Below are 57,671 nucleotides of genomic sequence, written 5' to 3'. Positions count from 1 at the left end.
GGTCTTCCTCGCCCGTCAGTTCATCATCGGCATCCCCCGCGACATCATTGACGCTGCGCGGATCGACGGAGCCGGGCACGGGCGGATCTTCTGGCGAATCGTGCTGCCTCTGTCACGCCCGCTGATCGCAGTGCTGTTCTTCATGAGCCTGCTCGGTTCCTGGAACGACTTCGCGTGGCCCATCATCGCGCTTCAGGACAACCAGCTCTACACGTTGCCCATCGGGTTGCTCTACCTGCAGGGGCAGTTCGGCTCCGACTACGGCGGCACCATGGCGTTCGCCCTTGTCAGTGTCCTCCCGATGGTCGTGCTGTTCTTGTTCTTCCAGAGGTACTTCGTGCAGGGTCTCGCCCGCAGCGGCATCCAGTGACGACCTCGTGCGTTCGGCTGTCGGTGCCCAGGGGTCACGACCGCCGCCGTGATCATCGACCACAATGGCGGCATGGCGACGACGCAGCGTGACACCCTGATCGACGAGCTCTCCGAGGCGGGGGCACACGTCGTCTCACGCGGTCTGGTCCAAGCCAGTGGTGGCAACCTCTCGGCCAGACTGCCCGGAACGGACACGTTCGTCATCACGGGCACCGGCACCTGGCTGGACCGCCTCGTGCCCGACGACTTCGCCGTGATGACCCTGGCCGGAGAGTGGGTCGACGGCGCCGAGCGGGCATCGGCGGAGTGGAAGCTGCACCAGCGAACGTATGCCGCGCGCCCCGACGTCGCCGCGATCGTGCACCTTCACCCCCAGCACGTCCTGCTGGTCGACATGCTCGGCGCACCCATCCGCTTCACCACGTTGGACCACCAGTACTACCTCGGCAGTGCGGGTCGGGTGCCGTTCCTGCCCTCAGGGTCGGACGCCCTAGCCGACGCTGCTGCGCAGGCCGCTCTCGAACACGACGCCGTCGTGCTCGCCCACCATGGGTGCTCCACCCTGGGCGACTCGGTGGCCATGGCCCTGCGCCGCGCCCTCAACCTCGAGGAGGCGGCCACCATGACGTATCGGCTGCTCCGGGCCGGCGACACCACGACCACCTTCCCCCCCGAATGGAAGGACAACATCCTCTCTGCCTGAACCACGGAAGTGGCGCATGCAGTCCCTGGATTCATCTGCGCCAGAAGGAGCTCAGTGCGTCACGCCGTCGGTGGCTCGCGCCAACATTTCGAGGTCACGTCCTGAGCGAGGCTCGGCCACCCCGCGCTCCGTGCTCACCGCATCGACGAGGCGGGCAGGGGTCACGTCGAAGGCGGGGTTGAAGCCCTGCGTCCCCTCTGGGACCACACGGATGCCTGCCCAGCTGGTCACCTCGTCGCCGTCCCTCTCCTCGATCTCGATCGTCGAGCCGTCGCTCATCGAGAGGTCGACCGTCGACCACGGTGCCGCCACCATGAAGGGGATGCTGGCGTCGCGGCACGCGAGGGCCACACCCAGCGTGCCGATCTTGTTGGCGGTGTCTCCGTTCGCCGCGATCCGGTCGGCGCCGACGACCGCGAGGTCGACCAGCCCTCGCAGAATGGTCGAGGCGGCGGCGGAGTCGGTCTGCACGACGTGCGGGATGCCCTCCTTCGCCAGCTCGTAGGCCGTCAGCCTCGCGCCCTGGAACAGCGGCCTGGTCTCGTCGGCGTAGACGAGCTCGACACGGTCGCGCGCATGCAGCTCACGGACCACCCCGAGCGCAGTGCCCCAGCCCGAGGTCGCGAGGATGCCGGCGTTGCAGTGGGTCAGCACCCGCAGCCGGGGTCGGTCAATCCGCTCTAGCAGCCAGTCCGCGGCGAGCCGGGAGAGCTGTCGGTTGGCGGACTCGTCCTCCTGGGCCAACCTCAGTGCCGCCTCCAGCACGGCCTCACGCCCGGCAGCCATCAGGGGCCGCACCTCGTCGACACCCCAGGCCAGGTTGACCGCCGTCGGGCGCGCGTGCCGCACCCGGTCGACCGCCGCCTGAAGGGCTTGCTCGTCCCAGCCCTCTCGGGCCGCCTCGTCCATCGCGACCACCACGCCCAGGGCGCCGGCGACACCCAGCGCCGGGGCCCCACGCACCGCCAGCTCGCGGATCGCGGTCACGAGGTCGTCTGTGCGCTCCACCGTGCGGAACTCGGTGCGTAGCGGGAGCAGGGTCTGGTCGAGCAGGCGCACAGCACCGGCCCGGTCACGGCCGGCGGTGTGGTCCCACTCGATGGCGCGGATGGTCATGTCCCCACCCTAGGCACGCCACACCCTCAACCCTCGACGAAGAGGTCCTGCCCGTCGATCGTCTCGGCGTTCTCGTCGATGGCCTCGACCGCCGCGGTGGGCTCGGCATCGGCGGTGGGGCGGCGGTCGAGGTGGACCCCGGCGATCATGCACCGCACCGACCCACCGGCGAGCTCGATCGTGGGGATGTCGACGGCGATGATCTCGCAGGACTCCTCGATGACGGAGATCTGCTCGGGGCGCAGGCTGCGGCGGGCGCGCGCCGACATGGCCATGACGTAGCGGCGCCTGCCCTCGGGCGTGCGACCGCACAGCTCGACCGCGTTGCCGGCGAACTCCCGGATCTGCTCCTCGGTGAGCTCGACGATGGTGCGGCCGGTGACGGACAGCCGCTCACGAACCTGCTCCCTTCGCTGCTCGTCGGGGATCATCTCGAGGGCGATCATGGCGACGTCGGTGCCGATGCAGGCGATGACGTTGGTGTGGTAGACCGGCACGCCCCCGGAGTCCACCGCGTCGAAGCCCATCGGCTCGTAGCCGAAGTCGGTGCAAAAGCGCTCGAGCACAGCGATGTCCGCGCGGTGGCTGCGCGCCGTGTAGGCCACACGCGACACATGGTCGAGGACCATCGCGCCCGTGCCCTCAAGGAAGATCCCGTCGGGCTCGAGACCGGAGTAGTCGACGATGGCCTGGACGCGGTAGTCGGACTTGAGCAGCTCGAGGACGTCCGCGCGGCGCTCGTGCCGACGGTTCGACGCATACATCGGGTACACCGCGACATAGCCGCCGGCATGCGTGGACAACCAATTGTTGGGGAAGACGCTGTCGGGACGGGTGTGGTCCTCGTCCGCGAAGACGTGGACCCTGACGCCGACCGCGCGCAGCGCCTCGGCCAGCGCGTCCATCTCGGCGAGGGCCGCCCGCGACACGGCATCAGGCGCCTTCCCGGTGGGGACATCGCGCTGGAAGGCGTTGTCGGCCGCGGTGGCGGGGTTGGGCATGAACCGTTCAGCACGGATCAGGATGACGGCGGAAGGGGCCTGAGCACTCACGGACGGAATCTAGACCATCGGGGCGTCATGCTCCGACTCCGCACCGGAGCCGGGGCCCTTCCCGGATGAGCCCGTCAGAAGCCGCCACCGAAGTCGCCGCCACCGCCGAAGTCGCCGCCGCCGAAGTCACTGCCTCCACCGAAGTCACCGCCGCCGAAGTCACTGCCTCCGGCGAAGTCAGCGCCGCCGGCGTCCGCGCCACCGACGTCTCCGCCACCGGCATCACCACCGGCATCACCACCGGCGTCTCCGCCACCGGTGTCGCCGGACTCACCGCCACCTGCGTCGCCGGACTCGCCGACCTCGGACGCCTCCGAGGAGGAGCCATAGTCGTCGAAGAGCGTGTTGGCGATGGCGGACCCGATGACGACACCCGCGATCGTGCCCATCATCGAACCCATCACCATGCCGCCCATGCCCATCCCGCTGGCACCGCCACCGAACGACCTTCCACCGAAGGTGCGCTCGAGCGTTCCAGGTTGGCGCATCTCGGCTCGGGTCGCGGCCCTGGCGAGGTCCTGGGGCTCGGCGCTGCGAGGCGCCTCGCCCTCCGGCGCCGACTGCGACAGCTCTGCGAGCAGCTGTTCCCGCTGCTCAGGGGTCAGCTGCGAGAACGCCTCGGCGTGCACCTGCTCCAGCTTCTCCGGGGGCGCGGTGCGCAGGAGGTAGCGATAGCGGGCGACAGCGCGCTCGTCCTCACTCGCACCTGCCCCGTGACCACCCGAGCTGCCCCCCTGCGACATCTGGCCGAACTGCTGTGTGCTGCCCTGTCCCGGGTTCTGGCTCGGTGCGGACCAGGATCCGCCGCCGGCCCCTGGGGTCTGCGCCTGCTGGCGGGGCTCACGGCCGAGCAGCTTGTCGAGAAATCCCACGGGTCCTCCTCAGTTCGGGCCGGGCCCGTGCCACGGCCTCGACCCAGCATGCCTCACCCGGACCCTCAGCGGGTGAGCGCCAACGACCCCAGTGCGACGAGCCAGCTGACGAAGCTGCCGACCAGGAAGTACTCGGTGACCTCGTCGATGCCGTCGCCCTTGACACTCGTGGTGTCGTCCTTGGCGGACTGCAGCTCGGGGAAGCGGATGAGGCCCTTGGCTGCGATGACGATGCTCGCTGCCGTGATCTGGCCGCTGAGGCCGAGACCGAGGATGAAGGCGCGCTCCATCGGGCCGAGCAGACGGCCGCCCTTGAGCTTCTCGGAGGGCTGGGTCTCGTCAGCGTCGGCAGCGTTGGCCGATGGGCGCAGGGCCCCGACACTCACGAGGACGAGGCGCACGATGACGTTGCCCGTCGCGAGGTTGGCGACGAAGAATCCGAGCACGAGGAGCAGCCGCCCGACGCTGAGCTGGTCCGAGAAGGGCAGGTCGGCCCAGCCGAGCCAGTCGGCGAGCAGACCTCCCGGTGCAGAGGCGAGCCCGGACAGTGCGACGAGGACGATTGCCGTGCCGCCGAGCAGGAGCAGCGCCTCGACGTGCCCACCGCCGCTGCGCAGAGACCTCTCGGACAGGGCCACCCACCCGGCCAGCGGCCCGAGCGCAGCGACGAGGGCGACGATGTCGGCGGCGCCGGTGAGCCCGGCCAGCAGCGCGACGACGACGACCGTCACGGCACCGAGCGGAACCGCGAGCCGACGCACCACGCGGTGGTCGATGGCACGCAGCAGGTCGGTGACACCCACACCGAGCAGCCACACCGCGAGCCAGGTCACGGCAGGTCCTTGAGCAGGTCGTGGCAGCGCATGATGACGGCGAGGCCATCGGCCCGCACGCGTTGCGAGACCGCCGAAGGCGTGATGTCCTCGGCCACTGCCAGCTCGCGTTGCGTCATGCCGTCCAGAAGTCCCTTCAGCAGTCGCCCTGACCGCTCGGACAACGAGCCAACCATGTGGTCCTGACAGTGCAACGCGGCCTCGACCGCCAGTGCGGTCCCTGAGTCGTCGTCCTCCCCCTCGGCCAGCCGGTATGCCGTGTGCACGTGTCCCAGGGCAGCGCGCCCGGCCGTTCGCTCCACCTCGACGATGGCCTCGCGGGCCGCCCACCACGCCGGTCCGTCCTTGATCCCGCGATCCTTGTCGAGCGTCGTCGTGGTGCCCCGGCCCAGCCCGTAGCGGCTCTCGGCCTCCGGGCGCAGGGCGAGCCTGGTGCGCAGTGCAGCATCGAGCGCCGCACCCAGGTGGGGATAGATCCCCTGGAACTCGTCGCCGACGGTGATCTCGAGCGGCTCGACGTGCTCGACCCTCGCGTTGGTGTCGGAGAGCGCGGCTTCGAGGGCGCGGTGAAGACCCCGACGATCCTTGCTCTGGCGGGAGGAGACGACGTCTCCGATAAGTACGACAGGCGAGCGCTGAACTCGGGGCATATACAGATCATACCTTAACTATGTAGATATTCAGTTATAGACTTCACTTCCTACGAATGCAGCCTTGTCCTGAACCTTGCGCCGTGGCCACACAGGTCCATCATGGGGGTACGGACCCGTCACGGCCCGTGACGACGGGGCCCCGGTCCCGGGCCGGAGAGGTTCCCGCCGCCTGATCTCCACTTTCGACCGGAGGCATCATGAGCGGTACCACCTCACCCATCCCCACCGCACGCATCGTCGTGGGCATCGACGGCTCCGCCCACGGCTGGGCCGCGCTCGCCTGGGCCGCCGAGCAGGCGAGCGCCCTGAGAGTCCCCCTGCACCTCATCCACGCCTTCGCACCCGACATCCCGATGCTCGGCTTCGGCACCACCGACCAGAGCTCGGTCCTGGCCGAGGGCAGACGCCTGCTCGCCACGGCCACCGCGCGCGTCCACTCCCTCAACTCCCGGCTCGTCGTCACCACGTCCCTGCCGCCGGGCTTCGCCTCCCCCGCCCTGGTCGGCGCGTCGCGTGACGCCACCATGGTCGTCCTCGGCGCCGTCGGCCACGGACTACTCAGCCGAGCAAGCATCGGAGCGGTCGCCCAGCAGGTCGCCGCGCACGCGAGATGCCCCGTCGTCATCGTCGGACACGAGGGTCACACCGAGGGGACCCACCAGCGCATCGTCGTCGGCGTCGACGGCTCAACCTCGTCGATGAACGCTCTGCACAACGCTTTCGGCCATGCCGCAGCCCGTGGCGCCGAGCTCGTCGTCGTGCACTCCTGGGAGGCCAAGGGACCCGCGGACCCGACTCTGCAGACCGACTCGAGCTGGCCGGCATACGAGAGCCACCTCGAGCAGGCGGTGGGCCGCGAGATCGCCGCGAGCAGCACCCAGCACCCAGCCGTCAAGGTCCGGCACGAGGTCGTGCGCAGCTCCCCCGTCGCCGCCCTCATCCAGGCGGCCGACACGGCCGACCTCGTCGTGGTCGGTGCGCGGGGCACCGGAGGCTTCGCCGGACTGCACCTCGGGTCAGTGTCGGGGCGGCTCCTCGGCCGGACGGCCTGCCCGCTCGTCGTCGTGCACACGCGGGAGGCGTGACGTCGCACCCAGCTGGTCGAGGACGAAGGCCCACTCCCAGGCGACCTGCTCCCACGCCGCGTAGCGACCACTGCGCCCTCCGTGCCCGGCCGCCATCTCGGTGCGCAGCAGGATCGGTCGGGACGCCGCGTCGTTGGTGACGGTGGCCCGCAACCTCGCCACCCACTTCGCCGCCTCGGTGAAGTAGACGCGCGTGTCGTTGAGGCTCGTCGTCGCCAGGATGGCCGGATAGGCCCGCGCCGCAACGTTCTCGTAGGGCGTGTAGGCCTTCATCACCGCATAGACCTCCGGGTCCTCGAGCGGGTTGCCCCACTCCTCCCACTCCCCCACGGTGAGCGGGAGGTCGGGCCGCAGGATCGTCGTCAACGCGTCGACGAACGGCACGGCGCCGTGCGCGACACGGAAGCGGTCGGGCGCAAGGTTGACGACGGCACCCACGAGCAACCCACCGGCGGAACCGCCCTCGAGGCCGAGCCGGTCCGGGGCCACCCAGCCGAGCTCGACGAGCCGGTCAGCGCAGGCGAGGGTGTCACTGAACGTGTTGGGCTTGGCGAGCAGCTTGCCCTGGTCGTACCAGTGGCGCCCCATCTCGCCGCCGCCACGCACGTGGGCCGTCGCGTGGACGACCCCTCGGTCGAGCAGCGACAGCCGAGCCACGGAGAAGTAGGGGTCGCTCGAGTGCTCATAGGCCCCGTATGCGGTGAGCAGACCGGGGTGGGTGCCATCCGGTGCGAGGTCGACCCGGTGCACGACCGAGATCGGGACGAGGGTGCCGTCGGCCGCGGTCGCCCACTCGCGGCGCTGCACGTAGTCGGACAGGTCGACGTCACCGAGCACCGGCTGCTGCTTGAGGATCGTGCGCGTCCCCGTGGCGAGGTCGAGATCGAGGACCGTGCGCGGCGTGACGAACGACTCGAAGACCACCTGCAGCGCCGACTGCCCCGGCTCCGGGTTGTCGCCCAGGCCAGCCGAGTAGATCGGTTCGTCGAAGGGCACCGGAACGGGTGCGGCATACCCGGATTCGCTAGTGATGTCGACGGGGAGCAGCGACAGGGACGTCAGCCCCTCGCGTCGCAGCGACAGGACGGCGACCTCGTCGAAGGCGTCGACGCCGAGGAAGCGTTCGCCCTCGCCGGCCGCCAGGAGGGGTTGCCACTCTTCGTGGCTCGTGGCGTCGAGCGGAGCCCAGGCCAGGTCGGAGTCGGGGTTGTCCGTGTTGTGGACGATGAGCAACCGGTCGGCCGCGGGCTCGACGTCGTACTCGACACCCTCGCGCCGGGGGGCCACGACGCGGAAGTCGGCCTCGGGGGTCGTCGCGTCGAGCAGGCGCACCTCCGAGGTCGTCTTGGAGCCGAGGGCGAGGATGAGCCAGCGGTCGTCACGACTGGAGCCGATGCCCATCCAGAAGCGCTCGTCCGGCTCGTCGTGGACGAGGACGTCACCGCTCGGGTCCGAACCGACGACGTGCCGCCACAGCTGGTGCGGGCGCCAGGCGTCATCGACCCGGGTGTAGAAGAGCGTGCCGCCGTCATGCGAGAACTCGACGCCGTAGCCGATGCCGGTGAGCGACTCGTCGAGCGTCTCGCCGGTCGTGAGGTCGCGGACGACGAGGTCGAAGCGCTCGTCACCGCTGGTGTCCGTGGCGAAGGCGAGGCGCGAGTGGTCGACACTCACCGAGAGGGCGCCGACCGAGAAGAACTCGGAGCTGCCCGCCTCGACGTTGCCGTCCAGCAGCACCTGCTCACCGTCCGGGGTCTCGTCCGGGGCGACCACCGGACGCACCGCAGGATCCGTGACCGCGACGCGCGCATGGATGGCGTACTGCTGCCCCTCCACGGTGCGCGAGTAGTACCACCAGGGGCCGGACCGCACCGGGACGGAGAGGTCGGTCTCGAGGATGCGTGACTTGATCTCACCAAAGATGCTGTCCCGCAGTGGTTGCAGCCCTGCCGTGCGCGCGTCGGCGTAGGCGTTCTCGGCATCGAGGTAGGCACGGACCTCGAGGTCGTCGCCGTCGCGCAGCCACTCGTAGCGGTCGATGACGCGGTCACCATGGTGCTCACGGATGTGCTCTCGGACGGCGGCGAGCGGCGGGGTCGGCTCAGTCGGGTCAGCCACCGGTGAGACACCTCGGTCCGAGGAGCACCTTGAGGTCGCCGAAGAGCGACTCGCTGGCATTGACCTTGAGGGCGTCGTCGAGCTTGATCAGGGTCGTCCTTCCGGGCTTGGTGAGCTTGAGGTGGACCTCGGTGGTGCCCGGGTGGTTGGCCAGGACGCCCTTGAGCTCCTCCATCCGACCGGTCGTCGCACGCATGGTGTCGAGGGTGACGACCACCGGGCCGCGCGGACCCTCGGTGATCTCGGGCAGCGTCAGCTCCTGCGCATAGATCGACACGGAGTCGTCTCGACGGTTGACCTTGCCGCGGACCACGGCCACGACGTCCTGCTGGAGCATCGTCGACACGGTGAGGTAGGAGCTGGGGAAGAAGAGGCACTCGATCGCGCCCTCGAGGTCCTCGACGGTCGCGATCGCCCAGAGGTCACCCTTCTTGGTGCGCTTGATCTGGAGGCCGGTGATGAGCCCGGCGACCGTGACCATCGTGCCCTCGGGCTTGCCCTCCTCGGCGCTCAACGTCGCGATGGCCGTGTCGGCGTGCTGCTGGAGGATGTGCTCGACCCCGAAGAGCGGGTGGTCGGAAACGTAGAGGCCGAGCATCTCGCGCTCGAAGGTCAGCAGGGTCGACTTGTCCCACTCCACCGTCGGCACGGCGGAGAGACCCATCATCGTGACGTCGCCCTCACCACCTGCAGCACCGTCGCCTCCGAACGAGCCGAAGAGCGAGTCCTGACCGATCGCCTCCTGGCGCTTGATGGAGACGAACGCGTCGACGTACTCCTCGTGGATCCGCAGCAGTCCGGCGCGCGCCTCCCCCAGGCCGTCGAAGGCGCCACCCTTGATGAGCGACTCGATGGTGCGCTTGTTGCACACCACCGCCGGGCACTTGCTGAGGAAGTCGCGGAAGGAGGTGAAGGCACCCTTCTCCTCACGGGCCGCGATGATGGCCTCGACGACGTTGTGGCCGACGTTGCGGATGGCGGCCATGCCGAAGCGGATGTCGGTGCCCACGGCGGCGAACCGGGCGACGGAGTCGTTGACGTCGGGCGGGAGCACCTTGATGCCCATGCGACGGCACTCACCGAGATAGAGCGCGGACTTGTCCTTGTCGTCGCCGACGCTCGTCAGCAGTCCGGCCATGTACTCGGCCGGGTAGTTGGCCTTGAGATAGGCCGTCCAGTACGAGACGAGCCCGTATGCCGCCGTGTGAGCCTTGTTGAACGCGTAGTCCGAGAAGGGAACGAGAACGCCCCAGAGTGAGGCGATGGAGGCCTCGTTGAACCCCTTGGCCTTCATGCCCTCGGAGAAGGGGACGTACTCCTTGTCGAGGACCTCCTTCTTCTTCTTGCCCATGGCGCGGCGGAGCAGGTCGGCGTTGCCGAGGGTGTAGCCGGCGAGCTGCTGGGCGATCTCCATGACCTGCTCCTGGTAGATCACCAGGCCGTAGGTCGTGCCCAGGATCGGCAGGAGGGCGTCGATCATCTCCTGCTGGAGCTTGCCCTTGAGCTGGGGGTCGAGCGGGGTGAGCTCCTGCTTGCCGTTCTTGCGCAGCGCGAAGTTGGTGTGCGCGTTGACACCCATCGGACCCGGCCGATACAGCGCCAGGGCGGCCGAGATGTCCTCGAAGTTGTCGGGCTGCATCAGCTTGAGCAGGGTGCGCATGCCGCCACCGTCGAGCTGGAAGACCCCGAGCGTGTCCCCTCGTGCCAGCAGGCGATAGGTCGCCTTGTCGGTCATGTCCTTGGACAGGGCGTCGAGGTCGAGGTCCTCGCCCCGGTTGGCCTTCACGTTCTCGATGGCGTCGTCGAGGATTGTGAGGTTGCGCAGACCCAGGAAGTCCATCTTGACGAGCCCGAGCGTCTCGCACGTCGGGTAGTCGAACTGCGTGAGGATCTGGCCGTCCTGCAGTCGCTTCATGATGGGGATGACGTCGATGAGCGGCTCGCTCGACATGATGACGCCGGCCGCGTGCACGCCCCACTGACGCTTGAGGCCCTCGAGGCCCTTGGCGGTCTCGACGACCTCCTTGAAGTGCGGCTCGGTCTCGACGAGGGCGCGGAACTCGTTGCCCTCGGCGTAGCGGGGGTGCTCCGGGTCATAGATCCCGGACAGCGGCACTCCCTTGCCCATGACGTCGGCCGGCATCGCCTTGGTGAGCTGCTCCCCGACGATGAAGGGGTGGCCCATGACGCGGGCCGAGTCCTTGACCGCCTGCTTGGCCTTGATCGTGCCGTAGGTGACGATCTGGGCGACCCGCTCCGAGCCGTACTTCTCGGTCACGTAGCGGATGACCTCGCCGCGTCGGCGCTCGTCGAAGTCGATGTCGAAGTCGGGCATCGACATGCGCTCCGGGTTGAGGAACCGTTCGAAGATCAGGCCGTGCGGGATCGGGTCGAGGTCGGTGATGCGCATCGCGTAGGCGCACATCGACCCGGCACCGGAACCACGACCCGGGCCGACGCGAATGCCGTTCTCCTTGGCCCAGTTGATGAAGTCCGCGACCACGAGGAAGTAGGACGCGTAACCCTTGGACGCGATGATGTCGACCTCGTAGTCGGCCTGCTTCTGTGCGTACTCGGGTATGCCGTCCTCGAAGCGTGCGCTCAGTCCGCGCTGGACCTCCTTGACGAACCAGGACTCCTCGCTCTCACCCGGCGGGCACTCGAACCGCGGCATGTAGCGGCCTTCGCCCTCGGTGAAGGAGACCTCGCACATGTCGGCGACGAGCAGGGTGTTGTCGCACGCCTCCGGGAACTCACGCCAGGTGTGGCGCATCTCGGCGGCAGACTTGAGGTAGTAGCCGTCCCCGTCGAACTTGAAGCGGTTGGGGTCCATGAGCGTCGAACCCGACTGGACGCAGAGGAGGGCGCCGTGGGCCGTGGCGTCCTCGGGGTAGGTGTAGTGGCTGTCGTTGGTGGCCAGGAGCGGGAGGTCGAGCTCCTTGGCCAGCCGCAGCAGGTCCTTGATCGTGCGGCGCTCGATCTCGTTCTGGTGGTCCATGACCTCGCAGAAGTAGTTCTCGGCGCCGAAGATGTCGCGGTAGTCGCTGGCCGCCTGCTTGGCCAGGTCGTACTGGCCCAGGCGCAGCCGGGTCTGGATCTCGCTCGACGGGCAGCCCGTCGTGGCGACGAGCCCGTCGCCGTACTCGCTGATCAGCTCACGGTCGAGGCGGGGCCACTTGGCGTAGACCTGGTCGAGCGAGGCGAGGCTGTCCATCCTGAAGAGGTTGCGCAGGCCGTCGTTGTTCTTGGCCAGCAGTGTCATGTGCGTGTAGGCCCCGGAACCGGACACGTCGTCACCCTGTCGGGTGCGCTCGTCGCCCCACTTGACCCGGGTCTTGTCCGTGCGGTGGGTGCCGGGGGTCACGTAGGCCTCGAGGCCGATGATCGGCTTGACGCCGGTCCCCTGGGCCTTGCGCCAGAACTCGTGGGCGCCGTAGAGGTAACCGTGGTCGGTCATGGCGAGGGCCGGCATACCCAGCTCGCCGGCTCGGGTGAACAGGTCGCCGATCCGGGCGGCCCCGTCGAGCATGGAGTACTCGGTGTGGACGTGCAGATGGACGAAGTTGTCCTTGCGGTCCGGGACTGGGGAGGAGGTGGTGGACGACATCGTGGACCATCCTAGGTCGCCCGGCCGACACCCCTGAGCGCCGCGCCAGCGTGTGACGCGTGTGGCGCCTGTGACTGCAGGTCGGTACCGATCCCCTCCTCAGAGGAGGTCGAGCGCGCTCTGGAGGTCGGGCGGGTACTGGCTCTCGAAGGTGACCCAGTCGCCGGACCCCGGGTGCTCGAAGCCGAGTCCCACGGCGTGCAGCCACTGGCGCTCGAGACCGAGCTTCTTGGCCAGCGTCGGGTCCGCGCCGTAGGTCAGGTCGCCGACGCAGGGGTGCCGCAGGGCCGAGAAGTGGACGCGGATCTGGTGGGTGCGGCCGGTCTCGAGCCGGATGTCGAGCAGGCTCGCATGCCGGAAGGCCTCGATCAGCTCGTAGTGCGTCACCGCGTGCTTGCCCGACTCCATGACGGCGAACTTGTAGTCGTGACCCGGGTGGCGCGCGATCGGAGCGTCGATCGTGCCGACGAGCGGATCGGGCAGGCCCTGCACGAGCGTGTGGTAGGTCTTCTCGACCCGACGCTCCTTGAACGCCCGCTTGAGGATCGAGTAGCCCCGCTCGCTCTTGCAGACGACCATGAGACCGGACGTGCCGACGTCCAGACGCGAGACGATGCCCTGCCGCTCGCTCGCGCCGCTCGTCGAGATGCGGTAGCCGGCCGCGGCGAGCCCGCCGAGGACCGTCGGTCCGGTCCAGCCCACGCTGGGGTGCGCGGCGACACCGACCGGCTTGTCGACGACGACGATGTCGTCGTCGTCGTGGATAATCCCCATGTCCGGCACGGGTTCGGCGATGACCTCGAGCGTGGGGCCGGCATCGGCGCCGGGCAGGGTGACCTCGAGCAGGTCGCCGCCGTGGACGCGGTGGGACTTGCCGACGCTCGTGCCGTTGACCGCCACGCCACCGTCGGCGGCGAGATCCGCTGCACGGGTGCGCGACAGGCCGAACAGACGCGAGATGGCCGCGTCGACACGCTCACCCTGCAGGCCCTCGGGGACGAGCATGGTGCGGCTGTCAGACATGGTCGCCATTCGTCGTGGGGGTGTCGGTGCCGGACTGGCGGGCGCTCGGGATGCTGTCGTCGGTGGGGCTGTCGCTGGCGCTGTCGGTGACCGGACCAGCCGGGTGTGCCTCATGACGACCCGGCCTCACTCCGTCGAGCGGTATGCCGCGCAGCGCCAGGATGCCTCCGAGTGCAGCCGCCACGACGATCGCGATGTCTGCGACGTTGCCGATGAAGAGGCCGAAGTAGTCGATGAAGTCCACGACGTGGCCCCGCCCGAGGCCCGGTGCGCGGAAGATCCGGTCCACGAGGTTGCCGATGGCGCCGCCGAGGAGCATGCCGAGTGTGACGGCCCAGCCCCGATGGCCCACCTGGCGCGCGGCGCGAGCGACCCACACGACGATCCCGAGGGCGAGGAGCGTCAACAGCCACGTGACACCGTCGCCGAGCGAGAAGGCCGCGCCCGCGTTGCGGATGAGGTTGAGACGCACGAAGGACCCGAGCAGGTCGCGCGGCTCCCCCGGTGTCAGCGAAGCCAGGGCCCACACCTTCGAGCCCTGGTCCAGGGCCAGGGTGAGCAGCCCCAGTCCGATGAGGAGGGCAAACAGCCGCGACCGGCCCTGGACGTGATCCTGGGCCGGTGCGGTGGTGGGTCGGGCGCTGGGCGTCAGCGGCGTTCCTGTTTCGTCTTGCATCGCATGCATAGGGTCGCACGAGGTGCGGCCTGGAGACGAAGTTTGCCGATCGGCTGGCCACACGACTCGCACACGCCGTAGGTGCCGTCGTCCAGTCGCTCGAGAGCGTGCTCGTTCTGACGGAGCATCTCGCGGGCGTTGTCGGCCAGCGCGATCTCCTGCTCACGGTCGTAGGTCTTGGCCCCGGCGTCGGCCTGGTCGTCACCCGCACCGTCACCCGAGTCACGGAGCAGGTCCGACAGCTCGGCCTCTGCGACCGCGACCTCGGAGGTGAGCTGCGCGATGTCGGCCTCGATGGCGGTCCGGACCTGCTTGAGCTCCTTGGCCGTCCACGGTGACTCGTCCTCGCGCACGACCAGCGGCGCCTTCTTCGTCGCTCGCTGGGCGGGCGCCTTCGTGGCGGTGGTCTTCGCAGGCACCTTCTTGGCTGGCGCCTTCTTGGCTGGCGCCTTCTTGGCTGGCGCCTTCTTGGCTGGCGCCTTCGCAGTCGGCGCCTTCTTGGCCGGAGCCTTCGCGGTCGGCGCCTTCTTCGCCGGCGCCGCCTTGGCGGGAGCCTTCTTGGCGGGCGCCTTCTTGGCAGGCGCGGCAGCCACCTTCGACGCGCCGGCCTTCTTCGCCGGCTTCGCACCGCCCGAGGACGTCGGCTCGCCCTTGGCGGTCGACTTCAGTGAGGCGGTGGCCTTCGCCCCGACCTTCTTCGCCACCGCCTTCGCGGACGACGCCTTGCCGGATCCAGCTCTGGTGGCCCCCGAAGGAGCGCGCTTGGCAGCCATGCCTGTCCTCACTGCTCAACAAAGGTCGGGCCCGAGAGGGCTCGACCACGTGCCGAGAGGATAAGCCCTGATGATGGCCATCACAACGCTAAGAGCCACACGACCTGCGAAGTTTCAGCGGCGGCATACCGGCGGTGACCTGCCGAAGGGCACCCGGTGACCGGGTGCCCTTCGGGAGAAACGGTCATCAGTGACGGATCACGTGTCCTGCTTGGCGTGCTCCTCGACCTCGGTGTCGACCGCGGTGTGGTCCAGCTCGTGCAGCTGACCCTCGATGTAGGTCTTGAGACGACCGCGGTAGTCGCGCTCGAAGCCGCGCAGCTGCTCGATCTTGCGCTCCAGCACCGTGCGCTGCTCACCGAGCTCCGCAAGGATGGAGGCCTTGCGCTGCTGTGCCTCGTGGACCATGCCCGTGGAGCGCTCGCGGGCCTCGGTGATGAGCTCCTCACGCTTGCTCGTGGCCTCGGCGAGCATCGTGTCGTGCTGCGACTTCGCCGTCGTCACGAGCTCGTCGTGCTGCGCCTGGGCGGTGCTCACGAGCTCGTCGTGCCGGGCCTGCGCCGTGCTGATCAGCTCGTCGTGCTGCGACTGGCCACGGTTGACCAGCTCGTGGTGCTTGCTCTCGCCGGTGCTCAGCAGCTCGTCGTGCCGGGCCTGGGCCTCACGCACGAGCTCGTCACGACGGCTCTCGCCCGCGGACACGTGCTCGTCGTGGAGTCGCTGGGCCAGGGCGAGGACACCCGCTGCCGAACCGGAACCGACCGCGCCCGCTCCGGCGACCGCGGCAACCTCGGAACCCTGGTCGTCCTGCACCGCTCCCTGCGCGCTGGCGCGACGCTGCTGGGCCTTGGCCTCGGCCTGCTCGGCGTCCGCCTGCGCCTGCTGGATCCGGCGCTGGGCCTCGGCCTCGGCCTCTTCGACCCGGGCACGCAGGGTGGCGAGCTGCTCGTCGGCGTTGTCGTGGGCCTTGGCGTAGACGGCCTCGCGCTCCTGCTCGTTCTGCGCCGACGCGGCCTCGCGCTCGGCGCGCTCGCGATCACGCTCGGAGGCGATCGAGTCGCGCTCACCACGAAGGGCGTCGCGCTCAGCCACGAGCGAGTCGCGCTCAGCGGCGAGGGCATCGTGCTGGTCGCGGAGCTGGGCGATCTCACGGTCGGACTCGCCGAGCTGGTGCTCGAGGTCCTTGACCCGGTTCTCGAGCTCGGTGTTGCGCTGGGACAGGGCGTCGGCCTCGCCCTTGTCCTCGCTGGGCTGGCTCTTGCCCTCGAGCTCCTCGAGCTCGCGCACCCGGGCCTCGAGCTCGGAGTTGCGACCCTCGAGCTTGGAGATCTCGGCGGAGCGGTCGGGCACGACGGCGGCCGGTGCCGGCATGGCAGCGGTGACGGGCTCGAGGCCGCGGCCCTGACGGCAGTCGTTGAGCTGGTTGCGCACCTCGTCGTCGGCCTTGGCCATGCGACGCATCTCGGCGACGATGTCATCGAGGAAGTCATCGACCTCGCGCTCGTCGTAGCCGCGTCGGAACTGGGTGGTCGTGAACGTCTTGTTGAGGACATCCTCGGGCGACAACGCCATGTCCACTCCTCTGTGTCAGTCGGTTCGGGGACGCCGTGCGTCACGAAGGACACACGGCTCAGCGATCCAGACTAGAGGATGTAGATCAGGAGGTAGAGCGCGAGGACCAGAACGAGGAACGCCAGGTCGATCGAGGCCCCGCCGAGGCGCAGTGGCGGGATGACCTTCCGCAGGGCGTTCAGTGGCGGATCGGTCAGGGTGTAGACCGCTTCGGCGATGACGAGCATCACTCCGCGCGGCCGCCAGTCACGGGCGAACACTCGAATCCAGTCCAGGATGAGGCGCCCGAAGACCACCATCAGGTAGAGCCAGACGATGAATTCGAGCAGGGCACGCACGGTGTTCATGCGGACCAGTGTGCGGGACCGGGCTGTGTCCGGAGCGCGGCGGGGTCAGCTCTGGTTGAAGAGCGTGCGACCGGGGACGGCGCCGGACTCCTCGGCGTGGACCTCGACGGTCGACGGCGAGAGCAGGAAGACCTTGGCGGTGACCCGCTCGATCGCCCCATGGAGACCGAAGACGAGCCCTGCGGCGAAGTCGACGAGGCGCTTGGCGTCGGCGTCGTCCATGTCGGTGAGGTTCATGATGACGGGCGTGCCGTCACGGAAGTTCTCGCCGATCGTCTTGGCCTCGTTGTAGGTGCGCGGGTGAATCGTCGTGATCCGTGACATGCCCGTGGCCTCCGGTGTGCGCACGACCTGCGCGACGCTGCGTCGGTTGGCCAGGGGCGTGACCTCGGCGGCCCGCTCCCGTGGCTCCCTGGTCTCCTCCGAGTCGAGGCCCTCGTCGGTGTCGTACTCGTCGTAGGCGTCGTCGTAGTAACGGCCCTCGTCCTCGGCCAGGCCGAGATAGACCATCGTCTTGCGCAGCGCGCCAGCCATGAGAGCTCCTCGTACGAATCGGCGACCGGTGTGGTCAGTGGTTCGTCGACGAAGTTACCCAAGTGAGGGGCGAGAACCGAGTATTGCCGTCCCGACACGCAGGTGTGTCGCTCCCTCACCGACGGCGGCCTCGAGATCGCCGCTCATCCCGGCCGAGATCCACGTGGCATCCGGATGACCTGCCCGTATGCCGTGTGCCACCTCCCGCAGTCGGGCGAAGGCCGCCCTCGGGTCACCTTCGCGAGGTGCCACGGCCATGACCCCCCGCAGGCTGAGGCAGCGGGACGCCGCCACGAGGTCAGCGAGCGCCGCGACGTCGTCCGCTGCGACTCCCGCGCGGCCGGGGGCCTCGTCGAGCGCCACCTGGAGGAGGACGTCCACCCGCCGGTCGGCGCGCTGAGCCGCACGGTCCAAAGCCGTGACGAGCTTGGCCCGGTCGACGGACTGCACCACGTCGGCGTAGGTCGCGACGTGGCCGGCCTTGTTGGACTGGAGCTGACCGACGAAGTGCACCATGATGTCGTCCCGGTGCGACAGCTCCGCGACCTTGGCGCTGGCCTCCTGGTCCTTGTTCTCACCGATGTGCCGGACGCCCAGGTCGGCCAGCAGGTCGACGTCACTGGCCGGGAAGTACTTCGTCACGACGACGAGCTCGATCTGCGAGGCATCGCGCCCGGCCGCCCCGGCCGCGCCTGCGATGCGCTCGTGGACCCTCGCCAGGTTGGCCGCGAGCTCGGCCCGGCGCCCGGTCATGGGGCACCTCTCACGATGACACCCGCGAACCGGCCGGTCGTGCCGTTGCGACGGTAGGAGAACAGGGACTCGTCCTCGCGCGCGCAACCCGGGACCCAGCTGATCTCGTCCACGCCAGCTCCTCGCAGCTGGGCGACGACACCGGCGGCGACGTCGATGGCCGGCGTGCCCGTCCACGACACCGCTCGCGCCTCCGGTGCCACGGCCGCGGCGTCCTCACGCATGGTCAGCGGCACTTCGTAGCAGCGGCCACAGACGCTGGGGCCGACCACTGCCGCGATGTCGGTCGCACCAAGACCCGCCATGGCCGCGATCGCCCGGGGCACAACGTTCTTGGTCATGCCGGGGCGCCCCGCGTGGACGGCACCGACGACGCCGGCCGCCTCGTCCGACAGCAGGACGGGTGTGCAGTCCGCCACGAGCACGGCGAGTGCGAGTCCCGGCGTCGCGGTGACGACCCCGTCGACGACGAGCGGGCCATCGGGCCGCTCGGTGATCACGGCGACATCTGCGCCGTGGCACTGGTCCATGAAGACGAGGTGGTCGAGGTCCACGCCCAGCGAAAGCGCCACCCGAGCTCGGTTCTCCCGCACCGCTTCCGGCGCATCGCCCACGTGACCACCCAGGTTGAGGCCGGCATACGCACCCACGCTCACGCCGTCCAAGCGGTCGGTGAAGGCACGGCGGATCCCGCCCACGTCGTCACGCCAGAAGAACACGTCACCACCGTAGACGCGACGAGGGCGACCGGTGGAACCGGTCGCCCTCGTCGTGATCCCCGCTCAGACACTCACTTCAGGAAGTCGGGCACGTCCAGATCGTCGCCGTCGTCGAAGGTCACGGTGCGTGGCGGGGTCGGGCGCTGCTCCCCCTCGGCGCTGCGCTGCACGGGCGCTCCCTCCGTCGCCGGGCGAACCGGCTCACCGGTGGGGGCGACCGGCGCAGACGTGCCGGGGGCGGACTGGCGGTGCGTCTCACCCTGGGTCGCGGGACGCAGGCCCGGCTGGCCCTGCTGCGCCTGGCCCTGCTGCCCCTGCTGGAACTGGTGCTGCTGGCCTGAGGACTGCTGCGCTGCTGCGGCCTGCTGGGTCTTGCTCGGCCCCTGGATGCTGCCGATGCCGCGCTCGTCCGGACGCTTGACCGGAGTGCCCCCGTCGAAGCCGGCCGCGATGACGGTCACGCGCACCTCGTCGCCGAGGGCGTCGTCGATGACTGCACCGAAGATGATGTTGGCCTCCGGGTGCGCGGCCTCCTGCACGAGACGGGCGGCCTCGTTGATCTCGAAGAGGCCGAGGTCGCTGCCACCCTGGATCGAGAGGAGCACCCCGTGCGCCCCGTCGATGCTCGCCTCGAGGAGCGGGCTCGAGATGGCGAGCTCTGCCGCCTGGACGGCGCGGTCCTCGCCGCGGGCCGAACCGATGCCCATGAGCGCGGAGCCGGCCCCCTGCATGACCGACTTGACGTCGGCGAAGTCGAGGTTGATCAGGCCCGGGGTCGTGATGAGGTCGGTGATGCCCTGGACACCCGAGAGCAGCACCTGGTCGGCGCTGCGGAAGGCGTCGAGCATCGAGACGGCACGGTCGCTGATCGAGAGCAGACGGTCGTTGGGGATGACGATGAGGGTGTCGACCTCTTCGCGCAGACCGGCGATGCCCGACTCGGCCTGGTTGGCGCGGCGGCGACCCTCGAAGGTGAACGGCCGGGTGACGACGCCGATCGTCAACGCTCCGAGGCCTCGGGCGATACGCGCGACGACGGGCGCACCACCCGTGCCTGTGCCACCACCTTCACCGGCAGTCACGAAGACCATGTCGGCCCCCTTGAGGACCTCCTCGATCTCCTCGGCGTGGTCCTCGGCGGCCTTCTTGCCGACCTCGGGGTCGGCGCCGGCGCCGAGCCCGCGGGTCAGCTCGCGGCCGACGTCGAGCTTGACGTCGGCATCGCTCATGAGCAGTGCCTGCGCATCGGTGTTGATCGCGATGAACTCAACACCCTTGAGCCCGACCTCGATCATCCGGTTGATGGCGTTGACACCACCGCCACCGATGCCGACGACCTTGATGACGGCCAAGTAGTTCTGGGGTGTTGCCACGGTGAGGGCCTCTCCTGAGATGTGCTGGGGTGCTCGTGCTGGTGGTGCGACGTGCCGGTTAGGTCGTCACAAGGCTGGTGCTGCCGGCCCCTGAGTCTGAACCTCAGGTCAAGGGTCACAGTTTGATTCCGAACCGTTGGCCTGACGCTAGGCGCCGGTGCGGTGTCATGCAACGAGCGCAAGGGCGTGTCGCGGGCGGGTCCGACGATTGTTCCTCACCCACGTCACTTGCGTCACACCACCCCCATCTTCCCCACATCGCGCGACCGAAGACCGGCAGGACCTGAGGCGAGCGACGTGCGCGGCGGGTCAGCGGGTGACGGGGGTGTCCGGGGCGCTGACGTCGATGGTGCCGGGCTTGGTCGGCAGGAGCGCCCGAAGGATCTCGAGCTTGCGCTCCGCCTGGTCGGCGCCACCCCAGACCACCCGGATGCCCGCCAGGTTGAAGGACACGAGGTTCGCGGTGCTGACCTGGATGGCCGTGACCCGCTGGGTGAGGTCGGTGGGGAGCGTCTGGATCACCGAGAGCGCTGCCTCCAGAGCTTCCTTGGTCGTCCCCTTCGTCGACGCGGCAGAGACGACGGGGATGCCGGCCGGTGGTGACGCCACCGTGTCGTAGGAGACGCCCGTAGCATCCACAACCTCAAGTTGACCCTGAGGGTTTTTGAGCACCAGCGCCGGCTGGCGCGCGACCACGCTGACGCGCAGGGTGCCGGGCCAGCCGCGCTCGACGGACACCTCGGCGATGGTCCGACGGGAGCGGACCCTCTCCTCGACGTCGTCGAGGTCCACCAGGGCCAAGGGAGTGCCACGGTCGACGCCGACGAGCGAGGCCACCGCCGTCCGGTCGGCCCCGGTCACGCCGGCCACCTGGATCGAGCGCACCGCGAAGACCGGGCTCCAGAAGGTGAGCCACACGCCCGCCGACACGACCAGGACGGCGAGCACCGTCCAGAGGACGCGGCGCCAGGGACGACGGCGGCGAGCGAGCGCTCGCTCACGGAAGCGCGAGTCGGCCGAAGCCAGCCCGCGCGCCGAGATCTCCACGCCGCTCACGGCGATTCCAACCTGTCGAGGACGAGAGCGGCGAGGTCGGTGACGTCACCGGCGCCCACGGTGAGGACGAGGTCGCCGGAGGCAGAGGCGGCGGCCAGTGCACGGGCCACGTCGTCGAAGGTCCCACCGACGGTGACGGTGCGCGCACCGGGCAGGGCGCGCAGGGGCGCGGCGATGAGGTCGCTCGTCACTCCCTCCATGGGTTGCTCGCGGGCTCCGTAGACATCGAGGAGGGCGACGGTGTCGGCCGGCGCGAGACCGGCCGCGAACCCCTCGGCGAAGTCACGGGTGCGGGAGTAGAGGTGGGGTTGGAAGGCGACGTGCAGCCGCCCACCCCGGCGCTCAGCGATCTCGGCCGCCGTGCGGACGACCGCCGCGACCTTGCCGACGTTGTGGGCGTAGTCGTCGACGACGGTCACTCCCCCGACCTCACCGCGCACCTCGAAGCGGCGGCGCGCCCCGTCGAAGCCGGCGAGACCCTCGAGGACCAGCGTCTCGTCGGCCGCGAAGCCGGCGGTCGCTGCGAGGTATGCCGCGGCGGCGTTGAGGGCGTTGTGCGGACCCGGCGTCGCGAGGCGCAGGTGCGCCGTGGTGCCGTCGGCCAGCTGCAGGGTCGTCGTCGTGCCGATGCCCTCGTCATCGGGACGGTGGTCGGCGAGCGTGAGGTCCGCCGACGCAGCAAAGCCATAGGTGAGGACACGAGTGCCCGACGACGCTGCGCGAGCAGCCAGGCGTGCCGACCCTGGGTCGTCGGCGCAGGCCACGAGCAGGCCCCCCGGTCGGATCGAGGCGACGAAGTCCGCATAGGCCGCCTCCACGTTGTCGTAGGTGCCGTAGAAGTCGAGGTGGTCCGGCTGCACGTTGGTGACGACGGCGACCTCGGGGCCATAGACGAGGAAGGACCCATCGCTCTCGTCGGCCTCGACGACGAAGAGATCACCGCCCGTCCACGCCGCGTTGGTGCCCTGCCCCGTGAGCTCCCCCCCGGACGCGAAGGACGGGTCGAGCCCGGCCCGCTGCAGCGCGACCGTGAGCATCGATGTCGTCGTCGTCTTGCCGTTGGCCCCGGCGACGGCGACAGGTCTCGAGTCGTGCATCGTGGCGGCCAGGCCCTGGGAGCGGTGCAGCACGAGCCGGCCGGACCCTCGGGCGGCGGCGAGCTCGACGTTGGTCTCGGGGATCGCCGACGAGATGACGACGGTGTCGGCATCGGCCACGTGGGCCAGGTCGTGTCCGACGAAGACGTGCGCACCCAGCCCGCGCAGCGTCTCGAGGACGGGGCTGTCCCTGGCGTCGGACCCGCTCACGACGACGCCGCGCGCGAGCATGAGGCGAGCGACGGCGGACATGCCCGCACCGCCGATGGCGATGAGGTGGACGCGGCCGAGAGTGTCGAGCCCGGGGACCTCAGCGGTGAAGTCGAACCGGGGGCTGGGTGACTCCACCGTCAGCCCTTCCCGGACGCGGCATCGGCGACGAGGTCGGCCAGCAGCTCGTCACCGTCGCGCTCGCCCACGGACGCTGCGGCTGCTGCCATCTCGGCGAGTGCCGGCGCGTCCCGCAGCAGCGGGACGAGCGTGGTCTCGATCCAGGTCGTGGTGAGGTCGGCGTCGTCGACGACGAGACCTCCCCCCGCCGCCACGACGGCACGCGCGTTGAGGCTCTGCTCACCGTTGCCGATGGGCAGGGGGACATAGGCCGCCGGGAGCCCGACGGCCGTGAGCTCGCACACCGTGTTGGCTCCGGAGCGCGCCACGACGATGTCGGCAGCGGCATACGCCAGCTCCATGTGGTCGGCGTAAGGGACGACGACATAGGGTGCGCCGGCACCATCGGACGCGACGGGGAACTCCTTGCCGGCACCGGTCACGTGCAGGACCTGGACGCCCGCCGCCCCCAGGAAACCGACGGCCCCGTGGAAGGCCTCGTTGATCCGCTGCGCACCGAGCGAGCCTCCGGTGACGAGGACCGTCGGCCACTGCGGGTCGAGGCCGAAGTGCGCGAGCGCCTCGGCCCGACGGGCCTTGCGGTCGAGCAGCGCGATCTCGCGCCGCAGCGGCATACCCGTCACGGTCGCACCGGGCAACGCCGTGTCCGGGAAGGTGACGGCGACGTGCTTGGCGAAGCGGGAGCCGAGCTTGTTGGCCAGGCCCGGGCGGGCGTTCTGCTCATGGACGACGACCGGTATGCCGCGTCGCCGCGCGGCGAGGTAGGCCGGCGTCGACACGTAGCCACCGAAGCCGACGACCACCTGCGCCTCTGCGGAGCTCATGGCGTCGTCCGCGGCCTGGATGGCTCGACGCAGCGAACCCGGAAGGCGCAGCAACGCGGCCGAGGGCTTGCGCGGCATCGGCACCTTGGGGATGACCTCGAGGTCGTAGCCGCGGGCCGGGACGAGTCGCGCCTCGAGGCCTTCGGCCGTGCCGAGGGCCGTGATGCGGACGTCGGGCTCACGCCGCCGCAGGCAGTCGGCGAGGGCGAGGAGCGGGGAGACGTGCCCGGCCGTGCCCCCGCCCGCGAGGACGACCGAGCTCAAGGACACCGACGTCCCGGTCATGACCGCGACCCTCGTCTCGGCAGAACGGCGAAGGAGCGCTTGAGCAGGGACGGGCGCGCGGCGAGAGCCTTGGCGCACCCCGGCTCGGCGCGCGCGAAGGAGAGGAGGATGCCGAGCGCGAGCATGGTCGTCACGAGGGAGGACCCACCCGAGGAGACGAACGGCAGGGGCACGCCGATGACCGGGAGCAGCCCGATGACGGACCCGACGTTGATCATGGCCTGGACGACGATCCAGCTCATGATGCCGGCCGTGGCGATGCGCACGAAGAAGTCGGAGCTCCGCATCACGAGGCGGTAGCAGGCCAGGGCCAGGACGACGAAGAGGGCGAGCACCATGATCGTGCCGGGCAGGCCCAGCTCCTCGCCGATGATGGCGAAGATGAAGTCGTTGTGCGGCTCGGAGAGCCACTCCCACTTCTCCCGGGACTGCCCCAGGCCCACCCCGGTCCACCCGCCGTCGGCGAGGGCGTAGCGCCCGTGGATCGACTGCCGCGCCATGCCGGTGGGGTCGGTGTCACGGCCGAGCCAGACGTCGAAGCGGCCGAGCCGGTTGGGGCTCGTGACGACGAAGGCCACGGCCATGGCCGCGAACCCCGCTGCCGACAGCGCGAACCACCGACCCGGGACGCCGGCGGTGAACATCGTGCCGCCGACCACCGCCGACAGGATGAGGACCGTGCCGAGGTCGTGCCCGAGGAGGACGAGACCGATCGCCAGCATCGCGAGGGGGAAGACGAAGGGGACGAGGGCGTGACCGACCCGGTTGAGCCGCTTGCGCTTGGCCGACAGGATGAGGCCGCCGCTGAGCGCCAGGCCCACCTTGAGCAGCTCGGAGGGCTGCATCGTGAAGACCTTGAAGTCCAGCCAGTTGCGGTTGCCCTTGACGTCGAACCCGAGGGGCGTGAAGACCAGCACCTGCAGGACGAGTGCCGCGCCGACCAGGGGCAGCGCCAGCCTCTTCCAGGTCGCCACGGACAGGCGCGACGCGACGATCAGGGCCACCCCACCGATGATGGCGAAGACGAGCTGGCTGATGAAGATCGAGTAGGCCGTGCCGGAGTCGGTCGCGTTGAGCGAGGTGACCGTCGAGGCGGAGAGCACCATGATGAGGCCGAAGCCGACGAGGATCGAGGTGACACCGGCCAGGACGTAGTACGTCGTGACGGGCCGGTCGAGCCGCTCGAGCCACTCGCCGACGCCGAGGCCGCGGCCGGTCCTCGCCGAGCTCTTGGATTCCTTGACGGAACCGGTCGTGCTGCTCACGCGCTCACTCCCCCGAAGCAGCGCGGCGGAGCACCGCCTCGGCGAAGGCGTCTCCGCGTGCGCCGTAGTTGTCGAACATGTCCATCGACGCGGCCGCCGGCGCGAGCAGCACGACGTCGCCCGGCTGAGCGAGCGACGCGGCCTGCGAGACGACGCGATCCATGGCTCCAGTGTCCGTGTCGGCGACGTCGACGACGGGGACATCGGGCGCGTGTCGGACGAGCGCGTCGGCGATCAGCGCGCGGTCGCGACCGATGAGCACCACCCCCCGCAGACGAGGAGCGGCGGTGCGCACGAGGTCGTCGACGTCGGCACCCTTGAGCAGCCCTCCGGCGACCCAGACGACCTGCTCGTATGCCGTGAGCGAGGCTGCCGCTGCATGCGGGTTGGTTGCCTTGGAGTCGTCGACGTAGCGCACGTCGGCCAGGGTGGCGACGTGGGCGATGCGGTGGGCCTCGGGCCGGAAGGCGCGCAGTCCCGCGCGCACGGCAGCGGGCTCGACCCCGTGGGCCCGGGCCAGCGCCGCTGCGGCGAGGGCGTTGGTGACGAGGTGGGGCGCCACGTCCGGCGCGTCTCCGCGCAGGTCCTCGACCGTCGCAAGCTCGGCCGCGGCGTGACGCCGCTGCTCGACGAAGGCGCGGTCGGCGAGGACGTCACCCACGAGCCCGAGCATCGACGGGGCCGGAGTGCCGAGGGTGAAGCCGACGGCGCGGCACCCGTCCTGGACCTCGGCGTCCTCGACGAGGCGTTCGGTCTGGGGGTCGTCGACGTTGTAGATGCAGGCGACCTGCGTGCCGGAGTAGACCTTGCCCTTCGCGGCGAGGTAGTCGGCATAGGTGCCGTGCCAGTCGACGTGGTCGGGCGCGACGTTGAGGCACACCGAGGCCTGCGGCCGGATCGAGTCCGACCAGTGCAGCTGGAAGCTCGAGAGCTCGACGGCGATGGCGTCGAAGGGCTGCGGGTCCATGATCGCCTCGAGGATCGGCGTGCCGACGTTGCCGGCGCTGATCGCCCGCTTGCCCGCGGCCCTCAGGATCGAGGTGAGCATCTGGACCGTCGTCGTCTTGCCGTTGGTCCCGGTGACGGTGAGCCACGGCGCCGCCCCCTCGAGGGGGCGCATCCGCCAGGCGAGCTCGACCTCGCCCCAGATCGCGACACCCGCCTCCGCGGCGGCGGCGAGCAGCGGCTGGGTCGGTGCCCATCCCGGGGAGGTGACGACGAGGTCGACGGGCTCGGACGGCATACCGGAGACGTGTTCGGGTCCGAACCGGAGCTCCGCGTCGAGGACCTCGAGGATGCGCGCCCGCTCGACCATGGCCGGCGAGGAGTCGGCTGGTGAGCCGTCGACGACCACGACGTGGGCGCCCCTCTCCAGCAACGCATCCGCGGCGGCGAAGCCACTGACACCGAGGCCCGCGACGAGTACCCGCAGCCCGGCCCAGTCGGCCTCGCGGTGGGTGAGCTCGGAGAGCCTGGGCAGCCGGTTCGACTCACTGTCGGTCATGCAGCGCCCACGACCCATTCGGCATAGAAGAGGCCCAGGCCCAGGGCGACGAAGAGACCGGCGATGATCCAGAACCGGATGACGATGGTCACCTCCTGCCAGCCTAGGAGCTCGAAGTGGTGCTGCAGCGGCGCCATCCGGAACACCCGTCTGCCCGTCGCCTTGAACGAGGCCACCTGGATGATCACCGAGAGGGTGATGGTGACGAAGAGGCCACCGAGGATGACGACGAGGAACTCGGTGCGGGTGACGATCGCCAGGCCGGCGAGCAGGCCCCCGAGGGCCAGCGATCCCGTGTCGCCCATGAAGATCTTGGCCGGCGAGGCGTTCCACCAGAGGAAGCCGAAGCACGCGCCCATGGCGGCCGCCGCGACGATGGCGATGTCGAGCGGGTCGCGCACCTCGTAGCACTTGATGCCGACGCCGGCGTCGGTCTGGCAGTTCTGGTTGAACTGCCAGATCCCGATGAGGACGTAGGCAGCGAAGGTCATCACCGACGCGCCGGTGGCCAGGCCGTCGAGGCCGTCGGTGAGGTTCACGCCGTTGCTCGTGCCGGCGATGATGACGTTGGCGAAGAGGATGAAGAGGAGCACCCCGACGATCGTCCCCGCGAAGGCGAGGTCGAGGTTGGTGTCGCGGACGAACGAGATCTTCGTCGAGGCGGGGGTGCGACCCGAGTCGTTGGGGAACTGCAGGGCGAGGATCGCGAAGATCACGGCCACGGCGGTCTGGCCGGCGAGCTTCTGCTTGGACCGGAGCCCGAGGCTGCGCTGCCTGCTGATCTTGATGTAGTCGTCGAGGAAGCCGACGAGCCCGAGGCCCGCCATGAGGAAGAGCACGAGGACACCGCTCCAGCTCGGCGCCGTCCAGAAGACGAGGTGCGCCATGGCGTAGGCCGACAGGGTCGCGCCGACGATGACGGCGCCCCCCATGGTCGGGGTCCCGCGCTTGGTGTGGTGCGACGTGGGTCCGTCGTCGCGGATGAACTGGCCGTAGCCCTGCTTCACGAGCCACTTGATGAACATGGGGGTGCCGAAGAGCGCGACGATCAGGCTGACCACCGCGGCGACGAGCACGGCCTTCACTGGGGGTCCTCCTGGGTGGTGCGGGCATCGGTCGTCCGTGGGACGGAGGTGAGTCTGTCTCCGAGCCACCGTAGACCCGCATCTCGGCTCGACTTGAACAACACGACGTCGCTCGGGACGACTTCTGCAAGGAGCAGCGCCTCGGCGGCGGCAGCGTCGGGCACCCATCGGATCCGGGTGCCCTCGACGGGCGCGATGTCGGCCATCGGGCGGGCGGTCTCGCCGACGACGACGAGCTCGTCGACACCTCGGCGCTGCGCCTCGGCGCCGACCTCGGCGTGGTCCCTGTCGGACTCGTCACCGAGCTCGAGCATCGAGCCTAGGACGGCCCAGGTGCGCCGCCCCTCCCCCATGGACTCGAGCGCCGCGAGGGCGGCACGCATCGAGTCGGGGTTGGCGTTGTAGGCGTCGTTGACGACGGTCACCCCGTCGGGGCGTTCGGTGACCTCCATGCGCCAGCGGCTGACGATGCCGGCTTCGGCGATCGACGTGGTCGCCGCCCGGAGGGGTATGCCGCATTCCAGGGCGACCGCGAGCACGGCCAGGGCGTTGCCCACGTGGTGCCGACCGACGAGGCGCAGCGCGACCGCGGCCTCACCTGCAGGGGTGATGGCTCGGAAGCTCGCGCGGCCGTCGTTGCCCACGGTGACGTCCTCGGCGCGGATGTCTGCGTCGTCCGCCTCGCCGACGAGCACCACGCGCGCATCGGTGCGGTCGGCCATGGCTCGCACGACCGGGTCGTCGGCGTTGAGGACGGCGACGCCCTCGCTGGGCAGGGCCTGCACCAGCTCGGCCTTGGCCGTGGCGATGGCCTCGCGTGAGCCGAACTCGCCGACGTGGGCGGTGCCGACGTTGAGGACGACACCGATGCGGGGCGGTGCGATGCGGGTGAGGTAGTCGATGTGGCCGATGCCCCGGGCGCCCATCTCGACGACGAGGAACCTCGTCTCCGATGTGACCCGGGTGACGGTGAGCGGCACCCCGACCTCGGAGTTGTAGGAGCCGACCGGTGCGACCGTCGGGGCGGCGGCAGCCAGGACCGTGCCGAGCAGGTCCTTGGTGCTCGTCTTGCCGGACGATCCCGTGATGCCGATGACGGTGAGGTCGGTGGCTCGCTCGAGCACGGCGCGCGAGATGGCGACGAAGGCGGCCTGGACGTCGGCGACGACGACGCAGGGAAGCTCCTGCACGGGGCGGCTCGTGAGCGCAGCGACGGCCCCGTTGTCCCGGGCCGCAGCGACGAACTGGTGGCCGTCCATGGCCTCGCCGATGCGCGCGACGTAGAGACTGCCGGACTCCGCCTCGCGCGAGTCGGTGACGACGGCCCCGGTGATGACGGGTTGCTCGGCAGAGTCTGTGGGGCCACGGAGCGTGCCGCCGGTGAGGGCGGCGATCTCGACCAGGGAGAGAGCGATCAAGACGACACACCCCTGTCCTCGAGCGCGGCGCGCAGCTCGTCGCGGTCGTCGAACGGATGGATGACCCCGGCGATCTCCTGACCGGTCTCATGACCCTTGCCGACGACCGCGACGACAGACCCCGGACCCCCCTCGCGGGCGAGGCGGACGGCTTGGCGGATGGCGTCCCGGCGTCCGGCGACCTCGACGAGGAGGGACGACGAGTCGAGGGACCGCGCACCCTCGAGCACGGCGGCACGAATCTGCGCCGCGTCCTCGCCACGCGGGTTGTCGTCGGTGATGACCACGACGTCGGCCGTGCCGGCGGCCGCGCGACCCATGCCGTGGCGCTTGCCGCGGTCACGGTCTCCGCCCGCCCCCAGCACGACGACCAGGCGTCCGGCCGTGGACGGGCGCAGGGCAGCCAGCGCGGCCTCGACCGCGTCGGGGGTGTGGGCGTAGTCGACGACCGCGAGCAGACCGTCGTCCGCGGAGTCGCCGGAGGCGATGACCTTCTCCATCCGACCGGGGACGTGCGGGTCGGTGAGGATCGCACGTCCGACGGCGTCGGTGTCCTCGCCGAGGAGCAGCAGGGCCACCGCGGCCATGGCCGTGTTGGCCACATTGAAGTCCCCGGGGAGGGCCGAGCGCAGGTCGAGCTCGATGTCCCTGCCGCGCAACAGGAATCGCGCCGGCTCGCGGGCGTCGACGCTCACCCTCCAGTCAGCCGACTGGTCCTCGGAAGTCGTCAGCGTCGTCACCGGGACGGCCGACTCCTGAGCCAGACGGCGGCCCCAGCCGTCGTCGACACAGACCAGCGCCCGCGCCGACCGCTGGGGCGTGAACAGCTGCGCCTTGGCGGAGAAGTAGTCCTCCATGTCGGCGTGGAAGTCGAGGTGGTCCTGCGAGAGGTTCGTGAAGAGGGCGAGGTCGTAGACCACGCCGTCGACGCGGTGCTGGCTCAGCGCGTGGCTGGAGACCTCCATGACGCAGGTGTCCGTGTCGCGCTCCTCCATCACCGCGAGGATGGAGTGGAGATCGGTCGACTCCGGCGTGGTGCGCACGCTCTTGATCCGCTCGTCCCCGATGCGGGTCTCGACCGTGCCGATGAGCCCCGTCCGGTGACCGAGGACGTCGAGGGCGCTGGCCACGAGGTAGGCCGTCGTCGTCTTGCCGTTGGTGCCCGTGATCCCGACCATCGTGAGCCCCTGGTCGGTCGTGCCGTAGATCCTGGCGGCGATCGAACCGAGGACCGACCGAGGGTCCTCCACGGCGACCACCGGCAGGTCGACGCCGTCTGCGCGCAGGCGCTCCAGGCCGGCCGCGTCGGTGAGCACGGCAACCGCGCCCGCCTCGGACGCCTGCGCCGCGAAGTCGGCGCCGTGGGCTGTCGAGCCGGGCAGAGCGGCATACAGGTCGCCGGGTCGCACGGCGCGCGAGTCGAGCGTCACCCCGGTGACGAAGAGGTCATCGGCGTCGATCCAGTCATCCGTGGAGGCGCCGACGAGCAGCGCGAGGTCACGCAGGCTCGAGCTGGTCAGGGAGGCGGGTCGGGGTGCAGACACGACCAGTCAGACTACTTGCCGCGACTGCGTGGTCTGTCCCGCAGCGTGTCGGGGTCCGACGCGGCCTCCTGCGGTGTGACCGAGATCTGGATGGGCGCCTTGGTCGTGCCCGTCGGCGGGATCTTGAGCTCCTGCAGCGCATAGGTCATGACGTCGTGGAAGACGGGACCCGAGACCGTGCCGCCATAGATGCTGGCGTTGGGTCGCTGGATGATGACGGCCACGACGATCTCGGGGTCGTCGGCGGGGGCGTAGCCGATGAAGCTCGCCGTCATGCCGCTGTACCTGCCCAGGCTGGGGTCGTAGAAGTCGGCGGTGCCCGTCTTGCCGGCGACGCGGTAGCCGGGGATCTGCGCCTGCGGGGCCGTGCCCTCCCTGGAGACCGCACCCTCCAGCATGGCGTTGACCTGGGTCGCGGTCGCCTCGGAGATGACCCGGGTACCGGGCTTCCTGGGAGCCTTGGTGAGGGTGCCGTGGGCGTCCTTCGTCCCCTGGATGAGGCTCGGAGTCATGCGCATCCCGCCGTTGGCGATGGTCTGGAAGACCGAGGCGGCCTGGATGGCGGTCACCGACAGGCCCTGTCCGAACATCACCGTCGAGCGCTGGGTGCCGCTCCACTTCTCGGACGGCGCGAGGAGGCCGGCGGACTCGCCCGGGAAGCCCATGCCGGACTTCGACCCGAGGCCGAACTTGCGGTAGTACTCCTCCAGGCGCTTGGGCTCAAGGGTCTCGCCGATGAGGATGGTGCCGATGTTGCTCGACTCGGCGAGCGCGCCCGCGACCGTGCGGTGGAGCGTCGGGTGGTCGTGGCTGTCCTTGAAGGAGACGTCGAAGCGCTTCATCCGGTTCGGGATGACGACCGGCTGGTCCGGGGTGACCCGCTTGTCCTCGAGGGCTGCCGCCACGGTCATGACCTTGGCGGTGGACCCGGGCTCGAAGACGTCGTTGAGGGCCTTGTTGACCAGACTCCCCTTGGCGCGGCCGATGTCGTTGGGGTCGTAGGTCGGGTAGGACGCCAGGGCGAGGATCTCGCTGGTCCTGGCGTTCATGACGACGGCGGTCCCGGACTGGCCACCCATCTTGGCCATCTGCTGGGCGATGGCGTTCTGGGCGTACCACTGGATGTTGGAGTTCACCGTGAGGGTGACGTCCCCACCGTCGACGGCCGCGACACCGCCCTGTCGACCACCGGGGATCTTGGAGCCGTTGGGGGCCTTCTCGAAGATCGAGTGGCCCGGTGTGCCCTTGAGCGCCTCGTCCATCATCGACTCGAGCCCACCACCGGCAGCCCCGTCGTTGGTGACGAAGCCGACGAGGGAGGCGGAGTTCGGGCCCTGTGGGTAGACCCGCTCGGGCACGGCCTCGGCCGAGTCCTTGTAGATCCCCGGGATGCCGAGCTTGGCGATCTTGCGCCAGGTCAGCGGGCTCACCTTGCGGTCGAGGACCTGGTAGCGACCGGCGCCGCCCAGCTTCGAGCGCAGGTCGTCGACGCTGCGACCGAGCAGGGGTGACAGCGCCGTGGCGGCGAGGTCGACGGCGGCTGCGCTCGTCGCGGGGCTGCACGCCTTCTTGTCCTTCTGCTGGTAGGTGCAGACGGCCGTCGGGTCCGCGACGACGGTCTCGCGGGCCCGGCTGGACGCGAGCACGACACCGTCGGAGGACAGGATCTTGCCGCGCAGGGCGGGGATCTGGACCTTCTCGGTGCGCTGCTCGAGCGCCTCCGCGGCAACGGCCGACGAGTCGAAGCCCTGGATGCGGAGCAGCTGGGCGGCGAAGATGCTGAAGACGAACAGGGTGGCCACGGTCAGTCCGCGCATGCGGCGGCGCGGGTTGCCGGGAGGCTTGGGGGGCCGTGCGGGTCCCCTCCGAGCAGCAGGGCGGCGCGCGGGTGCCGTGTTGCGGGGCTTGCGCGGCCCGGCCTGGCGACCGGTCGACTGCGCCTTGGACGACGCGGCGACCCTGGGCGACGGCGCGCCCTTGGCCGCAGACGTGCCCCTGGCCGCGGACGCGCGCTTGGGCGGTGGCTGCCGCTTGCCGACGGGCCGGCCGGACGGGACGCGACCCGACGACGCAGCGGAGCGGCGAGGGTCGCGTCCCCGCGACGGAGGCTGCGGCGGCGTCCGCGGGGTCACGGAGTCGAGGTGGCGGTGGGACGAGCCGCCCGGCTCGGTGAGGTCGAGGCATTGGGTGCGGCCGACGGCTCGGGCCCGGCCGACGGCTCGGCGTCGGCCGACCCCGCCTTCGACCTGCGCGTGGACGTCGTCGAGCTCGTCACCCCGGTGCGCGAGTCGACGCTCGTGGTCGTGACCTCGATGTTGGCCCCCTTCGTCGTCGTCACCTTCGTCGTCGTCACCGTGCCCACCGTCTTGACCGTGGTCCGCGGAGTCGTGGAGGGGCGGGCGGCTTCGGCTGCCGAGTTGCCCTGTGTAGCAACAGTAAATTTCTTCTTGGCGTCAGCCGGGACCGCCACGCCGAGGACCTTGCCGTCACTGAGGCGGAGGAAGGCTGCGCTGGTGGACGGCACCATGCCCATGTCGATCGCCCGCTGGGCGAGCACGGCCGGCGCGCTCTGCGCGTCGATCGCGTGACTGAGCTCCTCCTCGGCCGCGGCGAGCTCGTTGGACGTGTCCTGGAGGTCGCCGAGGACGAAGGAGCCCTTGGCCATGGCCGTGTTGAGCATGAGCACGCCGAGTAGGCCTGCGACGAGCAGGGCGAGGCAGGCGGCCACGAACCCCGGCTGCCCCTGCTGCGGCTGCTCGCGCACGACCCTCAGTGGACGCGGGCGGGCGGTCCTCGGGGCGGTGCGAGGCGTGGAGCGGTTGAGTGGACGGGCCGCGGTCTGGGTCATCGCCGGGCTCCCTTCGTGAGACGAGTGCGTTCTGCGACCCGCAGTCGTGCCGACGCGGACCGGGGGTTCGTGGACTGCTCGCTCGCCGAGGGCTCCTCGGCGCCTCGAGTGAGCAGGCGAAGGTATGCCGCGTGCTCCGGGAGCTCGACGGGGATACCGGGAGGGGTGCTCGAGGTCGCTCCCGCGACGAGGGCGCGCTTGGTGATGCGGTCCTCCAGCGAGTGGTAGGAGAGGACGGCGATCCGCCCGCCGACGGCCAGCACGTCGATGGAGCCCACGACGGCGCGCTGCCAGGCGCCGAGCTCGTCGTTGACCTCGATGCGCAGGGCCTGGAAGGTGCGCTTGGCCGGGTGGCCACCGGTGCGCTGGGAAGCGGCCGGCACGGCGGTCCGCAGGAGCTCGACCAGGCGGGCCGACCGGGTGAACGGCTCGACCTCGCGCTCCCGGACGATCGCCGAGACGATGCGCTTGGCGAAGCGCTCCTCGCCGAAGTCCCGCAGGATCCGCAGGAGGTCGGCGGGCGCGTAGGTGTTGAGGACCTCGGCGGCGGTGATGCCGCTCCCCTGGTCCATGCGCATGTCGAGCGGTGCGTCCTGGGCGTAGGCGAAGCCACGGTCCGCCTCGTCGAGCTGGAGCGAGGAGACCCCGAGGTCGAAGAGCACGGCCTGGACCTCACGCAGGCCGAGGTCGGCCACGACGCCGCCGATCTCGTCATAGACGGCGTGCACGCCACGGAAGCGTTCTCCGAAGCCGGCCAGCCGCTCGCCCGCGAGCGCCAGCGCCTCCTCGTCACGGTCGATGCCGATGACGGTCGCCTCGGGGCAGGCCTCGAGGAAGGCCTGCGCGTGGCCCCCCATCCCGAGCGTGCCGTCGACAAGAACTGACCCCGGCGCGGAGAGGGCCGGGGCGAGGAGGTCGACGATGCGGTCGCGGAGCACGGGAACGTGCCGCTGTTCGGCGGCTCCCCGTGACGACATCTCGGACTCCTTCTGGTGGTGACGTGCTGTGGGCTGGGGTGGAGCTGGGGGTCGATCCGTCGGGTGGTGATCGCTCCCCCGGCTCCTGGTCCCCATCCGTCCGGGGCCCGGCACGGGGGAAGTCGTGTCGGGAGTCCGGTCGGCTGGAGGCCGGGAGCCGGGGTTGAGGTCACATGAGTCCGGGGATGACCTCCTCGGACTGCTCGGAGTAGGCCTGCTCGGTGCTGGCGAGGTAGGCGTTCCAGGCGTCGGTGTCCCAGACCTCGACCCGGGACCCGGTGCCGATGACGGTGCACTCGCGGGTGAGGCCGGCGTACTGGCGCAGGTGGGCCGGCACCGTCACGCGTCCCTGCTTGTCGGGGATCTCGTCGCTGGCTCCGGAGAGGAAGACGCGGATGTAGTCGCGGACCGCGCGGTTCGTGGTCGGCGCCTCCTGCATCTGCTGGGTCACCTTGGTGAACTCGTCCATCGGGAAGACATAGAGGCACCGCTCCTGCCCGCGGGTCACGACGAGGCCGGTCGAGAGGCGCTCCCGGAACTTCGCCGGGAGGAACAGGCGCCCCTTGTCGTCGAGGCGAGGCGTGTGCGTTCCGAGGAACACCGCGCTCACCTCCCCACTCCGTCTCGACCCCGGGGCGACACTTCTCTCCGGTTTCCCCCACTTTACTCCACCTCACTCCGAAATCAAGTCGTTATGAAGCTTCCAACCCCCTTTATTCGCAGGTCAGAGGCGGTGGTGCAAAGTGGGGCAGCTCGAGCGTGTCCGGCGCTGCGCGGGCAGCCGAACACCCGGCATACGCCGGTATGCCGCCCGCCCACCGCCCGCCCAACCTGCGAGCCCGCTGTGAACCCCGTATTTCACGCCCTGGCGCCTACCCGGGTGGGGCAATGTGGGGGAAGATCGAAACCCCGTTGCGCACGGCACGGGACCAGCCATTCCAGGAGCCACCGGTGTCGACACACGACGAGGTCCACCAGACCCACGAGCAGCGACGAGTGGACGGGAGCGCTCCGCGCACGGGAGCCGCACTGGACCAGGTCCTCCAGGTCGCCAGCTCGCTGCAGACCGCCATGAACACGGTCATCGAGGGCAAGCCGGCCGCCGTCCGCACCGCAGTCACGGCCCTGCTCGCCGAGGGCCACCTGCTCATCGAGGACGTGCCGGGAGTCGGCAAGACCATGCTGGCCAAGACCCTCGGCCGCTGCATCGACGCCTCGGTGCGACGCGTCCAGTTCACACCGGACCTCCTGCCCAGCGACATCACCGGCGTCAGCGTCTACAACCAGGACGTGCGGGACTTCGAGTTCCGCCCGGGCGCGATCTTCGCCAACGTCGTCGTCGGTGACGAGATCAACCGTGCGTCGCCCAAGACCCAGTCCGCGCTGCTCGAGTCGATGGAGGAGTCCCAGGTCACCGTCGACGGCACGACCTATGCCCTGCCGCGACCGTTCATGGTCCTCGCCACCCAGAACCCCATCGAGATGGAGGGCACCTACCCCCTCCCGGAGGCTCAGCGCGACCGCTTCATGGCACGCATCTCGATGGGCTACCCGTCGGCTCGCAGCGAGGTCGACATGCTCGACCAGCACGGAGGCCGGTCACCGCTCGACGACCTGCACCCGGTCACCGACGCGGCCACCGTCACGCAGATGATCGAGGCGGTGCGGTCGGTGCACGCCTCACAGGCCCTCAAGCAGTACGTCGTCGACGTCACACAGGCCACGCGGTCGAGCTCGGCCCTGCGCCTCGGTGCCTCGCCACGCGCGAGCCTGCACCTCCTGCGCGCGAGCCGGGCCCACGCCGCCCTCGCCGGGCGCGACCACGTCCTCCCGGACGACGTGCAGTCCATGACGATCCCCGTCCTCGCCCACCGCCTCATGCTCACGGGCGAGAGCCAGCTCGCGCACCGCTCGGCCGCGGACGTGCTCACGGACCTGCTCCAGCGCGTGCGCGTGCCGGCACCGACGCGCTGAGGAGGGGCGATGCGTCGGTTCCGTGACTCCCTGACGACGCGAGGAGCCGCCTTCCTCGCCTCGGGACTCGTGCTCGTCCTCGCGGGCCTCGCCCTCGGTCAGCACGACCTCAGCCGCATCGGGACGGCCCTCTGCGCACTGCCCGCGCTCGCGGGGCTCCTGGGTCGTCGCCACGACCTCGACCTCGTCGTCGACCGAGAGGCACGCCCCTCCCGGCTCACCATCGACGAGCCCGCGGTCGTCCAGATGACGATCTCCAACCCGTCACAGACCCGGTCGCCGCTGCTCTTCGCCGAAGAACACCTCGACTACTCGCTGGGCGATCGTCCGCGCTTCGTCATCCCGGCGCTGTCCTCGGGTGCCTCGACCCACGTGGAGTATGCCGTCCGCGCCCACGCCCGAGGTGCCCACCGCCTGGGGCCGCTGGGTGTGCGCGTCCAGGACCCCTTCGGGCTGACGATGCGCCACGCCTCGCTGAGCAGCCACGACGAACTGCTCGTCCTGCCCCGGATCATCAACCTCTCCGACGGACGAGCCCTCGGGCGCGGCCTCGGGGCCGAGGGGTCGGTCCCCCACCGTGTCGCACTGCACGGTGAGGACGACCAGTCCATCCGTGAGTACCGTGACGGCGACGACCTGCGCCGCATCCACTGGCCGGCAACCGCTCGCACCGGTGACCTCATGGTGCGACAGGAGGATCGGCCGGCCAAGCGACGGGCGGTCGTCATCCTCGACACGCGTGCCCGGGCGCACGGTGGCAAGGGACCCTCCAGCTCGCTCGAGTGGGCCGTGACGATGGCTGCCTCTGCCGTGACCCACCTTCTCCACCAGGGCTTCGCCGTGCACCTGCTCACCCCTGACGCGAGCCAGGAGTCCGGGGTGCGCGAGGACTCCGACCTCGACCCTGCCCTCGAGACGCTCGCCCGCACCGTCCCGACCGACGAGCCCGGGATCGGCGGCCTCCTGCACGCCGCCAGCGGAGCCACGGCGCAAGGTGGCCTCATCGTCGCCCTCGTCGGGGCCGTCGACGACGACGCCGCCCGAGCCCTGGCGTCACTGCGGCAGCCCGGTGGGCCCGGGCTGTCGTTCGTGATCGACGCAGCGGCCTTCCACGGGTCGGGTTCGGGTCGTCGCGCCGAGGACCTCGAGGCGGGCGCCACCACGGCCTCCCTCGCCGGAGCCGGCTGGTCGGTGCTGTCCGTTGCTCCCGGGCTCGAGGTGGCGGACGCGTGGGCGACCGTCGCCGGCTCGCGCAGCCTGGTCGGTGCGCGATGAACCGCGTCCGCCCGGTCGAGACCCTGCTCGCCTCCCTCGCCAGCTTCACCGTGGCGTTGCCGCTGCTCACCCTCTTCGACGCCAACACGTGGGTCCGCCCGGCCGTCGTCATCGTCGCCACCATCGCGCTCGTGGGCCTCGGTCTGCGAGCCCTCGTCCTGTCGGCCTGGGCGGTGATCCTCGGGCAGCTCTTCGCCGGGTTCCTCGCCGTCTCCTGGATGCACGGTCAGGGTCACCTCTACGGCGGAGTGCTCCCCGGCCCGGACACGGTCACATCGCTCGGCATCCTCCTGGGCGAGGCCGGCCAGACCGTCATGGCCTTCTCGGTGCCGGTGCCCACGGAGCGCGGGATCGTCGTGGCCATCACCATCCTCATCGGCGCGACGGCCCTCGTCGTCGACGCGGTCGCGGTGACCCTGCGCTCACCCGCCCTCGCCGGTCTCGCGCTGCTCACGGCATACCTCGTCTCCGCCACGAACTCCGGTGACGGACTCTCGTGGAGATACTTCGTGCTGCCTGTGGGGTTCTGGCTCGCCCTCCTCGCGGCCCAGGGCATCGGCACGGTCCGCCGATGGAGCACTGCGGTGCCGCGCGGCCAGGACGGCGAGGACCACGACCCGGTGCTCGGTGTCGCCGGCACGGCCCGGCTCCTCGGTGCCGGCACCCTGGCCCTCGCGGTCGTGGTGCCCATGGTCGTGCCACACCTGCCGACGACCTTCCTCGCCGACGGGCTCGGCCGCGCCGACAACTCCCGCGGTGGTGGAGCCATCACGCTCAACACCACCGTCGACCTGCGCCGGTCGCTGGAGGACCAGTCGCAGTCCCCCGTCATCACCTACAAGACGACGTCGAGCGCGCCCGACCCACTGCGGGTCGGGATCCTCACGGACTACCGGGGTGGCGAGTGGAGCACTCGCTTCAACACCAACCGACCCCTCGCCGGGGGCCCACAGTTTCCCGACGCCGATCCCTCGGTGGAGCGGACCACCGTCGAGGTCACGGTCGAGGAGAATCGGCTCCAGGCGCCCCAGATCGCGCTGCCCACACCGCTGCTCAACGTCGACGTCGGCGAGGTGGCCCTGCGGACCAACTTCGCCGGCAGCATCGCTGTCGACCGGAACGTCGAGGAGTACACCGCGACCTACGGCCAGCTCGCGCCCGAGGCGAGCAACTTCTCCAGCGAGGGGCAGCGCCCACGTGGGTGGGACGAGGGCGTCTACAACGAGCTCGACGGCGAGAGCCTCAGCCGGCTCACGGAGCTCGTCGACAGCGTCGTGCCCTCGGACGCCACCCCCCTCGAGACCGCCCGGCTCCTCCAGGCCCACTTCCGCAGCACCCAGTACACCTACTCCCTGCAGCTCCCGACTCCGACCGACCCCGTCTCGGGCCGCACGATGATGTCGGACCCCCTGTCGAACTTCCTCGTGTCGCGCACCGGCTACTGCGTGCAGTTCGCGTCGGCGTTCATCATGGCGGCGCGCGTCAAGGGCATCCCCGCGCGGATGGCGATCGGCTTCCTGCCCGGCACCTTCTCCAACGGCTCCTACACCGTCCGATCCGCGGACGCCCACGCGTGGCCCGAGCTGTGGTTCCCCGACCTCGGCTGGACGCGCTTCGAGCCGACGCCCGGCGTGCGCACCGGAGGCGCCCCCGTCTACAGCCTCATCCCCTCCGAGTCGAACCCCTCGGCATCGGCGACGCCGACACCGACCGCGGCCACACCCACACCGTCGGCATCGCAACGCCCGGACGGCGACCCCGGCGTCGTGGACGACACCACCACCGCGTCCAGGGGTCCGCTCACCTGGCTCGGCGACCACGCGCTGACCCTGCTCGCCGCACTTGCGGTCGTCCTGTCACTCCTCCTGCTGCCCGTGGCGGCGTGGGTGCGGCGACGACGGCTCCGGGTCGCCGCCCGGGACGACGCCGAGCGGGTCGAGGCCGACTGGGCCTCACTCATCTCACGGCTCGGTGACATCGGCATCGCCCCTCCCGACGGCAGCACCCCACGTCAGGCGGGCGCCCGGCTCACCCACGACGCCATCCTGTCGGGCGAGTCCAAAGAGGCGATGGGCCGCATCGTGGCGACGGTCGAGCAGGCCCGCTATGCGCCCCCACGGACCCAGATCCCCGACGTCAGTGCCGACACCCACACGGTGTGGCGGGCCGCGGTCTCCGCCCGCCAACGCAGCGACCAGCTGCGCGCCTACCTCGCCCCCGGCGACGGCGTGCGTCAGTGGGCCGCCGCCAGGGATGCCGTGCTCGCGTGGCCCCGAGCTGCGTGGTCACGCCTTCGCCGCGACTGACGAACCCATTCCAGACGCACGTATGCCGCGCACCCGACGAGGGCACGCGGCATACGTTGCGTTGGTGGTGTGGCTGAGACTCAGTCCAGCCTGATCGGACTTGACCCCTCACAGCTGCGGGACTCGGTCGCAGAGCGACCTGCGTTGCCTCCGCCGCTCGTTGCTCAGTCCAGGTAGTCGCGCAGCGCCTGCGAGCGGGACGGGTGACGCAGCTTGCTCATCGTCTTGGACTCGATCTGACGGATCCGCTCGCGGGTCACGCCATAGACCTTGCCGATCTCGTCGAGGGTCTTCGGCTGACCGTCGGTGAGACCGAAGCGCATCGAGACGACACCTGCCTCGCGCTCCGAGAGCGTGTCGAGGACCGAGTGCAGCTGCTCCTGAAGAAGCGTGAAGCTCACCGCGTCAGCCGGGACCACGGCTTCGGAGTCCTCGATGAGGTCACCGAACTCACTGTCGCCGTCCTCGCCGAGGGGGGTGTGCAGGGAGATCGGCTCGCGGCCGTACTTCTGCACCTCGACGACCTTCTCGGGCGTCATGTCGAGCTCGATCGCGAGCTCTTCGGGCGTGGGTTCGCGACCCAGGTCCTGGAGCATCTGGCGCTGGACGCGGGCCAGCTTGTTGATGACCTCGACCATGTGGACCGGGATACGGATCGTGCGGGCCTGGTCGGCCATGGCGCGGGTGATGGCCTGACGGATCCACCACGTCGCGTAGGTCGAGAACTTGTAGCCCTTGGTGTAGTCGAACTTCTCGACCGCACGGATGAGGCCGAGGTTGCCCTCCTGGATGAGGTCGAGGAAGAGCATGCCGCGACCGGTGTAGCGCTTGGCCAGTGAGACGACGAGTCGCAGGTTGGCTTCGAGCAGGTGGTTCTTGGCGTTCTTGCCGTCCTGGGCGATCCACCACAGCTCGCGCTTGAGCTTCATGTCGATCTTGTCGCCGGAGTTGAGGCGCTCCTCACCGAAGAGACCGGCCTCGATGCGCTTGGCGAGCTCGACCTCCTGCTCGGCGTTGAGGAGGGCGACCTTGCCGATCTGCTTGAGGTAGTCCTTGACCGGGTCGGCCGTCGCGCCAGCGGTGACGACCTGCTGGACGGGTGCGTCCTCCTCGTCGTCGTCGCGCAGCACGAAGCCACCGGCGGCCACGGGCTCGGGCGTGTCCTTGGCCGTCTTGTCCTCGGCGTCGTCGCCTTCCTCGGTCTCGGGCGCCTCGACGCTCTCGGCCTGGGCGGCTGCGTCGGCCTTGGCGGCGGCGACCTTCTTGGCCGCCGCCTTCTTGGCCGCGGCCTTGGTCGCAGGGGCTGCTGCGGCGGAGGCCGCCTCCTTGGTCGTCGTCGCCTTGGCGGCGGCCTTCTTGGCGGGAGCTGCCTTGGTGGTCGTCACCGGCGCGGCCTTCCTGGCGGGAGCCGAAGCCGCCTTCGCGGGACCGGCCTCTTCACCAACGGCCGTGGCGGCAGTGGTCTTGGAGGCAGCGGTCTTGGGCGCAGCGGTCTGGGAGGCAGCCGACTTGGCCGGTGCAGCCTTCTTGGCGGCGGCCTTCTTCGTCGTCGCGGTGGTCGTCTTGCTGGCCGAGGCCTTGGTGGCTGCCACGGCCCGGTCCGGCAACGTCATGCTGACCTGGATGCCTTGGGCTGCCAGTGCCGTGAGGACCTTGCGACCGCGGCTGGCCTTCACGCCGGCCGCGTGAATGGCCTGGGCCACCTGCTCACCCGTGACCTGTCCCGTCGTGTGTCCGGTGCGGACGAGGTCCTGCAGAGCCGGGTGGCTGAACTCGCTGGGGAGGGGCATCTCGGAGGCGTTCGTGGGCACAGGCGACACCGACAACCTTTCGTCACGGGGAGCACACGGTGATGCTCACGCTCGGGCGGAGCACTGACCGGCTGGTCGAGTTTGTGCACTCTCTGACGTGATCCGCAGGGGTGAGGATCGGCCGTTGCTTGGAGGGTGCCTTTACATTATAAATCGCCGCGGCCCTCATCCCTATTCCGTGGGGCCGCGGCGATTCGCGCACCTGCCCTCGCACCACCCCCTGAGGGCGGTCCTGTGCGCTCACGACAGGGCAGGCGTGGGGTCGGTCAGCTCTTGACGGCGAGCACCGGGCACGGCGCGTCGAGCAGGATCCGCTGGGCGTTGGAGCCCAGGATCAGCTTGCCCACGGGAGTGCGACGACGCAGTCCGATGACGATGAGCTGGGCACCGATCTCGTCGGCGACTGCGAGAAGGTCCTCGGCGGGCTCGTTGCCGCGCACCAGCTGACGCACCTCGACATCGACCCCCTTGCTCTTGAGGTCCTCGCCGAGCGTGGTGAGCTCACTGCCGTCGCTGGACCCGTCACGGTCGGAGTTGATGATGACGAGGTTGGTCTTGCGCAGGAGCGCTTCCTCGCCGGCACGAGCCAACGCGGCCGCGCCCTCCTTGGTCGGGATGTATCCCACGACGATGGCCACGAGTTCCTCCTTGTCAGCAGGTCAGCCCGCTCGGGCTCTTGCTGGGACCGTACCGGAGATTGTGACGCTTGACACGGGGCGCGACGGCGAGCCTTCGACGGCGTTCTCCGGCGCCACCGCTCAGGGGACCGGCCCACCAGCGAGCGCCTCGCGGATGATTTCTCCGACCCGACCGATCTCGATGAGGAAACCGTCATGACCGAATCGCGACGGGATGTGCCGGAGCGTCGTGCCCGGACGCAGCGCCGCGATCTCGTCGGAGAGTCGTGCCGGGTAGAGCCGGTCCGTGTCGACCCCCGCCACGACGAGGTGGCCGGCAAAGGCCGCGAGCGCCGCACCCACTCCGCCACGGTCACGGCCGACGTCGTGGCTGTTCATGGCCTCGCTGAGGACGAGGTAGGAGTTGGCGTCGAAGCGGGCGCCGAGCTTGCCCGCGTGGTGGTCGAGGTAGGACTCGACGGCGAACCGGCCGGTGCGTCCGTCGCTGCCCAGTGGCTCCTCGCCGAGCTGCGCCTCACGACCGAACCGCTCGGCGAGCTCGCCCTCGTGCCGGTAGGTGACGTGCGCGATCCGACGGGCGATGCCGAGCCCGTCCAGAGGCGCGACACCGTGCTCGTAGTAGTCGCCGCCGTGGAACCGGGGATCGGCGCGGATCGCGAGCAGCTGTGGTTGGCACCAGGCGATCTGGTCGGCCGTCGCGTAGGCCGTGGAGGCCAGCACGATGCACGTGTCGACCCGCTGCGGGTGGGTCGTGGCCCACTCGATGGCCCTCATCCCACCCATGGATCCACCGAGCACTCCGGCCCAGCGGTCGATGCCGAGATGGTCGGCGAGCCGAGCCTCGACGGCGACCTGGTCGCGGATGGTGATGGCCGGGAAGCGTGCGCCCCACGGGCGACCGTCCGGCGCCTCGCTCGAGGGCCCCGTCGTGCCCTGGCAGCCTCCGAGCACGTTGCTCGCGACGACGAAGAAGCGGCGGGTGTCGAGGGGCCGTCCGGGGCCGACGAGCCCGTCCCACCACCCGGGGGTCGCGTGACCGGGCCCGGCGGGCCCCTCGACGTGGGCGTCGCCGGTGAGGGCGTGCTCGACGAGGACGGCGTTGTCGCCCGCCTCGTTGAGCGTGCCCCAGGTCTCGTAGGCGACCGTGACGTCCGGCAGCGACCCACCCCGTTCCAACGCGACGGGGCCGACACCCACGAACTGGCGGTCTCCGGGATGGTCACCGGGGCGCCAGAACGACGCCGTCGGGAGGTCGGTGATGGTCATCTTGCTGGGCTCCTCGGATCGCGCTTGCCCGCCGGAGTTCGGCAGGGCCGTGTCTTCACCCGGGGCACCCCACCGCGAGGAGGGTTGCCGCCCAGCAAGCCGGGGCTTGTCGCTGGGACTCATGACCTTGGGCATGAGTCTAGGACCGGGGACACCCGCCGGGACAGCCTGTCCGCAGCGTGAGAGGTCGACTCAGGAGCCGACGCTGCCCCGGCCTCACGCGTGACGCGTTGACGCGTGTGACGCCGTCACGCGGCCAGGTCGGTCCACGCGTGGCGCGGTCGCATCTGGAAGTCGACCATCCGGCCGAGGTAGCGCGCCAGGGTGTAGCCCGGCTCGACGCGCAGTGCTCGCGCCACCGCGTCACCGGCGGTCGACCCGTTGCCGATCCCCCAGGCCACGCAGGCGGAGACCGTGCAGATCGCCGCGGCCTCGTGGGACCAGTCGTCAGGCACTCGCGTGCCGAGCCGGAGCAGCCGTCGCAACACCGTCTGGGAGCGCTCCGACGTCGTCGCCGGGCCGCCCTCGACGTGCTCGACGAGAAGGCCGCGTGACGCGTCGTCGACCTGGTCGAGCGGGAACATCACCGGGGACATCCACGCGATGAGGGCGTCGCGCCACGGCTTGTTGACGAGGGAGCGGGTCATGAGGGCCACGTCGGCGTCGGACACCTCGAACGTGTCGCCCCGCTCCCCCTCGGGTGCGAGCACCCGGGCCCAGAGGTGCGGGACGCGGTCGACATCCCCGATCCAGTCCGCAGCGCGGGCCCTCGCCTCGGCGAGCTCGTCGGCGAGGCCGGGTGTGTCCACGTCGTCCGGGTCGATCTCGAGCACCCCCTCGGGATCGATCTGGGACACGATGTCCTCCCAGGGCTCCTCGAGTGCGTCACCGACCCCCGAGCAGGCCGAGGGGTCCTCGGCGACGAGGTCGCCCATCGCCTCGCGACCGGACAGGGGTGCGCTGCCACGGGCGATGAACTCGGCGACCGCGGGCACGGACGCCTCGTCAGCCATCGCGTGACCGTCGAGGTGCTCGCGCCGGACCGCGTCGAGAGAGCCCCTCGGCCGGCAGCACCAGCCCCACCACCGTCCCCCGCGCACGACGACGTGGTCGATGAGCTGGACTCCGGCGTCGAGCAGGCCGTGGTGCAGGGCACGCATCAGGGACCGTGACTGGCCGGGCACGGACTCGTAGCCGACGAGCATCGCCAGCTCCGGCCCGACCCTGAGGAGGCTGTCGAGGACGCCGGCGGCCACGCCCTCGACGTCACGCTCGGAGGGGAGGTCGGTGCGAGCCACGGGCCCGACGATCTTGTCGGTCACCATGAGGATGGCGACGCAGTCTTCGAGGCGGTAGCCGAGCTGGTGCGGCAGGACGGCGAGCAGCTCGTCGGTGGTGGAGATCTTCACTGAGGTCATGACCCCAGCGTCTGGAGGAACCCGGATCCCGGGAAGCCTCAGCTCACGCCGTTGTGGACAACGCGGCATACCGGATCGGCTTGTGGACAGCCCTCACGCACGAGGTGACGACGAACCGCCACGCCCGTCGTCGACGACTTCGCCGGGCACGGCACCCTGAGCCGCGCCGTGACCCGAGCCGCGACCTGTCGAGCGCTCCCACGCGAGGAACTCCTCGGTCTCGGTGACGAGCTGCGCCGCGAGCCAGGAGCCGACCACCGCGTCGTCGGCGAGGCCGAACACTCCCAGGATGCCCTCCGGCAGGAGGTCGACGGGTGAGACGAGGTAGCCCGCTGCGCCGAGGATCATGAGGAGCCGGCCGACGGACGTGCCGGTGTACTCACCCGAACGCACGGCCTTGAGCAGGCGCGGCACGGCCTGGGCTCGTTCGACCATGGACGGGCCGCCGGGGCGGGTCGCGATGCGCACGGCCGTCGCGAGGCTCCTGAACGTGGCCACCTTGGAAGCCATCGCCATGGTCAGACCCCCGTGATCCGCGCCGTCGCCGGCGGGAACTCGCGGCGGGCGTTGTCGGCGATCCGGTTGAGCAGCCAGCCATCGAGCCCGGCGCCCACGACGCCGCCGATGAGCGGCACGTTGCGACCGAAGCGGCTGAACGTCTTCTTGCCGGCGGTCGACAGGAGCCGGAAGCCGACCGCCTTGTTGACGACCATGAGGGCCGGCCCGGGAAGCCGCTGGGCGGCCAGGTTGGTCATGCGGCCCGCCGGCGCGACCATGCCGGCCTTGGCGAGCAGGTCGTCGGCATCGGCGCCGACGAGCGTGAGGAGGACGGCCGTGCGGACCTGCTGCTGGGCGATGTCATGGCCCCGCAACGACGCGACCGCGCCGGTCATGCGGGTGGCGATGAGGTAGAAGCCGAGCACGTTGGCCGGCAGCGACACGGGCAACGTGATGAAGCCGCCGAGGCTGGTGACGAACCCGCCCGCCGCGGCGAGCTTGAGGTGGCTCCTGATCACGCTGTCGACGGCCTTGTCGACGTTGCCGCCGTTCTTCTTCAGGGCGCCCGCCGCGACCGTGGCGGCCGAGTCGAACGGCCCCTTGCCGTCGATGCCGCTGTCGAGGAGGTTCTCGACGAGCTTGGCGGCGTTGTTGCCGATGAATCCTTGGTCCTTGGGCGCGTCCTGGGCCTGCTCGAGCGCTGACCTGGTCTGCGCGAGCTGGCCCTTGGCGTCCCGGGCGTCGTCCTTGCCGAATCCGAAGAGTCCCATGGTGACCTCCTGTGGCGCGCCCGGTCCGACCGAGCCGCCGTAGCGGTGCTGTCACCACCGATCCTGCCACGTCAGAGCGGGTGCGCCGCTCTGCGCCGAGGGTGTCACCGACCTCACCTAGGCTGCCGCCCATGGCAACCCCCGCCGCAGGCGTCGACCTCGTCGCCGTGGTGGTCCATGCTGGGCGAGCCGCTCTCGTGGGTGCCGGCGGGCGCCGGGCGGGTTCGGTCCAGGAGATCGCCGGCGCCATGGCTGCTGTGGAGTCCACGTCCCGGCCGCGGTGGGTCTGGTGGTCCGCTGCGTATGCCGGTCAGCTGGTTGCCGCTGCCGGCTCACCTCTCGCTCGGGCGTGGGACCTCGCCGAGGCCCACCGGATCCTGCACGGGGGGTGGAAGGCCGAGCCCGGCCGCGTGTGGGCGGGAGCACACGGCATACCCGTCGAGACGATGCCGGCACCCTCGGGAGGCGACCTGTTCGACTTCACCGGCGCCGACGGCATCGGCCCGGAGGAGCTCGTGCGCGGTGACGGCCACGTGCGCGCTGATGCGGCCACGGGCTGGTTGGAGACCGACGAGCGACTGCTGCGGTGGGCCGAGGCGGCGCTGGAATGTGCTGTGCGACAGCGAGATCGGGCAGACTCCCTGGGTTCCCGCATCGTCGGGACGATCCACTCGGAGTCCGCTGCGGCGCTCCTGTGCCTCGAGCTGGAGGCGGGTGGCCTGCCGGTGGACCGCGCTGTGATGGAGCGGCTCATCGGCGAGTTCGCCGGCCCGCGGGCGTCGTCGGACGAGGCGGCCGCTTCCGGACGTCGCGAGCGGGACGCCGACGTGCTGCGGCACGTGCCGGGGCGCGAGTCGACCGACCTGCGCAACCCGGTCCAGGTGCGCGACATGCTCGCCGGGGTCGGCGTGGACGTGCCCAACACGCGCAAGTGGGTGCTCGACGCCTATCGGCACGCCCATCCCGTGGTCGACGCGCTGCTCGCCTGGCGCAAGGCCGAACGCATCGCCACGACCTACGGCTACCGGTGGCTCGACCAGTGCGTGGGCGCCGATGACCGGCTGCGCGGTGGGTGGACGGCCAGCGACGGGGCGGCGGGCAGGATGACGGCCGAGAACGGCCTGCACAACCTGCCGGCGGCGCTGCGGTCAGGGGTGGCGGCACACCCGGGGCACGTGTTCGTGCGGGCCGACCTGGGGCAGATCGAGCCCCGGGTCCTGGCGGTCGTGTCCGGTGACCCGGCCTTTGCCGAGGCGACCCGCGCCGACGACCTGTACGCGCCGGTGGCGTCCCGGCTCGGGGTGGAGCGTCCCGTCGCCAAGATCGCGGTGCTGGCGGCGATGTACGGCCAGCGTTCGGGGGCCGCCGGTGAGGCGCTCAAGGGACTCGAGCGGGCCTACCCCGTGGCCATGGGGCTGCTCGACCGCGCCTACGACACGGGGGTGCGGGGCGAGCCGTTGCGGACGTTCGGCGGTCGGCTCATCCCCACGGGGCGCTTCCTTGCCCAGTCCCCGGTGGGGACGAACCCGGCACTGGACGCTGCGCGGGGACGGTTCGCACGCAACGCCATCATCCAGGGCGCCGCGGCCGAGCTCTTCAAGGCGTGGGCCGCGACGGTGCGCGCCATGGGTGCGCCGCTCGGAGCGCAGATCGTGCTCTGCCTGCACGACGAGCTGCTCGTGCACGCGCCGGAGTCACGGGCCGACGAGGTGGCGGCGCTCGTGGACCAGTCGCTGGCCGACGCGTCGCGGCGCTGGGCTGCCGGTGCGCCGGTGCGGTTCGTCGCCGACACCTCGGTCATCGCGCGCTGGTCCGACGCCAAGGACTGACGCCTTCCTGAGACCTCAGTCGTCGCTGACGTTGCGGAGGAACTCCTCGATGTCGGCGCCGAGCTCCTCGGCCGACGGGAGGTCCTCGGCCTCGGTCGCGAGCAGGCTGGGCCGCTCCTGACCCTCGACGAACGCGTCGTACTGCTGCTCGAGCGCGCTGACGATCTGGCCCGCGTCGGCGTTGTCCTCCAGCTCTGAGGCGATCTCGCGGTTGTTGACGCCCGCCTTGGCGATGAGGTCGTCGTTGGGCAGGTTGAGCCCGGTCGCGTCGGTGATGGCGTTGAGCGCGGCGAGGGCCCCCTCGGCCCACTCGGCCTGCGCGAGGTACTGCGGCACATGGATCGCGAAGCCCAGGGCGTCGCGGCCGGCCTCACCGAGCCGCAGCTCGAGCAGAGCGGGGAAGCTTGCCGGCACCTGGACCTGGCCGAACGGTGACTCCTTGCCGCCGACGAGGCGGGCGTCCGTGGCGTGCGCGGTCATGCCGACCGGACGGGTGTGCGGCACGCCCATGGGGATGCCGTGGCTCGTCACGACGAGCGAAATGCCGAGGATCTGGATGAGCTGGCGAATGGCCTCGATCGCACGCTCCCACTGGAAGTCCGGCTCCGGCCCCGTGAGGAGGTAGTAGATCTGGCCGTCGCGGTCGGACATCCGGTAGAGCACCATCGACGGGTCGGCGTAGCTCTCCCAGCGGTTGGTGTCGAACAGCATCGCCGGGCGACGGCCGCGGTAGTCGAGGAGCGCGTCGACGTCGAAGGTCGCCACGACCTCGGCGTCGCTCGTGTCGACGAGGTGGGTGCCGAGGATGCGCTGGATGTTGCCGGCGTCGATGAAGGCACCGAGCAGCACGATGAGGGCGCCCGGCTGGCGCGTGGGCGCGGGGGCGTCGAGTTCGAAGCGGTAGAGGTCAGACGGGTTCTGCACGGGAACAGCCTCTCAGGGGGGTCGCGTGAAAGTAGGAACGTGTCGGGCCGCACGGAGATTCCCTCATCGGGCTCGACGCACCGCTCGCAGCATCATCGAGCGCAGGACCGGCCCGTGCAGCACCCCGACCGGCACGAAGTAGAGCCGGCCTCGCCAGTTGTGATGCACCACCACCGTGGTGGCGCGCAGCAGCCCGGCGTCCTCATCGACGGCCACCCCCAGCCGGAAGAGCAGGTGCGGTGCATCGGTGACGACGAGCGCCTCGCCGTCGACGACGTCGCCGACCTCGAAGGGGCTCGCCGCCCGCTCACGTGACTGGTTCAGACCGATGAAAGGGACCAGCACGGCGCGCAGACCGAAGAGCGCCTTGACCCACATCGGGAGGCTGCGCGCGTCGAAGATCGCCCGGACCCAGTCGTCCGCGGCGACCCCGGTCGCACCCCTCAGGGCCACGATCTGGACATCGGCGAAGTCGGGCTCGGGCACGCCGTCGAGGGCATGGCTCGCGAAGGCCGCCCCGCCGTTCACGGTGACACCGCCGCGATGGCGGCTCGGATGCGCTTCTCGCTCACGGGATGTGCCGTGCCGAGCGCCTGCGCGAAGAGGCTGACCCGCAGCTCCTCGATCATCCAGGCGATGTCGGTCACCTCGGGCTTCTGCCTGCCGGTTGCGGGGAGGTCGTCCAGGAGATCGGCGTATGCCGTCTCGATCGCGTCGATCTGCGCCTGCAGCTGCGCCTCGCGAGGGTTGGTCGCGGCGCGCTCGAGGCGCTGAAGCATCGCGCGCTGGTAGCGCTGGAGGTGGGGAAGCCGGGCGAGCCCGCTGTCCGCGACGAACCCGGGTCGGATGAGACCGTCGAGCTGTGCCCGCACGTCGGCCGTGGTGGTGGCCAGGCTGTTCCTCACGGCGCTCGTCTCCAGGGAGTCGAGGCGGCGGCGGACGTCGGTGGCGAGGGCGAGCACCGGCTCGACGGCCTCGATGACGAGCAGCACCCGGGTGACGACATGGGTGCGGACAGCCGTGTGCGCGGCGTCGAACTCGGCCTTGGTGCGCACCGAGCCAGCACTGCCCTGCGCCTCCCCCAGGTCCGCGACGATCGAGTCGACCGCCGCGGCGAGGCAGTCCTCGAGCAGGGCCGGGACCGACCCGTGGGGGTTCTGACCGAGAGCGAGCTTCTGGGCGTTGCTGAGGCGGGCGAGGACGCGCTTCCACGGAGCGCTGGTGCCCAGGAGCAGGAGCCGCCGGACCCCCGCCCGGTGGGCCGCCTCGGCCGAACCCGGGTGGTCGAGAACCCGGAGCGACACGCTCGAGCCCTCGTCGACGAGGGCGGGATGACCCTGGATGGTGTGTTCGCCCGACCGGGCCTCGAAGGTCCGCGGCACGTCGTCCACGCTCCACTGGGTGAGACCGCTGCGCTCGATCGAGGCACCGGCCTTGGCGAGCCGCTGACGGACCGCGCTCTGCGACTTCGGGCGGAGCTCGTCGAGGTCCTTGCCGCGGGCGATGACGCGTCCGCCCGGAGCCTCGACCGAGAAGGTGATGCGCAGGTGGTCGGGCACACGCTGCCAGTCCCACTCTCCCGCAGGAATGCTGACGCCCGTGCGGGAACGCAGGACCCGGGCCAGCTCGTCGGTGAAGGCGGCGCCGGCTGACGGCTCGGCGCCCGCGAGAGCGGCCCGGGCATGGTCGGGGGTGGGGACGAAATGGCGACGAGTGGCCTTGGGCAGGGACTTCAGTAGGGCGACGGCCAGGTCCTCACGCAGCCCCGGGACCTGCCAGTCGAACCCGACGGGTGTGACCTGGTTGAGGATCGCCGTGGGGACGTGCACGGTCACCCCGTCGGCGTCCGCCCCCGGCGAGAACTGGTAGGTCACGTCGAGCTCCAGGTCGCCCTGCCGCCACGTGCGGGGGTAGTCGTTCGCCGACACGGCGTCGACGTCCTCGCGGGTGAGGAGCTCCTCCGTGAAGGTGAGCAGCTCAGGCCGGCTGCGACGCTCGCCCTTCCACCAGCGGTCGAAGTGCCGCACCGACGTGACGTCGGGCGGGATGCGTGCGTCGTAGAACGCGAACACCACCTCGTCGTCGACGATGAGGTCGCGGCGGCGCGCGCGCTCCTCGAGCTCCGAAAGGCGCTGCAGCAGTGCGGTGTTGGCCTTCCAGAAGGTGTGGTGCGTGTCCCAGTCACCCTCGACGAGGGCATGACGGATGAAGAGGTCCCGCGCCTCCTCCGGGTTGATCCGGCCGTAGAGCACCGTCCGGTCGACGATGAGCGGCACGCCGTAGAGCGTCACCCGCTCGGAAGCCACGACGCTGCCCTTGGACTTCGACCAGCGCGGCTCGCTGTAGGTGCGCTTGATGACGTGCGCTCCGACCTCCTCGGCCCACTCTGGGTCGATGGCCGCGTTGACCCGGGCCCACAGGCGCGTGGTCTCGACGAGCTCCGCAGCCATGACCACGTCGGGCTGCTTCTTGAACAGGCCCGAGCCGGGATTGATGCCGAATCGCGAACCCCGGGCACCGGCATACTCACGTTTCTGCTCGTCGCGGACCCCGATGTGCGAGAGGAGGCCGGCGAGCAGGGCCTTGTGGACGACGTCCCAGTCCGGCTCGCCGTCGGGCGCGGCGGTGCTCTGGTCGGGCTCGATCCGAGCCGCCTTGCAGGCGCTGCGGAGCTGCTGGTGCAGGTCCTGCCACTCACGGATGCGGAGGTAGTGGAGGAACTCCGCCTTGCACATCCGACGGAAGGCGCTGCTGGACAGTGCCTTCTGCTGCTCCTTGAGGTAGCGCCAGAGGGCGTGGAAGCCGGCGAAGTCCGAGGTCTCGCTCTTGAAGCGCGCGTGCTGCTGCTGCGCCTGCGCCTCCTTGTCGACGGGGCGTTCGCGCGGGTCCTGGATGGTGAGGGCGGCCACGATGACGAGCACCTCGCGGGTGCAGCCGAGGCGGGCCGCCTCGATGATCATGCGGCCCATGCGTGGGTCGAGCGGCAGTCTCGCCAGGGTCTTCCCGTATGCCGTGAGTCGCCTCTCGCCGCGCCTCCCCTTGCCGTCCTGAAGGGCACCGAGCTCGTCGAGGAGGCGGACCCCGTCGGCGATCTGCCTCGGGTCGGGGGCGTCGACGAACGGGAAGCGGGCGATGTCGCCGAGCCCCAGGGCGGTCATCTGCAGGATGACCGCTGCCAGCGACGTGCGCTGGATCTCGGGCTCGGTGAACTCGGCGCGGGACTCGAAGTCCTCCTGCGAATAGAGCCTGACCGCAATGCCGTCCGCGACTCGACCACACCGCCCGGAGCGCTGCGAGGCGCTGGCCTGCGAGATCGGCTCGATCGGAAGGCGCTGCACCTTGGTGCGCTGGGAGTAGCGCGAGATCCGGGCCGTGCCGGTGTCGATGACGTAGCCGATGCCCGGGACCGTCAGCGAGGTCTCGGCGACGTTGGTGGCGAGGATGATGCGCCGCCCCTTGCCCCGGGTGAAGACGCGGTGCTGCTCGTTCGCGGAGAGGCGTGCGTAGAGCGGGAGCACCTCGGTGCCCGGGAGGTTGAGGGCGTTCAGCGCGTCAGCGGCGTCACGGATCTCCCGCTCGCCCGAGAAGAACACGAGGATGTCGGTGGCGGAGTGCCCCGGCGGGGTCTCGGTCCAGAGCTCGGTGACGGCATCGGCGACGGCAGTGACCTGGTCGCGCTCCTCGACGATCCCGCCGCTGTCGTCGCGCTCCACGAGGGGGCGATAGCGGACCTCCACCGGGAAGGTGCGTCCGGAGACCTCGATGACCGGGACCTCACGCACGACGTTGCCGCGGGCATCGGTGGAGAAGTGCTCGGCGAACCGGACCGGGTCGATCGTCGCCGAGGTGATGACCACCTTGAGGTCCGGTCGGCGCGGGAGGAGGGACTTGAGGTAGCCGAGGATGAAGTCGATGTTGAGCGACCGCTCGTGGGCCTCGTCGATGATGATCGTGTCGTAGCGGCGCAGGTCCCGGTCACGTTGCATCTCGGCGAGCAGGATGCCGTCGGTCATGACCTTGAGCCGGGTGCGGTCGCTGCTGTGGTCGGTGAAGCGCACCTGGTAGCCGACGAGGTCGCCGAGCTCGACCTCCATCTCCTCGGCGATGCGCTCGGCGACCGAGCGGGCGGCGATGCGGCGCGGCTGGGTGTGGCCGATCTGGCCGGTGCTGCCCAGACCGAGCTCCAGACACATCTTGGGGAGCTGGGTGGTCTTGCCGGAGCCGGTCTCGCCCGCGATGACGACGACCTGGTGGTCGCGCAGGGCGGCGAGGATGTCGTCGCGACGCTCGACGACAGGGAGCTGGCCGGGGTACTTCAGGTGCGCGGGGTCGAGGGGGCCGCGCTCTGCGACGGCAGCTCCTGACTCTGGCACGGGGTCAAGGATAGGTCGGCCGTGATGCCTTCTCCTCCGAGTTCCCGTCCACGGCATCCACCGCGCGTGCCTCGACCTTGGGGATGACCTTCTCCAGTGTCGTGCCGGCGACGAACATCCGCTGTGCGTCGGGGCCACCGGCCGTGGCGGCCTTCCAGCTGTCGAAGAAGGTCTCGTCGGCCTTCCTCGTCGCCATCGCAGCGCTGTGGCGGCCGAGGGCCTGCGCCTTCTGCTGGAGCGGGAGCCCCTTGAGCCCCGGGACTGGTGGGAGAGTGTCCAGGGGGACCACCATGCGACTAGTCGGGACTGGTTGGCTCCCGCTGACCCTGGCGACCTTGCGCTGCAGCTGCTCGCGCGTGCCGATCGCGAACCGCTCCCCCGTGCCGATCTGCTCACCCGTGTACGCTCGCCGGCCGTCAGCCAGCCGGGACACGGGACTCGCGCCCGCGAGTGCGCCGGACTTGAGGCCCGAGCCCCCGATGAGCGTCACGCTGGCCGCCGTGTTGATGCCGATCTCCTTCCAGCTCCCCTCGTCGTAGAAGACCCGCAGCGCGACCTGACTGGCGGTGCTGACCGCGTCGCTCACCATCGTGGCCTGCCCCACGACCGGCGCCTTCTTGGCCCAGACGGGCAGGCTGCCCACGGCCTGCGAGAAGCCCTGGACCTTGGTGACCGCCGTGTAGTGCCAGGAGTCGCCGAGGATGTCCTCGGCAAGCATCCGGAGCGTGCGGGCCAGACGCCGATCGGCTGAGTCGAACCGCTCCCAGGCCAGCGCGTGCCGCTGTTGCGCCTGGTTCATGTTGGCCAAGACCTGGTTCTGCAGGCTCAGGAGGTCGATGATCGGCTCGCCGGCGTTCATCCGTCCAGCGATCTGCTCCTGGAGCGCCTGGTCGACCGACTCTTCGGCCTTCTTCCACTCGATGGCGCGCTGCGCCGCGGCCTGTGACTCGCCCAGCTCGTCGGCGAAGCCGAGAAGCGCCGCTGCCGCACCGGCATACCGGTCGATGAGCGCGTCGAGGAGCGGCGGCGACTCTCGCACGGACGACTCGAACAGCTCGCCCGCCGGGCTGGCCCACGAGGACCCCGCCTTGAGGGTCACGAGGACGGCGTTGATCGCCGAGAGCTTGGCCGCACCGGACGTCAGAGAGGCCGCCAGGCTCCGGACCGAGTCTGCGTTGCCCTCGATCGGTTGGAGGATGGGGCCGGTCATCGCGTGGGGCCCCCGGACATGCGGCGCACGTCGGACTCGGTCTCGACGTATGCCGTCCCGGCGACCTGTGCCTTCTCACCCAGGTCGCGCATGACCTTGGCGAGCAGGAGCCGGTTGCGCCTCCAGCCGGCGAGCAGGTCGTCGAAGGCCGCGGAGCTCTCGCCGCAGCCGAGGGCCCACCGATCGACCGACCCGTCGGCGGTGGACTCCAGACCATCGGCGACCTCACCCAGGGAGACCCCGAGCGCTGCGATCACCTCGGCACCGATCTGCATCCGTGTCATGCATCAGACGCTAGGTCGATCCGTGGATCTCACCGTCGAGTTATCCACAACCTCCAGCGACCTCGGCGCGAGCACCGGGCAGTGGGCCGACCGGTCAGGCTCCCTTGGCCGCGACGAAGCCGAGCTCGAGGTCGGCGACGATGTCGTCGATGTGCTCGATCCCGACGGCGAGCCGCACGAGGCCGGGCGTCACCCCCGCAGCGAGTCGATCCTCGTCGGGCCCCTGCGAGTGCGTCGTCGACGCCGGGTGGATGACGAGCGAGCGTACGTCACCCAGGTTCGCGACGTGCGAGTGCAGCTGCAGCGCCTCGACGAAGCGTCGGCCGGCGTCCGCCCCACCCACGATCTCGAACGCGAGCACCGCACCCGATCCCTTGGGGGTGTACTTCTGCGCCAGCTCGTGGAAGGCGTCGCCGGGCAGCGATGCCCACCGCACCGACTCCACCTGCTCGTGCCCCTGCAGGAACTCGGCCACCGCCCGGGCGTTCTCGAGGTGCCGGTCGATCCGCAGGCTCAGCGTCTCGACGCCCTGTGCGATGAGGAACGCGTTGAACGGCGCGACCGCCGGTCCGAGGTCGCGCAGCAGCTGCACCCGTGCCTTGAGGATGTAGGCGAGGTTCGCACCCAGCGGCGACCCCACGCCGAGGTCCCGGGCGAACACCAGCCCGTGGTAGCTCTCCTCGGGCGTGTTGAAGTTCGGGAACTTCTCAGGGTCGGCAGCGAAGTCGAACGTCCCACCGTCGACGATGACGCCGGCGATCGTCGTCCCGTGACCGCCGAGGTACTTCGTCGCCGAGTGCACGACGATGTCGGCGCCGAACTCCAGGGGACGCAGCACATAGGGCGTGGCGACGGTGTTGTCCACGATGAGCGGAACGCCTGCCTCGTGGGCCACCGCCGCAACCGCCTCGATGTCGAGGATCTCGACCTTGGGGTTGGAGATCGTCTCGCCGTAGAAGAGCTTGGTGTTGGGGCGCACCGCTGCCCGCCACGACTGCGGGTCGGTGGAGTCCTCGACGAAGGTCACCTCGATGCCGAACTTCGGGAGGGTGTGCTTCAACAGGTTGAAGGTTCCGCCGTAAAGCGACGGTGACGCGACGATGTGGTCGCCCGCCTCGGCGATGTTGAGGATCGCGATGGTCTCGGCCGCCTGACCCGAGGCGACGAGCAGAGCGCCGACACCACCCTCCAGGGACGCGATGCGCTGCTCCACGACGTCCTGCGTCGGGTTCATGATGCGCGTGTAGATGTTGCCGAACTCCTTGAGCGCGAACAGGTTCGCGGCCTGCTCGGTGTCCTTGAAGACGTAGGAGGTCGTCTGGTAGATCGGCAGGGCGCGAGCGCCCGTCGTGGGGTCGGGCTCCTGACCTGCGTGGATCTGTCGGGTCTCGAAGGACCAGTTCGGGGTGCCGGAAACAGCGTCGTCAGCCATCGGAAGAGCTCCTCGTATGCCGTGCTTGCGGGCGCCGGTCGACGTCCCGCCTGGTCTTCACCCGGGGCACCCCACCGCGGTTGGAGGGTTGCCGGCCAGCGAGCCGGGGCCTGTCGCTGGCACTCATGACCTGTGGTTGAAACGTTAACGCCGGACCCGCGTCTCGCGGCAGCGGTGTCTCTGATCGTGGACTGCGACCGGCAGGCATGATGGGTCGCATGACCTTCAACATCGACGAGTACAAGGCGGCCGATGGCCGTTACCGCGCCGGTATGCCGTACCGCCGGGTCGAGCGATCGGGTCTCGACCTCCCGGCGATCTCGCTCGGCCTGTGGCACAACTTCGGTGACGACGTCCCTCTCGAGCGCCAGCAGGCGATCCTGCGCCGCGCGTTCGACAAGGGCATCACCCACTTCGACCTGGCCAACAACTACGGCCCTCCCTACGGCAGCGCCGAGCGCAACTTCGGCACTCTCTACGCCCGCGACTTCAAGCCCTACCGCGACGAGCTAGTCATCAGCAGCAAGGCGGGCTACGACATGTGGCCGGGCCCCTACGGTCAGGGCGGTGGGGGTCGCAAGTACATCCTCGCCAGCGCCGACCAGTCGCTGAAGCGCATGGGCCTGGACTACGTCGACATCTTCTACAGCCACCGCTTCGACGAGACCACGCCTCTCGAGGAGACGATGGGGGCGCTCGACTCCCTGGTGCGACAGGGCAAGGCGCTCTACGTCGGCATCTCGTCCTACTCCGGGCCGCGCACCCGCGAGGCCGTGGAGATCCTGCGCGAGCTCGGCACTCCCCTGCTCATCCACCAGCCGTCCTACTCGATGCTCAACCGCTGGGTCGAGGAGGACCTGCTCGACGTCCTCGGAGAGCACGGCGTCGGCTGCATCGCCTTCTCACCGCTCGCGCAGGGCATGCTCACGAGCAAGTACCTCAAGGGGATCCCCGAGGGTTCACGCGCGTCGCAGGGCAAGAGCCTCAGCCCGGACCTGCTCACCGAGGAGTCCCTCAAGCACGTGCGTGCCCTCAACGCGCTGGCCAAGAAGCGCGGTCAGACCCTCGCCCAGATGGCGCTGGCCTGGCTCCTCAAGGACTCGCGGGTGACGTCGGTGCTCGTGGGCGCCTCGAGCGTCGAACAGCTCGACGACAACCTGCTCGCGGTCAAGAACACCACGTTCAGCGACGCCGAGATCAAGGCCATCGACAAGCACGCCGTCGACGC

At 70.3% G+C, this 57,671-nt stretch carries 47 protein-coding genes, 2 pseudogenes and 2 riboswitches (2 of these 51 cut by a window edge); of the genes and pseudogenes, 8 read left to right on the top strand and 41 right to left on the bottom strand.

Annotated elements, in window-relative coordinates:
• Nucleotides 1-370, top strand: the final stretch of a protein-coding gene (locus tag ACFQW8_RS15255; protein WP_380088868.1) for a carbohydrate ABC transporter permease. 491 nt of this gene lie to the left of the window's left edge; only the last 370 of its 861 coding nucleotides appear in the window; its start codon lies off the left edge, out of view; its stop codon occupies nucleotides 368-370.
• A 72-nt stretch (nucleotides 371-442) separates the two neighbouring features.
• Entirely contained in the window at nucleotides 443-1,075 is a 633-nt protein-coding gene (locus tag ACFQW8_RS15250; RefSeq protein ID WP_380088867.1) for a class II aldolase/adducin family protein, read from the top strand.
• A 51-nt stretch (nucleotides 1,076-1,126) separates the two neighbouring features.
• On the opposite strand, the gene mtnA is transcribed toward ACFQW8_RS15250, so the two are convergent.
• The 5 genes from mtnA to ACFQW8_RS15225 form a co-directional block, all read right to left on the bottom strand.
• Complete coding sequence (gene mtnA, locus ACFQW8_RS15245; RefSeq protein WP_380088865.1) at nucleotides 1,127-2,191, bottom strand: S-methyl-5-thioribose-1-phosphate isomerase; 1,065 nt, start codon at nucleotides 2,189-2,191, stop codon at nucleotides 1,127-1,129.
• 26 nt (nucleotides 2,192-2,217) lie between these two features.
• Nucleotides 2,218-3,243, bottom strand: a complete 1,026-nt coding sequence (ctlX, locus tag ACFQW8_RS15240; protein WP_380088863.1) for a citrulline utilization hydrolase CtlX — start codon at nucleotides 3,241-3,243, stop codon at nucleotides 2,218-2,220.
• 74 nt (nucleotides 3,244-3,317) lie between these two features.
• Complete coding sequence (locus ACFQW8_RS15235; protein ID WP_380088861.1) at nucleotides 3,318-4,115, bottom strand: hypothetical protein; 798 nt, start codon at nucleotides 4,113-4,115, stop codon at nucleotides 3,318-3,320.
• 65 nt (nucleotides 4,116-4,180) lie between these two features.
• Nucleotides 4,181-4,948 (bottom strand): hypothetical protein, encoded by a 768-nt coding sequence (locus tag ACFQW8_RS15230; RefSeq protein ID WP_380088859.1) that lies wholly within the window; start codon nucleotides 4,946-4,948, stop codon nucleotides 4,181-4,183.
• Entirely contained in the window at nucleotides 4,945-5,598 is a 654-nt protein-coding gene (locus ACFQW8_RS15225) for a SatD family protein (RefSeq protein WP_380088858.1), read from the bottom strand. The genes ACFQW8_RS15230 and ACFQW8_RS15225 overlap by 4 nt, the downstream gene beginning before the upstream one ends.
• Nucleotides 5,599-5,798: 200 nt before the next feature.
• On the opposite strand from ACFQW8_RS15225, the gene ACFQW8_RS15220 reads away from it, so the two are divergent.
• Nucleotides 5,799-6,686 (top strand): universal stress protein, encoded by an 888-nt coding sequence (locus tag ACFQW8_RS15220; RefSeq protein WP_380088856.1) that lies wholly within the window; start codon nucleotides 5,799-5,801, stop codon nucleotides 6,684-6,686.
• Here the strand turns inward: ACFQW8_RS15220 and ACFQW8_RS15215 are convergent.
• From ACFQW8_RS15215 to mraZ, 24 genes and pseudogenes are all read right to left on the bottom strand, one after another.
• Entirely contained in the window at nucleotides 6,618-8,804 is a 2,187-nt protein-coding gene (locus tag ACFQW8_RS15215; protein ID WP_380088855.1) for a S9 family peptidase, read from the bottom strand. The genes ACFQW8_RS15220 and ACFQW8_RS15215 overlap by 69 nt on opposite strands.
• Nucleotides 8,797-12,411, bottom strand: a complete 3,615-nt coding sequence (gene dnaE / locus ACFQW8_RS15210; protein ID WP_380088853.1) for a DNA polymerase III subunit alpha — start codon at nucleotides 12,409-12,411, stop codon at nucleotides 8,797-8,799. The genes ACFQW8_RS15215 and dnaE overlap by 8 nt, the downstream gene beginning before the upstream one ends.
• 99 nt (nucleotides 12,412-12,510) lie before the next feature.
• The gene (locus tag ACFQW8_RS15205; protein WP_380088852.1) at nucleotides 12,511-13,434 is read right to left on the bottom strand and encodes an RluA family pseudouridine synthase; all 924 of its coding nucleotides are present in this window, start codon (nucleotides 13,432-13,434) and stop codon (nucleotides 12,511-12,513) included.
• Complete coding sequence (gene lspA, locus ACFQW8_RS15200; RefSeq protein WP_380088850.1) at nucleotides 13,427-14,110, bottom strand: signal peptidase II; 684 nt, start codon at nucleotides 14,108-14,110, stop codon at nucleotides 13,427-13,429. The genes ACFQW8_RS15205 and lspA overlap by 8 nt, the downstream gene beginning before the upstream one ends.
• Entirely contained in the window at nucleotides 14,083-14,883 is an 801-nt protein-coding gene (locus tag ACFQW8_RS15195) for a TraR/DksA family transcriptional regulator (protein ID WP_380088848.1), read from the bottom strand. The genes lspA and ACFQW8_RS15195 overlap by 28 nt, the downstream gene beginning before the upstream one ends.
• Before the next feature lie 198 nt (nucleotides 14,884-15,081).
• A pseudogene (locus ACFQW8_RS18170) lies at nucleotides 15,082-15,258 on the bottom strand (DivIVA domain-containing protein); the annotation flags it as partial.
• A 1,092-nt stretch (nucleotides 15,259-16,350) separates the two neighbouring features.
• Nucleotides 16,351-16,455 (bottom strand): annotated as a pseudogene (locus tag ACFQW8_RS18165) (DivIVA domain-containing protein); the annotation flags it as partial.
• A gap of 71 nt (nucleotides 16,456-16,526) precedes the next feature.
• Entirely contained in the window at nucleotides 16,527-16,802 is a 276-nt protein-coding gene (locus ACFQW8_RS15185) for a YggT family protein (RefSeq protein WP_380088845.1), read from the bottom strand.
• A gap of 45 nt (nucleotides 16,803-16,847) precedes the next feature.
• Nucleotides 16,848-17,336 carry a cell division protein SepF gene (locus ACFQW8_RS15180; protein WP_380088843.1) on the bottom strand — a complete coding sequence of 163 codons (489 nt, stop codon included), beginning with the start codon at nucleotides 17,334-17,336 and terminating at the stop codon, nucleotides 16,848-16,850.
• Nucleotides 17,337-17,390: 54 nt separating this feature from the next.
• Nucleotides 17,391-18,089 (bottom strand): YggS family pyridoxal phosphate-dependent enzyme, encoded by a 699-nt coding sequence (locus tag ACFQW8_RS15175; protein WP_380088841.1) that lies wholly within the window; start codon nucleotides 18,087-18,089, stop codon nucleotides 17,391-17,393.
• Nucleotides 18,086-18,808 carry a peptidoglycan editing factor PgeF gene (gene pgeF, locus ACFQW8_RS15170; protein ID WP_380088839.1) on the bottom strand — a complete coding sequence of 241 codons (723 nt, stop codon included), beginning with the start codon at nucleotides 18,806-18,808 and terminating at the stop codon, nucleotides 18,086-18,088. The genes ACFQW8_RS15175 and pgeF overlap by 4 nt, the downstream gene beginning before the upstream one ends.
• 71 nt (nucleotides 18,809-18,879) lie before the next feature.
• The gene (ftsZ, locus tag ACFQW8_RS15165) at nucleotides 18,880-20,181 is read right to left on the bottom strand and encodes a cell division protein FtsZ (RefSeq protein WP_380088837.1); all 1,302 of its coding nucleotides are present in this window, start codon (nucleotides 20,179-20,181) and stop codon (nucleotides 18,880-18,882) included.
• Nucleotides 20,182-20,490: 309 nt separating this feature from the next.
• Nucleotides 20,491-21,237: a cell division protein FtsQ/DivIB gene (locus ACFQW8_RS15160; protein ID WP_380088836.1), complete on the bottom strand. Its 747-nt coding sequence runs from the start codon at nucleotides 21,235-21,237 to the stop codon at nucleotides 20,491-20,493.
• Nucleotides 21,234-22,682: a UDP-N-acetylmuramate--L-alanine ligase gene (gene murC / locus ACFQW8_RS15155; RefSeq protein WP_380088835.1), complete on the bottom strand. Its 1,449-nt coding sequence runs from the start codon at nucleotides 22,680-22,682 to the stop codon at nucleotides 21,234-21,236. Before murC ends, ACFQW8_RS15160 begins: the two co-directional genes overlap by 4 nt.
• A gap of 2 nt (nucleotides 22,683-22,684) precedes the next feature.
• Nucleotides 22,685-23,794 carry an undecaprenyldiphospho-muramoylpentapeptide beta-N-acetylglucosaminyltransferase gene (gene murG / locus ACFQW8_RS15150; RefSeq protein ID WP_380088833.1) on the bottom strand — a complete coding sequence of 370 codons (1,110 nt, stop codon included), beginning with the start codon at nucleotides 23,792-23,794 and terminating at the stop codon, nucleotides 22,685-22,687.
• On the bottom strand, nucleotides 23,791-25,059 hold the full coding sequence (ftsW, locus tag ACFQW8_RS15145; protein ID WP_380088831.1) for a putative lipid II flippase FtsW: 1,269 nt from the start codon (nucleotides 25,057-25,059) through the stop codon (nucleotides 23,791-23,793). The genes murG and ftsW overlap by 4 nt, the downstream gene beginning before the upstream one ends.
• Before the next feature lie 4 nt (nucleotides 25,060-25,063).
• Nucleotides 25,064-26,581 carry a UDP-N-acetylmuramoyl-L-alanine--D-glutamate ligase gene (gene murD / locus ACFQW8_RS15140; RefSeq protein ID WP_380088829.1) on the bottom strand — a complete coding sequence of 506 codons (1,518 nt, stop codon included), beginning with the start codon at nucleotides 26,579-26,581 and terminating at the stop codon, nucleotides 25,064-25,066.
• A complete protein-coding gene (gene mraY / locus ACFQW8_RS15135) occupies nucleotides 26,560-27,648 on the bottom strand; it encodes a phospho-N-acetylmuramoyl-pentapeptide-transferase (protein WP_380088828.1) in 1,089 nt (362 codons plus the stop codon). The genes murD and mraY overlap by 22 nt, the downstream gene beginning before the upstream one ends.
• Entirely contained in the window at nucleotides 27,645-29,066 is a 1,422-nt protein-coding gene (locus tag ACFQW8_RS15130; RefSeq protein WP_380088826.1) for a UDP-N-acetylmuramoyl-tripeptide--D-alanyl-D-alanine ligase, read from the bottom strand. Before ACFQW8_RS15130 ends, mraY begins: the two co-directional genes overlap by 4 nt.
• On the bottom strand, nucleotides 29,063-30,610 hold the full coding sequence (locus ACFQW8_RS15125) for a UDP-N-acetylmuramoyl-L-alanyl-D-glutamate--2,6-diaminopimelate ligase (protein WP_380088824.1): 1,548 nt from the start codon (nucleotides 30,608-30,610) through the stop codon (nucleotides 29,063-29,065). The genes ACFQW8_RS15130 and ACFQW8_RS15125 overlap by 4 nt, the downstream gene beginning before the upstream one ends.
• Nucleotides 30,611-30,621: 11 nt before the next feature.
• Nucleotides 30,622-32,742 (bottom strand): peptidoglycan D,D-transpeptidase FtsI family protein, encoded by a 2,121-nt coding sequence (locus tag ACFQW8_RS15120; protein WP_380088822.1) that lies wholly within the window; start codon nucleotides 32,740-32,742, stop codon nucleotides 30,622-30,624.
• The gene (locus ACFQW8_RS15115; protein ID WP_380088820.1) at nucleotides 32,739-33,374 is read right to left on the bottom strand and encodes a hypothetical protein; all 636 of its coding nucleotides are present in this window, start codon (nucleotides 33,372-33,374) and stop codon (nucleotides 32,739-32,741) included. Before ACFQW8_RS15115 ends, ACFQW8_RS15120 begins: the two co-directional genes overlap by 4 nt.
• 80 nt (nucleotides 33,375-33,454) lie before the next feature.
• Nucleotides 33,455-34,435, bottom strand: a complete 981-nt coding sequence (rsmH, locus tag ACFQW8_RS15110; RefSeq protein WP_380088818.1) for a 16S rRNA (cytosine(1402)-N(4))-methyltransferase RsmH — start codon at nucleotides 34,433-34,435, stop codon at nucleotides 33,455-33,457.
• 169 nt (nucleotides 34,436-34,604) lie between these two features.
• Complete coding sequence (gene mraZ, locus ACFQW8_RS15105; protein WP_380088817.1) at nucleotides 34,605-35,036, bottom strand: division/cell wall cluster transcriptional repressor MraZ; 432 nt, start codon at nucleotides 35,034-35,036, stop codon at nucleotides 34,605-34,607.
• A 287-nt stretch (nucleotides 35,037-35,323) separates the two neighbouring features.
• On the opposite strand from mraZ, the gene ACFQW8_RS15100 reads away from it, so the two are divergent.
• From ACFQW8_RS15100 to ACFQW8_RS15090, 3 genes are read left to right on the top strand one after another with little or no spacing between them, the layout of a single operon-like run.
• On the top strand, nucleotides 35,324-36,409 hold the full coding sequence (locus tag ACFQW8_RS15100) for an AAA family ATPase (RefSeq protein ID WP_380088814.1): 1,086 nt from the start codon (nucleotides 35,324-35,326) through the stop codon (nucleotides 36,407-36,409).
• Nucleotides 36,410-36,418: 9 nt separating this feature from the next.
• Nucleotides 36,419-37,684 carry a DUF58 domain-containing protein gene (locus tag ACFQW8_RS15095; RefSeq protein ID WP_380088812.1) on the top strand — a complete coding sequence of 422 codons (1,266 nt, stop codon included), beginning with the start codon at nucleotides 36,419-36,421 and terminating at the stop codon, nucleotides 37,682-37,684.
• Nucleotides 37,681-39,990 carry a transglutaminase TgpA family protein gene (locus ACFQW8_RS15090; RefSeq protein WP_380088810.1) on the top strand — a complete coding sequence of 770 codons (2,310 nt, stop codon included), beginning with the start codon at nucleotides 37,681-37,683 and terminating at the stop codon, nucleotides 39,988-39,990. The genes ACFQW8_RS15095 and ACFQW8_RS15090 overlap by 4 nt, the downstream gene beginning before the upstream one ends.
• Nucleotides 39,991-40,154: 164 nt before the next feature.
• Here ACFQW8_RS15090 and ACFQW8_RS15085 read toward each other — a convergent pair whose 3' ends face one another.
• From ACFQW8_RS15085 to ACFQW8_RS15060, 6 genes are all read right to left on the bottom strand, one after another.
• A complete protein-coding gene (locus tag ACFQW8_RS15085) occupies nucleotides 40,155-41,780 on the bottom strand; it encodes an RNA polymerase sigma factor (protein ID WP_380089793.1) in 1,626 nt (541 codons plus the stop codon).
• 287 nt (nucleotides 41,781-42,067) lie between these two features.
• Nucleotides 42,068-42,439 (bottom strand): universal stress protein, encoded by a 372-nt coding sequence (locus ACFQW8_RS15080; RefSeq protein WP_380088809.1) that lies wholly within the window; start codon nucleotides 42,437-42,439, stop codon nucleotides 42,068-42,070.
• 120 nt (nucleotides 42,440-42,559) lie between these two features.
• On the bottom strand, nucleotides 42,560-43,705 hold the full coding sequence (gene metX / locus ACFQW8_RS15075; protein WP_380088807.1) for a homoserine O-acetyltransferase MetX: 1,146 nt from the start codon (nucleotides 43,703-43,705) through the stop codon (nucleotides 42,560-42,562).
• 15 nt (nucleotides 43,706-43,720) lie between these two features.
• A riboswitch (SAM riboswitch) is annotated at nucleotides 43,721-43,832 on the bottom strand.
• A gap of 121 nt (nucleotides 43,833-43,953) precedes the next feature.
• Entirely contained in the window at nucleotides 43,954-45,123 is a 1,170-nt protein-coding gene (locus ACFQW8_RS15070; RefSeq protein WP_380088806.1) for a DUF4192 family protein, read from the bottom strand.
• Nucleotides 45,124-45,216: 93 nt separating this feature from the next.
• The gene (locus ACFQW8_RS15065) at nucleotides 45,217-45,639 is read right to left on the bottom strand and encodes a YkvA family protein (protein ID WP_380088804.1); all 423 of its coding nucleotides are present in this window, start codon (nucleotides 45,637-45,639) and stop codon (nucleotides 45,217-45,219) included.
• A 2-nt stretch (nucleotides 45,640-45,641) separates the two neighbouring features.
• Complete coding sequence (locus ACFQW8_RS15060; RefSeq protein ID WP_380088803.1) at nucleotides 45,642-46,391, bottom strand: EcsC family protein; 750 nt, start codon at nucleotides 46,389-46,391, stop codon at nucleotides 45,642-45,644.
• Between the two features lie 131 nt (nucleotides 46,392-46,522).
• Between ACFQW8_RS15060 and ACFQW8_RS15055 the strand changes: the two genes are divergently transcribed.
• Entirely contained in the window at nucleotides 46,523-48,220 is a 1,698-nt protein-coding gene (locus ACFQW8_RS15055) for a DNA polymerase (protein WP_380088801.1), read from the top strand.
• A 15-nt stretch (nucleotides 48,221-48,235) separates the two neighbouring features.
• Here ACFQW8_RS15055 and ACFQW8_RS15050 read toward each other — a convergent pair whose 3' ends face one another.
• The 6 genes from ACFQW8_RS15050 to ACFQW8_RS15025 all read right to left on the bottom strand — a co-directional run bounded on the left by ACFQW8_RS15050 (nucleotide 48,236) and on the right by ACFQW8_RS15025 (nucleotide 56,443).
• The gene (locus tag ACFQW8_RS15050) at nucleotides 48,236-49,144 is read right to left on the bottom strand and encodes a proteasome assembly chaperone family protein (RefSeq protein ID WP_380088799.1); all 909 of its coding nucleotides are present in this window, start codon (nucleotides 49,142-49,144) and stop codon (nucleotides 48,236-48,238) included.
• A gap of 63 nt (nucleotides 49,145-49,207) precedes the next feature.
• Nucleotides 49,208-49,672 carry a DUF2867 domain-containing protein gene (locus ACFQW8_RS15045; protein ID WP_380088798.1) on the bottom strand — a complete coding sequence of 155 codons (465 nt, stop codon included), beginning with the start codon at nucleotides 49,670-49,672 and terminating at the stop codon, nucleotides 49,208-49,210.
• Nucleotides 49,669-53,517 (bottom strand): ATP-dependent RNA helicase HrpA, encoded by a 3,849-nt coding sequence (hrpA, locus tag ACFQW8_RS15040; protein WP_380088796.1) that lies wholly within the window; start codon nucleotides 53,515-53,517, stop codon nucleotides 49,669-49,671. The genes ACFQW8_RS15045 and hrpA overlap by 4 nt, the downstream gene beginning before the upstream one ends.
• Before the next feature lie 4 nt (nucleotides 53,518-53,521).
• Entirely contained in the window at nucleotides 53,522-54,727 is a 1,206-nt protein-coding gene (locus ACFQW8_RS15035) for a hypothetical protein (RefSeq protein ID WP_380088794.1), read from the bottom strand.
• Nucleotides 54,724-55,011, bottom strand: coding sequence for a WXG100 family type VII secretion target (locus tag ACFQW8_RS15030; protein WP_380088793.1), 288 nt, complete (start codon nucleotides 55,009-55,011; stop codon nucleotides 54,724-54,726). Before ACFQW8_RS15030 ends, ACFQW8_RS15035 begins: the two co-directional genes overlap by 4 nt.
• A 94-nt stretch (nucleotides 55,012-55,105) precedes the next feature.
• Entirely contained in the window at nucleotides 55,106-56,443 is a 1,338-nt protein-coding gene (locus ACFQW8_RS15025; protein WP_380088791.1) for a bifunctional o-acetylhomoserine/o-acetylserine sulfhydrylase, read from the bottom strand.
• Between the two features lie 16 nt (nucleotides 56,444-56,459).
• Nucleotides 56,460-56,574: riboswitch (SAM riboswitch) on the bottom strand.
• Nucleotides 56,575-56,661: 87 nt separating this feature from the next.
• Here ACFQW8_RS15025 and mgrA point away from each other — a divergent pair.
• On the top strand, nucleotides 56,662-57,671 hold the 5' portion of the coding sequence (gene mgrA / locus ACFQW8_RS15020; protein WP_380088789.1) for an L-glyceraldehyde 3-phosphate reductase. It continues 37 nt past the right edge of the window; the window shows 1,010 of its 1,047 coding nt (coding positions 1-1,010); the start codon lies at nucleotides 56,662-56,664; its stop codon lies beyond the right edge, outside the window.

The organism is Knoellia altitudinis (assembly GCF_042666355.1).
Taxonomy (GTDB): Bacteria; Actinomycetota; Actinomycetes; order Actinomycetales; family Dermatophilaceae; genus Knoellia; species Knoellia altitudinis.
Note: the sequence above shows the minus strand (reverse complement) of the source record. Positions and strands in the feature narration are given on the sequence as shown.

What these genes read in the sequence shown, in the direction of transcription:
- ACFQW8_RS15060 (WP_380088803.1), bottom strand. Translation starts at nt 46,391, where the DNA reads ATGGGACTCTTCGGATTCGGCAAGGACGACGCCCGGGACGCCAAGGGC.
- ACFQW8_RS15100 (WP_380088814.1), top strand. Translation starts at nt 35,324, where the DNA reads ATGTGGGGGAAGATCGAAACCCCGTTGCGCACGGCACGGGACCAGCCA.
- ACFQW8_RS15225 (WP_380088858.1), bottom strand. Translation starts at nt 5,598, where the DNA reads ATGCCCCGAGTTCAGCGCTCGCCTGTCGTACTTATCGGAGACGTCGTC.
- mtnA (WP_380088865.1), bottom strand. Translation starts at nt 2,191, where the DNA reads ATGACCATCCGCGCCATCGAGTGGGACCACACCGCCGGCCGTGACCGG.
- ACFQW8_RS15220 (WP_380088856.1), top strand. Translation starts at nt 5,799, where the DNA reads ATGAGCGGTACCACCTCACCCATCCCCACCGCACGCATCGTCGTGGGC.
- dnaE (WP_380088853.1), bottom strand. Translation starts at nt 12,411, where the DNA reads ATGTCGTCCACCACCTCCTCCCCAGTCCCGGACCGCAAGGACAACTTC.
- ACFQW8_RS15095 (WP_380088812.1), top strand. Translation starts at nt 36,419, where the DNA reads ATGCGTCGGTTCCGTGACTCCCTGACGACGCGAGGAGCCGCCTTCCTC.
- ACFQW8_RS15085 (WP_380089793.1), bottom strand. Translation starts at nt 41,780, where the DNA reads ATGCCCCTCCCCAGCGAGTTCAGCCACCCGGCTCTGCAGGACCTCGTC.
- ACFQW8_RS15025 (WP_380088791.1), bottom strand. Translation starts at nt 56,443, where the DNA reads ATGGCTGACGACGCTGTTTCCGGCACCCCGAACTGGTCCTTCGAGACC.
- rsmH (WP_380088818.1), bottom strand. Translation starts at nt 34,435, where the DNA reads ATGTCGTCACGGGGAGCCGCCGAACAGCGGCACGTTCCCGTGCTCCGC.
- murD (WP_380088829.1), bottom strand. Translation starts at nt 26,581, where the DNA reads ATGGGTCGTGGGCGCTGCATGACCGACAGTGAGTCGAACCGGCTGCCC.
- ACFQW8_RS15070 (WP_380088806.1), bottom strand. Translation starts at nt 45,123, where the DNA reads ATGACCTCAGTGAAGATCTCCACCACCGACGAGCTGCTCGCCGTCCTG.
- ACFQW8_RS15205 (WP_380088852.1), bottom strand. Translation starts at nt 13,434, where the DNA reads ATGTCTGACAGCCGCACCATGCTCGTCCCCGAGGGCCTGCAGGGTGAG.
- ACFQW8_RS15185 (WP_380088845.1), bottom strand. Translation starts at nt 16,802, where the DNA reads ATGAACACCGTGCGTGCCCTGCTCGAATTCATCGTCTGGCTCTACCTG.
- ACFQW8_RS15055 (WP_380088801.1), top strand. Translation starts at nt 46,523, where the DNA reads ATGGCAACCCCCGCCGCAGGCGTCGACCTCGTCGCCGTGGTGGTCCAT.
- ACFQW8_RS15065 (WP_380088804.1), bottom strand. Translation starts at nt 45,639, where the DNA reads ATGGCGATGGCTTCCAAGGTGGCCACGTTCAGGAGCCTCGCGACGGCC.
- metX (WP_380088807.1), bottom strand. Translation starts at nt 43,705, where the DNA reads ATGACCATCACCGACCTCCCGACGGCGTCGTTCTGGCGCCCCGGTGAC.
- ACFQW8_RS15035 (WP_380088794.1), bottom strand. Translation starts at nt 54,727, where the DNA reads ATGACCGGCCCCATCCTCCAACCGATCGAGGGCAACGCAGACTCGGTC.
- ACFQW8_RS15195 (WP_380088848.1), bottom strand. Translation starts at nt 14,883, where the DNA reads ATGGCTGCCAAGCGCGCTCCTTCGGGGGCCACCAGAGCTGGATCCGGC.
- lspA (WP_380088850.1), bottom strand. Translation starts at nt 14,110, where the DNA reads ATGCAAGACGAAACAGGAACGCCGCTGACGCCCAGCGCCCGACCCACC.
- ACFQW8_RS15175 (WP_380088841.1), bottom strand. Translation starts at nt 18,089, where the DNA reads ATGACCGGGCGCCGGGCCGAGCTCGCGGCCAACCTGGCGAGGGTCCAC.
- ACFQW8_RS15030 (WP_380088793.1), bottom strand. Translation starts at nt 55,011, where the DNA reads ATGACACGGATGCAGATCGGTGCCGAGGTGATCGCAGCGCTCGGGGTC.
- ACFQW8_RS15180 (WP_380088843.1), bottom strand. Translation starts at nt 17,336, where the DNA reads ATGGCTGGCGCGCTGCGCAAGACGATGGTCTATCTCGGCCTGGCCGAG.
- ACFQW8_RS15250 (WP_380088867.1), top strand. Translation starts at nt 443, where the DNA reads ATGGCGACGACGCAGCGTGACACCCTGATCGACGAGCTCTCCGAGGCG.
- ACFQW8_RS15090 (WP_380088810.1), top strand. Translation starts at nt 37,681, where the DNA reads ATGAACCGCGTCCGCCCGGTCGAGACCCTGCTCGCCTCCCTCGCCAGC.
- murG (WP_380088833.1), bottom strand. Translation starts at nt 23,794, where the DNA reads ATGACCGGGACGTCGGTGTCCTTGAGCTCGGTCGTCCTCGCGGGCGGG.